General features: G+C 45.8%; 40 protein-coding genes (1 of these 40 cut by a window edge). 27 read left to right on the forward strand and 13 right to left on the reverse strand.

Translation table 11 applies throughout. The annotated features are described in order from the left end of the window. Together QT984_RS06780 and QT984_RS06785 are read left to right on the forward strand one after the other, a co-directional pair. On the forward strand, positions 1-260 hold the 3' end of the coding sequence (locus tag QT984_RS06780) for an NAD(P)/FAD-dependent oxidoreductase (RefSeq protein WP_333054688.1). 1294 nt of this gene lie to the left of the window's left edge; 260 of the gene's 1554 nt are visible here — the last part of the coding sequence; the start codon falls outside the window, past its left edge; the stop codon is at positions 258-260. A gap of 435 nt (positions 261-695) precedes the next feature. Beyond that, positions 696-2453, forward strand: coding sequence for an NFACT RNA binding domain-containing protein (locus QT984_RS06785; protein ID WP_333054662.1), 1758 nt, complete (start codon positions 696-698; stop codon positions 2451-2453). A 579-nt stretch (positions 2454-3032) separates the two neighbouring features. On the opposite strand, the gene QT984_RS06790 is transcribed toward QT984_RS06785, so the two are convergent. Then, on the reverse strand, positions 3033-5102 hold the full coding sequence (locus QT984_RS06790; protein WP_333232437.1) for an iron uptake porin: 2070 nt from the start codon (positions 5100-5102) through the stop codon (positions 3033-3035). A gap of 426 nt (positions 5103-5528) precedes the next feature. Here QT984_RS06790 and QT984_RS06795 point away from each other — a divergent pair, with 426 nt between their 5' ends. The 7 genes from QT984_RS06795 to QT984_RS06825 all read left to right on the forward strand — a co-directional run bounded on the left by QT984_RS06795 (position 5529) and on the right by QT984_RS06825 (position 12068). Beyond that, positions 5529-6695, forward strand: a complete 1167-nt coding sequence (locus QT984_RS06795) for a glycosyltransferase (RefSeq protein ID WP_333054665.1) — start codon at positions 5529-5531, stop codon at positions 6693-6695. A gap of 243 nt (positions 6696-6938) precedes the next feature. Continuing rightward, positions 6939-7670: a sugar transferase gene (locus tag QT984_RS06800; RefSeq protein ID WP_333054666.1), complete on the forward strand. Its 732-nt coding sequence runs from the start codon at positions 6939-6941 to the stop codon at positions 7668-7670. 445 nt (positions 7671-8115) lie between these two features. Next, positions 8116-9147, forward strand: a complete 1032-nt coding sequence (gene gmd / locus QT984_RS06805) for a GDP-mannose 4,6-dehydratase (RefSeq protein WP_333054667.1) — start codon at positions 8116-8118, stop codon at positions 9145-9147. A gap of 406 nt (positions 9148-9553) precedes the next feature. After that, positions 9554-10498, forward strand: coding sequence for a GDP-L-fucose synthase (locus tag QT984_RS06810; RefSeq protein WP_333373601.1), 945 nt, complete (start codon positions 9554-9556; stop codon positions 10496-10498). Positions 10499-10784: 286 nt separating this feature from the next. Beyond that, positions 10785-11396: a Uma2 family endonuclease gene (locus QT984_RS06815; RefSeq protein WP_333270564.1), complete on the forward strand. Its 612-nt coding sequence runs from the start codon at positions 10785-10787 to the stop codon at positions 11394-11396. A 92-nt stretch (positions 11397-11488) separates the two neighbouring features. Next, positions 11489-11851: a DUF6972 family protein gene (locus QT984_RS06820; RefSeq protein ID WP_333373604.1), complete on the forward strand. Its 363-nt coding sequence runs from the start codon at positions 11489-11491 to the stop codon at positions 11849-11851. Beyond that, positions 11811-12068: a hypothetical protein gene (locus QT984_RS06825; RefSeq protein WP_333136537.1), complete on the forward strand. Its 258-nt coding sequence runs from the start codon at positions 11811-11813 to the stop codon at positions 12066-12068. Before QT984_RS06820 ends, QT984_RS06825 begins: the two co-directional genes overlap by 41 nt. Before the next feature lie 71 nt (positions 12069-12139). On the opposite strand, the gene QT984_RS06830 is transcribed toward QT984_RS06825, so the two are convergent. Further along, positions 12140-12649, reverse strand: a complete 510-nt coding sequence (locus tag QT984_RS06830) for a hypothetical protein (protein ID WP_333373606.1) — start codon at positions 12647-12649, stop codon at positions 12140-12142. A gap of 147 nt (positions 12650-12796) precedes the next feature. Between QT984_RS06830 and QT984_RS06835 the strand changes: the two genes are divergently transcribed. The 3 genes from QT984_RS06835 (at position 12797) to QT984_RS06845 (ending at position 16117) form a co-directional block, all read left to right on the forward strand. Next, positions 12797-14191: an NB-ARC domain-containing protein gene (locus QT984_RS06835; RefSeq protein ID WP_333373609.1), complete on the forward strand. Its 1395-nt coding sequence runs from the start codon at positions 12797-12799 to the stop codon at positions 14189-14191. A 472-nt stretch (positions 14192-14663) separates the two neighbouring features. After that, entirely contained in the window at positions 14664-15245 is a 582-nt protein-coding gene (locus QT984_RS06840; RefSeq protein ID WP_333270405.1) for a 5-formyltetrahydrofolate cyclo-ligase, read from the forward strand. 95 nt (positions 15246-15340) lie between these two features. Continuing rightward, positions 15341-16117: a fumarylacetoacetate hydrolase family protein gene (locus tag QT984_RS06845; RefSeq protein WP_333373612.1), complete on the forward strand. Its 777-nt coding sequence runs from the start codon at positions 15341-15343 to the stop codon at positions 16115-16117. 314 nt (positions 16118-16431) lie between these two features. On the opposite strand, the gene QT984_RS06850 is transcribed toward QT984_RS06845, so the two are convergent. Both QT984_RS06850 and QT984_RS06855 read right to left on the reverse strand, forming a co-directional pair. After that, a complete protein-coding gene (locus QT984_RS06850) occupies positions 16432-16905 on the reverse strand; it encodes a Tic20 family protein (protein WP_333054676.1) in 474 nt (157 codons plus the stop codon). Positions 16906-17047: 142 nt separating this feature from the next. Beyond that, complete coding sequence (locus QT984_RS06855) at positions 17048-17245, reverse strand: hypothetical protein (RefSeq protein ID WP_190739976.1); 198 nt, start codon at positions 17243-17245, stop codon at positions 17048-17050. Between the two features lie 168 nt (positions 17246-17413). On the opposite strand from QT984_RS06855, the gene glyA reads away from it, so the two are divergent. The 8 genes from glyA to QT984_RS06895 all read left to right on the forward strand — a co-directional run bounded on the left by glyA (position 17414) and on the right by QT984_RS06895 (position 28225). Continuing rightward, on the forward strand, positions 17414-18697 hold the full coding sequence (gene glyA, locus QT984_RS06860; protein ID WP_333054677.1) for a serine hydroxymethyltransferase: 1284 nt from the start codon (positions 17414-17416) through the stop codon (positions 18695-18697). Positions 18698-19285: 588 nt separating this feature from the next. Then, entirely contained in the window at positions 19286-20341 is a 1056-nt protein-coding gene (locus QT984_RS06865; protein WP_333054678.1) for an MraY family glycosyltransferase, read from the forward strand. Between the two features lie 220 nt (positions 20342-20561). After that, positions 20562-21818 carry a competence/damage-inducible protein A gene (locus tag QT984_RS06870; RefSeq protein ID WP_333208367.1) on the forward strand — a complete coding sequence of 419 codons (1257 nt, stop codon included), beginning with the start codon at positions 20562-20564 and terminating at the stop codon, positions 21816-21818. Between the two features lie 299 nt (positions 21819-22117). Continuing rightward, entirely contained in the window at positions 22118-22255 is a 138-nt protein-coding gene (locus QT984_RS06875) for a hypothetical protein (RefSeq protein WP_333054680.1), read from the forward strand. A 112-nt stretch (positions 22256-22367) separates the two neighbouring features. Further along, positions 22368-22808 (forward strand): type II 3-dehydroquinate dehydratase, encoded by a 441-nt coding sequence (aroQ, locus tag QT984_RS06880; protein ID WP_333208377.1) that lies wholly within the window; start codon positions 22368-22370, stop codon positions 22806-22808. Positions 22809-23074: 266 nt separating this feature from the next. Then, on the forward strand, positions 23075-24184 hold the full coding sequence (locus QT984_RS06885; protein ID WP_333054682.1) for a transposase: 1110 nt from the start codon (positions 23075-23077) through the stop codon (positions 24182-24184). Positions 24185-24294: 110 nt separating this feature from the next. Next, positions 24295-25443 carry an ADP-ribosylglycohydrolase family protein gene (locus QT984_RS06890; protein ID WP_333373616.1) on the forward strand — a complete coding sequence of 383 codons (1149 nt, stop codon included), beginning with the start codon at positions 24295-24297 and terminating at the stop codon, positions 25441-25443. A gap of 229 nt (positions 25444-25672) precedes the next feature. Then, a complete protein-coding gene (locus QT984_RS06895) occupies positions 25673-28225 on the forward strand; it encodes an HDIG domain-containing metalloprotein (protein WP_333054684.1) in 2553 nt (850 codons plus the stop codon). 542 nt (positions 28226-28767) lie between these two features. Here the strand turns inward: QT984_RS06895 and QT984_RS06900 are convergent. Next, a complete protein-coding gene (locus tag QT984_RS06900; RefSeq protein WP_333270411.1) occupies positions 28768-29634 on the reverse strand; it encodes a carbohydrate ABC transporter permease in 867 nt (288 codons plus the stop codon). Positions 29635-29700: 66 nt separating this feature from the next. Between QT984_RS06900 and rpsF the strand changes: the two genes are divergently transcribed. The 5 genes from rpsF to argJ all read left to right on the forward strand — a co-directional run bounded on the left by rpsF (position 29701) and on the right by argJ (position 34574). Continuing rightward, positions 29701-30036 carry a 30S ribosomal protein S6 gene (gene rpsF / locus QT984_RS06905; RefSeq protein ID WP_015176119.1) on the forward strand — a complete coding sequence of 112 codons (336 nt, stop codon included), beginning with the start codon at positions 29701-29703 and terminating at the stop codon, positions 30034-30036. 439 nt (positions 30037-30475) lie between these two features. Then, the gene (locus tag QT984_RS06910) at positions 30476-32008 is read left to right on the forward strand and encodes a right-handed parallel beta-helix repeat-containing protein (protein ID WP_333373619.1); all 1533 of its coding nucleotides are present in this window, start codon (positions 30476-30478) and stop codon (positions 32006-32008) included. Positions 32009-32608: 600 nt separating this feature from the next. Further along, entirely contained in the window at positions 32609-32803 is a 195-nt protein-coding gene (locus QT984_RS06915; protein WP_006631905.1) for a hypothetical protein, read from the forward strand. Positions 32804-32864: 61 nt separating this feature from the next. Further along, positions 32865-33005 (forward strand): hypothetical protein, encoded by a 141-nt coding sequence (locus QT984_RS06920; protein WP_015176121.1) that lies wholly within the window; start codon positions 32865-32867, stop codon positions 33003-33005. Between the two features lie 327 nt (positions 33006-33332). Continuing rightward, the gene (gene argJ / locus QT984_RS06925; RefSeq protein ID WP_333232420.1) at positions 33333-34574 is read left to right on the forward strand and encodes a bifunctional ornithine acetyltransferase/N-acetylglutamate synthase; all 1242 of its coding nucleotides are present in this window, start codon (positions 33333-33335) and stop codon (positions 34572-34574) included. A 319-nt stretch (positions 34575-34893) separates the two neighbouring features. On the opposite strand, the gene QT984_RS06930 is transcribed toward argJ, so the two are convergent. The 6 genes from QT984_RS06930 to QT984_RS06955 all read right to left on the reverse strand — a co-directional run bounded on the left by QT984_RS06930 (position 34894) and on the right by QT984_RS06955 (position 42525). After that, positions 34894-36213, reverse strand: coding sequence for a hypothetical protein (locus QT984_RS06930; RefSeq protein ID WP_333270415.1), 1320 nt, complete (start codon positions 36211-36213; stop codon positions 34894-34896). Positions 36214-36443: 230 nt separating this feature from the next. Beyond that, positions 36444-37664 (reverse strand): decarboxylase, encoded by a 1221-nt coding sequence (locus QT984_RS06935; protein ID WP_333053316.1) that lies wholly within the window; start codon positions 37662-37664, stop codon positions 36444-36446. Between the two features lie 184 nt (positions 37665-37848). Beyond that, positions 37849-39603 (reverse strand): asparagine synthetase B family protein, encoded by a 1755-nt coding sequence (locus tag QT984_RS06940; protein WP_333373624.1) that lies wholly within the window; start codon positions 39601-39603, stop codon positions 37849-37851. Beyond that, positions 39604-40227 carry a DUF3859 domain-containing protein gene (locus tag QT984_RS06945; protein WP_333053314.1) on the reverse strand — a complete coding sequence of 208 codons (624 nt, stop codon included), beginning with the start codon at positions 40225-40227 and terminating at the stop codon, positions 39604-39606. It abuts the gene before it with no gap. Positions 40228-40484: 257 nt separating this feature from the next. Continuing rightward, positions 40485-41213 carry an HAD-IA family hydrolase gene (locus QT984_RS06950; protein WP_333262172.1) on the reverse strand — a complete coding sequence of 243 codons (729 nt, stop codon included), beginning with the start codon at positions 41211-41213 and terminating at the stop codon, positions 40485-40487. A gap of 118 nt (positions 41214-41331) precedes the next feature. Next, the gene (locus tag QT984_RS06955; protein ID WP_333208357.1) at positions 41332-42525 is read right to left on the reverse strand and encodes an NAD(P)/FAD-dependent oxidoreductase; all 1194 of its coding nucleotides are present in this window, start codon (positions 42523-42525) and stop codon (positions 41332-41334) included. Between the two features lie 409 nt (positions 42526-42934). On the opposite strand from QT984_RS06955, the gene QT984_RS06960 reads away from it, so the two are divergent. Together QT984_RS06960 and QT984_RS06965 are read left to right on the forward strand one after the other, a co-directional pair. Next, entirely contained in the window at positions 42935-46006 is a 3072-nt protein-coding gene (locus tag QT984_RS06960) for a PAS domain S-box protein (RefSeq protein WP_333053311.1), read from the forward strand. 42 nt (positions 46007-46048) lie between these two features. Beyond that, complete coding sequence (locus QT984_RS06965) at positions 46049-46471, forward strand: DCC1-like thiol-disulfide oxidoreductase family protein (RefSeq protein ID WP_333313042.1); 423 nt, start codon at positions 46049-46051, stop codon at positions 46469-46471. 104 nt (positions 46472-46575) lie between these two features. Here the strand turns inward: QT984_RS06965 and QT984_RS06970 are convergent, their stop codons facing one another. Beyond that, entirely contained in the window at positions 46576-47010 is a 435-nt protein-coding gene (locus QT984_RS06970) for a hypothetical protein (RefSeq protein WP_333053309.1), read from the reverse strand. Between the two features lie 266 nt (positions 47011-47276). Then, on the reverse strand, positions 47277-51030 hold a 3754-nt coding region (locus tag QT984_RS06975), incomplete at its 5' end, for an ATP-binding protein (RefSeq protein ID WP_333373628.1).

Below are 51030 nucleotides of genomic sequence, written 5' to 3' on the forward strand. Positions count from 1 at the left end.
GCGAAGTCACCTTAGTTGGCACACCCCTAACCCACGAACGGTTTTTGCGCCGCCATCGCGGTTCCTACGGACCCGGAATTCGGGCGGGTAGTGGCTTGTTTCCCGGGCCGAGAACGCCTTTACCGGGGTTGTTTTGCTGCGGAGATTCGACGTTTCCGGGAATTGGTTTGCCGGCTGTTGCTGCTAGCGGTGCGATCGCCGCCAATACGATCGCACCTTTGGACAAACATTTAGAATTGATTCGGGAAGTTATTAATTAGTTGTTAAGCTGCTACGCATCTAAATTGAATACAGAGACGGGCAGGATGCCCGTCCCACAGGAATTGTAGAAAAATTTACTGTCAAATTAGATGCACAACAGTTTATTAAACATCTCCCATAATTATTGTGGAACAGGCACTGTGCCTGTTCAAAACCTGCTTTTTAGGAGATGTCTATTAGTTATTAGTTATATCGTTTCCGGTTGCATCGGAATGATTTAACCACAGAGGGCGCAGAGAACGCAGAGGGAGAGAATATAGAGATGAATAATTCCGATGCTACGGGATTTGATATTATTTGTTAACGTAATTATTGAAGGGCTTTCATAGCGAAGGATGCGAACCCAAGAGTAAACAATAATTTGATTTAGTTAGTAAAATGTGACCGATATCTGTCAGCATAGAAATAGATAGTTCGATCGCAAAGAGGCCACCGTGCAACCCGTAGACTTTACAACTTTAACCGCAGCTTGCAGCGAACTGCGAGCCCAATGGCTGCCAGCGCGCTTAGAACAAGTCTACCAGCGCGATCGATTTACCGTGTCCCTAGCCCTCCGCACCATGAAAGGGCGCGGCTGGATTGACCTTTCCTGGCATCCTGTGGCCGCCCGCATCTGCGTCGGCGACCCCCCGCCCCGCATTCCCGATACCTTCACCTTCAGCGAACAACTGCGGCATCAACTCAGCGGTTTAGCCTTAGTTTCCATCGCCCCTGTTTCATCCTGGGAAAGAGTCATCGACTTGCAATTCGCCAAACGCCCCGGCGAACCCGCCCTCTGGCACCTCTACGCCGAAATCATGGGCAAATACAGTAACGTCATCCTCACCGCCCAAGACAACCTCGTTGTCACCTGCGCCCACCAAGTCAGCGCCAAACAGTCCACCGTCCGTCCCATCCAAACCGGGCAACCCTACGAAATGCCCCCGTCTTTGACCGATGCAGTGCCGAGTCTGAGCGAATCTCAAAACCGCTGGCAATCACGAATTAGCCTGGTTCCTGGGCAATTAAAGGGCAATCTGTTGAAGAATTACCGAGGGATGAGTAAAGCCTTAGTTTTGTCAATGATTCGATCGGCTTCTTTAGACCCCGAACAATCCACCGACAGCCTCAATCCCGACGACTGGCAGCAACTATTCCAACGCTGGCTATACTGGCTGCAATGCCTAGAAAACTCCAAATTTCACCCAAGTTTTACCCCCGAAGGCTACACCGTCATCGATTGGCCGACACCAGAAAATCACAATGTAGGGGCGGTGCCCCCGTGCCCGCCCTCTGATTCTTCTTCGGTTCAAGAATTACTTAACAGCTACTACACAGGCGAAATCAATCAAGAAGTATTCGCGCAACTGCGGCATCAGCTTACCCAAAAACTCAACAACGTCCTAGCCAAACTGCGCCTAAAAGCCAACACATTTAAAGAACGTTTACAGCAATCAGCAGACGCCGACACCCACAAATCCCAAGCCGATTTGCTGATGGCCAATTTGCAGCATTGGGAACCGGGAATGAAATCGATTTCTCTCCCCGACTTTGAAACCGAGAAACCAGTGATCATTTCCTTAAACCCGGAAAAAAACGCCGTTCAAAACGCTCAAGCCCTCTACAAAAAACACCAAAAACTTAAAAGAGCTCGCATTGCAGTAGAACCTTTGTTAGCCGCCGTACAGGAAGAAATCGACTATTTAGAACAAGTTGAAGCCGCACTTTCGGTATTGGAAACCTACCGCAACACCCAAGATTTGCAAACCCTCGCCGAAATCCGCGAAGAACTGATCCAGCAAAAATATCTAGACGTACCAGATTACCGCAGTACCGACAAAAATGCTGCGATCGAATTTCACCGCTACCAAACCCCCAGCGGCTTTGAATTATTAATCGGGCGCAACAACCGCCAAAACGACCAACTCACTTTTCGCACCGCCAACGACTACGACTTATGGTTCCACACCCTAGAGATTCCCGGAAGCCACGCTTTGCTGCGTCTCAAACCCGGTACAGTTGCTGAAGAAACCGATTTGCAATTTGCCGCCGACATGACTGCTTACTACAGTCGCGCGCGCCACAGCGAACAAGTCCCCGTAGTTTATACAGAACCGAAATATGTATACAAGCCGAAAGGTGCTAAACCGGGTATGGTTGTATACAAGCAGGAGCGAATTGTCTGGGGTAGACCGCAGCAAGCCCCGGCTTGATTTATACAAAGTGTGTGAAGGGTCGATCGGCAATCGAAACCTCGTTTTTAGGCAAAATAAACGGTTTGGAACCGATAAACCTACGCAGGAACCGGGTTGTTGAACCTAGGCTTAATTATACAAAGTGACCCCAAGGGCGATCGTCCCCTAATATCAAATCCGGTAGCATCGGAATTATTCATCTCTGTATTCTCTCCCTCTGCGTTCTCTGCGCCCTCTGCGGTTAAATCATTCCGATGCAACCGGAAACGATATCAGAATTTATATTCGCCTGTAATGTAAAGTTTTATTACAGAAAATTAAATTTTGTTGTTATAATACCCCTTAAGAGAGATGATGTTTCTGTTAGAACCCTTTGCAAAGAAACGTGCAACTTGGGTTTCCTCACTGTGAGAACAACACTGTGGGAACACAACGGATTTAACTATTTGTGCAGACCAGCTTTTGCTAAAGCTGGTCGTTTCTGTTTAAACCCTAAACCCCAACTCAGACAATTTTAGATTTGCGATTTTAGATTTTAGATTAAAACCGCCAATCTAAAATCTAAAATCTAAAATCTAAAATCGATGTGGGCTGCTCCTAGAAAGTAAACGTCGTTCTGACAACCCCAATCACCAAATCAGAATTATTCTTATTGTGGTCAGGAGCAGTCAGCCAAATCAGACCAGGAGTGATAGAAATATTATCGCTCAACTTAAACTGATAGAAACCTTCAAGGTGCAGCGAAGTATCCTTATCTTCCGGCAAAGTCCGATTAGTAGAACTCGTCACCCGCGGCTCCATACCTACAACAATCCCCGCCACATTTCCTTCTTTCAACAAATCAGGAAAAGCCAAAGTAACTGCCCAGTTCCAAATTTTTTGATCGCCCCGCTGCACAGAACCCGTAGGAGTACCCAAGTTGGATAAAATGCGCTGATTAGTGTAACCAGCCCAACCGCCAATTGCAAATCTCCGGTTCAACTGCCACGAAGCTTGCGCGCCGTAGGAATTGCTAGAAACTGGCACATTGCTATCGCTGTCGAACCCGAAGGAACCGAGACGCTGCGGAAAATTAGAAGCATTGCTGCCGGTATTGGTAATTAAGTTGTAGGAATTAACGTAAGTTAAACCTAAAGCCATGCTGTCGCTCGGTTTGAAAGTCAACTGAGCCAAACCGCCGTAAGAACCGTTGAACAAACCGTTACCCCGCGTCGGGTTCGCGGGGTCGCCGGTCAAATACCCCAAACTAACCTCTAATTTTTCCCCAAACTGATGCCGCAGAGCGATGCCAGAACCACCAAGCAAATAGTAAATTGGGTTGCGAGTACCGAAGTTAGAAAGAGCGCCGTAGCTGCCGTCTCCGTCAAAGTAAGGGTTGACAGTGTTAACAAAATCATCAGCAGCGCCGGCATTAGCTTCGAGAATTACAGTCGTGCTTTTGCCTAGAGGGAATTGGTAAAGCAGCGCATCTAAAGCTACTATATTGTTAGCCTCGCCAAAAGGCCCGACATTAAACCGCAATTCCCCTTCAGCAGTTTTCGTATTTTCCGTAGAAAACGCACCCAAATTTAAAACTTGTAATCGAGTTCTCAGCAAATCTTCTCCTGAGAAACTCGTGTCGAAATTGATACGAACCCTGCTACCAAAAGCCGTGGTTCGATCGGCTTCGCGACCCTCGGCATCATCTCCCCTGGCGATACCGGCCAAACCAAATATCACTTCGCCGTTGAGTTTAGTCGTAGTTGAAAACTGATTTGCTTCTAATTCAGAGGCGCGCGCTTCCAAAGCATCGACGCGGCCGCGCAAAGTTGCCAATTCCGCCGCAAATTCTTCTTGCAACCTTTGCACAGAAGCCAAATCTTCTCGCGTCGCCAGACTTCTGGAACCGCCTTGAATCAGCTCGCTAACTTTATCCAAACACGCATTTAAACCTGCTGCAAACTCGTAGCGAGTCATCGCCCGGTTGCCGCGAAAAGTGCCGTCAGGATAGCCAGCTATACAGCCGTAGCGCTCTACTAGGGATTGCAAAGCTTGGAATGCCCAATCGGTTGGCCGAACGTCGGAAAGTTGCGAAACAGAGGTTACTTGGCCGGCCGCATCTTGGCTGCTACTGTCTTCGGCGCTGTATTGGTTGATTTGTTCTAAAACATTTGACTGTGCTTGAGGTTGGGCACTTGGCTCAGTCGATTGGGAAATCTGCTCTTGGGCGCTTAAATTAGCCGGTGTAGTGGCGGATTGCGTTTCGCTTAAGTTTGCGGGCGCGACTGCGGGGATTTGCTCCGCGACAGGTTGTTCAAAACTTAAGTTTGCGGGCGCGACTGCGGGTTTGGTTTCGCCTAAATCTGCTGCAACTTCCGGTGTTTTTGCTTGTTCGACAACTGGGGCGATCAAATCGTTAGTGAAGCCCTCGTAGAGGTTCGCACTTTCTTTCTCAATAGTTTCAACAGTCGATTTGCTCGCTAGCGACGCTGGTTCGGCTGTCTCAGGCTTTGCCGTCTCAGACTTTGCCGCCTCGGTTGCAGCACCTGCTAATGGCAATTGATGAGCTTGATCTGTGGTGGCAATTTCTACAGGTTTCTCTGCTGCTAGCGCCGTCGAAGATACGACTAAACTTGCTGCCAATACAGCGGGACTAATTAAAAGTCCCTTCCACAAAAATTTGGACATTTTTCCTCACACCACATTACGGCCGATCGCCCGTTCCGAAGATTTAGGCGCCAGCAAATCACCTTCAATATTCTGCCTAATAGTATTTCTTGTCAACAATCGGGGAAATCACTGCCGGAGAGTCCTGTTTTGCTGTGGCTGATTTCACAAAAACCCCGTTTATTCCCAAAATCCTTGGTTTGACTCACATCTTGCACCATTCTCAAGAACAGGCATCTTGCCTGTTCCACAAAGAGTGAATTTTCTTGTGGAACAGGCCGAAAAGCCTGTTCCTAAACAAGTAATTGAGAATGGTGCAACATCTCAGTTGGAAGATACGTACATAGAAACCTGGTTGATGGCGGGATATTGCGTAAGTGATCCCTCAGTAAGACTAATATTGACAGCACTGGCGCTAACAAATCATTTGATCGGCTACAAATACAAGTGAAACAACTCAAATACGCCCTAGTTCACGAATGGTTGACGCCCTTAGCTACTGGCGGTTCAGAACTCGTAGTACAGGAAATCCTCAAACACGTAGACGAGGCAGATATCTATGCCCTCATCGACTTTGAATCAGCCAATCCCGAAAGCTATCTTTTCGGGCGACAGATTGGCACAACTTTTTTGCAGCAGTTTCCCAATGCCCGCAGCGGCGTCCAAAAATATTTGCCGTTTCTGCCGATCGCGATCGAACAACTAGATCTGCGAGAATACGACATCATCCTCTCCTCATCCCATGCCGTCGCCAAAGGCATCCTCAGCAGTCCCCAGCAAATGCACGTCTGCTACTGCCACACGCCCATGCGCTACGCTTGGGACTTAACTTTTGACTATTTGCGTAGCAGCAAAGCCGGACGGGGTATCCAGGGGCTGCTGACGCGATATTTGTTGCATCGACTGCGGCAGTGGGACGTAATTTCCGCCAATCGCGTTGATTATTTCATCGCTAACTCTCAACACACTGCGCGCCGAATTTGGCGATGCTATCGGCGGCGGGCCCAGGTGATTTATCCCCCGGTAAATATCGAGCGATTTTCCTTGATGCGGCAAAAACAAGACTTTTACGTCACCGTTTGTCGGTTGGTAAGTTACAAAAACGTAAGTGCGATCGTCCAAGCATTCAATCAACTCGGGCATACTCTCATTGTCATCGGCACCGGGCCAGAATTAGAAATGATTCGGCAAATCGCCAAACCCAACGTGCAAGTGCTCGGCTGGCAGCCCGCCTCCATCGTTGAAAAGTACATGGCAGAGGCGAAAGCCTTTGTCTATGCAGCTTGCGAAGATTTTGGCATAGCTTTGGTAGAGGCTCAAGCTTGCGGAACACCGGTAATTTCCTATGCTGCAGGGGGCGCTTTGGAGACAGTGCTCGACATTCGCCAACACCCAGAGACAGGGACTGGTTTATTTTTTTCCTCCCAAACCGCAGCATCATTAGTCGAAGCTGTCGAGGAATTTGAGCAGTTGCAAGGCAAATTTGAGCCAGAAATCAGCAGGTTGCGCGCTGAACATTTTGCCCCCGATGTCTTTGGGCAGCGCTATCTAGCTTTTGTGGAAGGCTGCTATCAGGAATTTCAATCCCGTGATTTTACCGAGTCTGGGGCTTGAGAGTGCCAGAACCCCATAGCGGGACAATCTTCCTTCTGCCTTTGTATAAGTGCCTTCAGAAGACCTCTGCATCAGTGCCTTGTGCCTTCTTCCTTCTGCCTTTTGAAGCCATCTTCCTTCTTCCTTCTGCCTTTTGAAGCCTTCTGAAGGCAGAAAATTGAGTATTGGCAACATAATTGAGAGAACAAAGCGTCTTGAGGCTTTATGATCAGGACTGTGTGTGGTGTGAAGTGAAGGAGTAAGATGACTGCCGACAGCCAACTAATCTCCGGCAAGGTAATTCGAGCGATCGCAAGACGCGGTTTTGGGTCTGTCCTGCAAGGAGATAGACGCATAAGTCGTTCTCTACAGAGCCTCGACGGAGAACTTTTCAAGCGGTTATTTGACATCCTGTTTTCCTTATCGGTTCTGATCCTGTTTGCTCCGGTTTACCTGCTTTTGGCTTTCTTAATCGCCTTAAGCTCGCCCGGTCCTATTTTTTACGTACAGGAACGAGTAGGCAAAAACCGTAAAAGGTTTTATTGCCTTAAATTCAGAACGATGGTGGAAAATGCGGACGATATATTGCTGGAAATCATGGAAAATTCTCCGCATTTGCGTCAAGAGTTTGAGGACAATTTCAAGCTGAAACAAGACCCTCGAATTACCTGGATTGGAAGATTTTTACGAATGACCAGTTTAGACGAGTTTCCCCAGTTTTGGAATGTTTTAAAAGGAGATATGAGCGTCGTCGGGCCCAGACCTTTAGTTGAAGAAGAACTGCCGAGATACGGCAATCACATCAACAAAATTCTCACCATAAGACCTGGAATTACAGGCTTGTGGCAAGTGTCCGGTCGCAACGACATTCCCTATCCCCGCCGAGTCCAAATCGACCTCTATTACGCAAATGACAAAAACCTTTGGATGGATATGTGGATTGTTTTCAAAACAATTGGAGTTGTGATTTTTCCCAAAAATAACGGCGCATATTAATTTTTGTCCGCAGTCAGCAATCGGTAGTTAGTTTTATTTGTTACTGACCACTGATGCTGACTACTGACAATCAGCGACAAACTCTTTGTCAAAACTAAACAGTTCCTAGATGCCGATCGCAGAATTGTGAGCTTAACTAAAGGGGCAAATACTTAAATAAACCTACCTCTTATTCATCTAGAAATATCAGTTATTCTAGATAGACTACTTTAGGTTTAGGTGTTAAACTTAACTCTATAACCTTTGGCTTAAGGGGGATAGCCTACTTATCTTGGGATAGCCGACTACCCAACAGCGTAGGAAGTAAACTTCAACTGGCTTTAGGTAACTAAAGTTAAGTTTGAGTAAGTTTTATAAAGCAGTTTGACAATACGGTCGGCAGGGAGCAACAGCCTCTGCCAAAAAATTTATTGTAAATTAACACAGCCTGTCAAAGGAAAATCAGATGACGCAACGTAAGCGAGCGCTAATAACAGGTATTACAGGTCAAGACGGCTCCTACTTGAGCGAATTACTGTTAGAGAAAGGATATGAAGTTCACGGCATTATCCGGCGCAGTTCTAGTTTCAATACCGATCGAATTGACCACATCTATGTCGATCCCCACAGCGAGGGTGCGCGCCTGTTTCTACACTACGGCGACTTGACGGACGGCACCACTCTCCGCCGGATATTGGAAGAAGTTCAGCCGGTAGAAATTTATAACTTAGGCGCTCAATCTCACGTTCGAGTCAGTTTTGACTCGCCGGAATATACGGTTGACACAGTAGGGATGGGAGTATTGCGGCTGCTAGAAGCAATTCGGGACTATCAGCACCGCACGGGCATAGAAGTGCGGTTCTATCAAGCAGGTTCTTCGGAAATGTTTGGTTTGGTGCAGGAAGTTCCGCAGAAGGAAACAACTCCTTTTTATCCCAGAAGTCCTTACGCCTGCGCCAAAGTTTACGGTCACTGGCAAACAATAAATTATCGCGAATCTTACGGACTTTTTGCCTGCAACGGCATCTTGTTCAATCACGAATCTCCGCGCCGTGGCGAAACTTTTGTAACTCGCAAAATTACTCGCGCCGTGGCCAGAATAGTCGCCGGCAAGCAGAAAAAGATTTACTTGGGCAATCTCGATTCTAAGCGGGATTGGGGCTATGCTAAAGACTACGTGCGGGCGATGTGGCTGATGCTACAACAAGACAAGCCTGACGATTATGTCATTGCTACCAACGAGACCCATTCCATTAAAGAATTTCTCGATTTGGCTTTTACTTACGTCAATTTAGATTGGCAAAAATATGTGGAGTTTGACGAACGCTACTTGCGGCCGGCAGAAGTCGAACTGTTGATTGGCGATTCGACTAAGGCGCGCCAGCAATTAAATTGGGAACCTTCTGTAACTTTTCAGGAGTTAGTGCATTTAATGGTAGATGCTGACATGAAAGCTTTAGAGGAGCAAGGTCGAGGTTCGGGCAACGGATTTGATTAAGCTGCTACATCAAGCCTTCAGTGCGAACAATTTGTCGGGGTAGAACCCCCGTGTCTACCCCTTTGGCTAAAGGCGCGCACCGGAGGATTGCCCCTGCACAAAGTTCACAACTGATGAGAAGATTGTTAAAGCTATTAGCCCGCGATCGGCATTCAAAGAACCAGCTTAATTGCTCGCCAAATTTTAGGCTGTGCGGGCTAAAAAAAACATTAAAATGATAGTTGAGGAGTCGCGACCCGTATATCTAACTTTCGGGTGTGCACGGCGCAAATTGTCCCTATCGGGTGCAGCTAAAATAAATTTGTGGGCAACCTCATCCTGTAGCTGAAAGCTTTTTTTGCTAAAGCAACAATTTTAGAATTGAAATTGTCGATCGACCTTTATTCAAAATCCCGAGGCTAAAATTATGACAAGCTTGGATTTAAGCAGCAAACGCATTCTAGTCACGGGCGGCGCCGGTTTCTTGGGCCGTCAGGTAATCGACCAGCTAGTAAAAGCAGGGGCCGATGCTGATAAAATTTCTGTAACTCGATCGCGCGACTGCGACCTCCGCGTCATGGAAAACTGCAAGCGCGCCGCCGACCAACAAGATATCATCATTCACCTCGCCGCCCACGTCGGCGGCATCGGTTTAAACCTAGTCAAACCCGCTGAATTATTTTACGACAATTTGATGATGGGCGCGCAACTAATCCACGCCGCCTACGAAGCAGGAGTCGAAAAATTTGTCTGCGTCGGCACGATTTGCGCTTATCCCAACTTCACCCCAGTTCCTTTCAAAGAAGATGACCTCTGGAACGGCTATCCAGAGGTAACTAACGCACCTTACGGAATTGCCAAAAAAGCTTTATTAGTGCAACTGCAATCCTACCGCCAGCAATACGGATTCAACGGTATCTACTTGCTACCAGTAAATCTGTACGGCCCGGAAGATAACTTTGATCCGAAAAGTTCCCACGTCATCCCCGCCTTAATTCGCAAAGTCCACGAAGCGCAAGAAAGGGGAGACAAAACACTCCCAGTTTGGGGCGACGGCAGCCCTAGCCGCGAGTTTTTGTATTCCACAGATGCCGCGCGGGGAATTGTGATGGCGGCTCAATCTTACAGTGAATCTGACCCGGTTAATTTGGGAACGAATAGCGAAGTTAAAATTCGCGATTTAGTGGAAACGATTTGCGAATTGATGGGATTTGAGGGAGAAATTGTCTGGGAAACAGACAAACCGAACGGTCAGCCACGTCGCTGTTTGGATACGCAAAGGGCTAAGGAAAAGTTTGGTTTTGTTGCGGAGGTGAAGTTTAAGGAAGGGTTGAAAAATACGATTGATTGGTATCGACAACACGCCGCGTAAGTGTGAAAAACCCGGTTTCTTGAAGAAACCGGGTTTTTTTAGGAATAATACTACATGCGGGTTAGAAACCTCAATTTATAATAGTCGGCGGTTGCAACCTATCCTACACAAACCAGTCCGCTTTTTGGCACTAATAAATTCTATAAATTTGGGTGATAATTCACTGACAATAGTCGGAAGCAGTGCCGTGTCCCTACTGCTGTGTCCTGTATTTCATCCGAGTGAAAACTGCTATAATACAAATACCTCGACTGGAATCATCGAAAACTGAAATTTGGGAAAGCCAATGATTGCCGATCGCACGCACAATTATATCTCACCGGAAGAGTATCTGAAGTTAGAAGAACTCAGCCAGGTCAAACATGAGTATATTCAGGGCGAAACCTATGCAATGGCTGGTGCAAGCGATGCTCATGTGACACTTGCCGGCAACTTATTTGCACTTTTGAGAAATCATGTTCGGGGTAGTGGCTGTCGTGTTTATATGTCTGACATGAAAGCCAGGATTGAATCGAAGAATATTTACTACTATCCTGACGTGATGGTAACGTGCGACGAAGGGGACAAATCATCTCAATCTTTTAAAAGATATCCTTGTTTAATTGTCGAGGTTTTGTCAAAAGGAACTGAAGGATTCGATCGGGGCGATAAGTTTGCTGACTATCAAGAATTAGAAACGCTGGAAGAGTATGTGTTGATTAGCCAAAAACGTGAACGGGTAGAGTGTTTTCGCCGTAATGCTGAAGGGTTGTGGGTTTTGTATTCCTATAATCAAGGAAGCGAAATTCACTTGGCTAGCGTAGATTTTCGCACAGGTATTGATGCTATTTATGAGGATGTAATTTTTACGAAGGAAGATTCAGAAGCAGAAATTCACGAAGTGCGATCGAGGGGATAAATGGAAAGTGCGATCGCGCCTCGGTTAAGGAAGGGCGATCTTCATGCAAGGTTATAGTAAACTTAATTGCAAGTATCCTATATAATTAGTTAATGAGTGGCATTAACCGCGAACTAACACCAGACCCAAGAATTAGTTTATTTGACAAACATCTTCCAGCAACGCCACAGGTACAAAGACTGCTGAGAAAAGAAGGAAAAGCTCATGTGTTTAATGACAGAGCCACAATGGATTTAGTGATACAAGCTATTATAGATAGAGGAGAGCTTACAGGGATTGAGGAGGAAACCGATGACTACGATCGCTACGGGTTATACTTTGATTATCCTATAGGTTATCAAATCAGAGCCGACGGCAGTCGCGTTCCGCTGTATTACGCAGAAATTAAAATCATCAAAGGAACCGATAATTACCATGTTATCCCCCGCACAAAACCTCGTCGAACAAATCAATGATTGGGAATTTATCGAGTTGTGGGTAGATCCGATTGTTTTCCCGCCTCGAATTCTGATGTTAGTGGGTGGCAAAAATAGTAAGTGTTGTATTTACGAGCCATCGGCGAATTATAAACCGCTGTTTTTAAGTTCAAGTTACGATGAGGCTCACTCGTGGCTAGTGGAAGATGAATATGAGCGAGTTGATGGTAGGCTTTTAGCCTCGGAAATAGTTTGAGACTGTGATATTATGAAGGCGATCGCACTTCAGTGAAGGAAGGGCGATCGCCTATGCTCAAACTTCAGTTGTTAATTAAATTTTGGAACACTAACCCGAATCCTCCTTTTTGGATTATTGCTAGGTGTCCAATCAACAGGATCCTTCCTGCCTCCCGACCAATTGCGAATATTTATCACACAGTCTCCGTTTTTAACGTGTGCCCAGATATGCCAAGTATTATTTTGAACTCTTTCATCGAAAATCCCTAGCTGTCTAAGCTCGGCAAAATTGTTGTTACAGACAGAATCTGCCCGTTGCTGATCCATATTTCGCAAATTTGGTAATCCACTAATGAACACAAATTCATGTGGTTCGTAAGCCATTGCTTTTTGATTTATTCCTTGTCCCCAATTTATAGTCAAAGACATACAAAAAGTTGACATAAATAGCAGAATTCCCAGCGGTTGATTTTTCCAAATATGCTTTGCCATTGAACCCCCTAATTTTCCTGGTATCAATAAAATGGTTGATGGCGAACCTGATACTCGGTGAAAAATCATTAAACTTACAATAATTTCACCTGCTGTACTAAATATCAATATAGCTAATATTCTAGTTTTTTTACATTGAAAGTATCAGAACAAATCAGATATTAATCATTAAAAAAGTCAGCTTATGTCATCTTTGTCATAAAATGTCATAAAAAATATGATAAAATAGCCAAGACCTCCATACATACTTAACTAATGGACGTTAAAGAAGTCTTGAGATTGGCTGACGAAATGGTTTTCGCCAAAACAGGAGAGCACTTGGACGATCTGCAAAAAGCTATCCTGCGGGGTGTATGGGAAGGTCAAAAATACTCTCAAATCGCAAAAACATCATATTGTAGTGAAGGTCACGTCAGAAATATCGCCTCAAAATTATGGAAGCGTTTATCAAATGTATTAGATGAAGAAGTAACTCAATCGAATTTACGCTCAACACTTGAGAGGCGACAAGTATTCATTGTTTCACAAAATTTTGGTAAGGATTTTGTATTTTGTAATGTCAATGTCAATACAGATAGCCAATCTCCCGAAGTTCCAAAAGAACGATCGCCCTCAACCCCGACCTCAGACACATCCCAACCCCAAACCAGACTAGACTTAGCAGACGCACCTCATATTTCATTATTGTGCGATCGCACATCCGAACTCGCCACCCTCGAAAAATCCATCGTCCAAGAAAAGTGCACCCTCGCAGCAATATTAGGAATTAGCGGTATTGGCAAAACCGCACTTTCCCTCCACCTCATCCAAAAAATTCAGCATAACTTTGAATACGTCATCTGGCGAAGTCTCCGCCACTCCCCACCATTAGAAACTACCCTAAAAAATCTCCTAGAATTTCTCTTAAATAAACCAGAAATCGAACTCCCTACCAGCATCCCAGAGCGAATTTCTCTGTTAATGGAATATCTGCGAAAAAACCGCTGTCTCATTATCATCGACGACGTGCAAACCATTCTCAGCAGCGGACAATTAGCAGGAAATTACCGCCCAGAATGCGAAAATTATAGCATCCTATTCAGACAAATCGGAGAAACAACTCACAACAGTTGTTTAATCCTCAACACTTGGGAACCACCCAGAGAAATTACCGCGTTAAAAGGTGAAAATTCACAAGTTCGCAGCTTACAACTCAAAGGCATAGGTGCCGCAGCAGTGGAAATTTTCCGACAAAAAAGTTTACTCAATCCCGAAACATGGGAAAACTTAATTAACACCTACCGAGGCAATCCATTGTGGTTAAAAATAGTCGCCACCACCATTCAAGAAATATTCCGAGGTAGGGTTGCAGAATTTTTAAAATATGATAGGATATTCTTAGGTGAAGAATTGGCAGCAACATTGCACCCGCAGATAAATCGTTTGTCAGAATTAGAAAAAAAACTAATCTGCCGCCTCAGCCGCGAAGCAAATTCAGTTTCAATAGAGCAATTGCTACAAGATGCCGATTTATCGCCCTCCGACTTATTTGACGGGCTGCAATCTTTGGGGAGGCGATCGCTCGTTGAAATAGAAGAACAGGAGAATGAAACGCTATTCAGCGTTTGTCCTGTGGTGAGACAATATGTGCTCTCAAATCCAGTTGGTTGATACTTTCCGACAGTCCGACAGTCCGGCAGTCCGGGAGTCCGACAGCCCGACAGTCCGACAGCCCGACAGTCCGGCAGGGGTTGAAACCCCTGCCTCAAAGCTAAAGTCGGTTAAAACCGACTACAGAGTGTAATGAAAACGCAATTAATTGTAGTCCTCTTTTAGAGGACTTTCGCTATGAGACAGGGGTTTTCAACCCCTGTCGGACTCGAAGTCAAACGAGAGATTCGATCGCAAATATGAATACTGCTGAACCTTCATTAACTAAAACCGAATGTTGATACTTTTCGACAGTCCGACAGTCCGGCAGGGGTTTAAACCCCTGCCTCAAAGCTAAAGTCGGTTAAAACCGACTGCAGAGTGTGATGGAAACGCAATTAATTGTAGTCCTCTTTGAGAGGACTTTCGCTGTGAGACAGGGGTTTTCAACCCCTGTCGGACTGGAACTCAAACGAGAGATTCGATCGCAAATATGAACACTGCTGAACCTGCATTAACTAAAACTGAATTAAGAAAATCGCTCCTCCACACCCGCAAATCCCTATCAGGACAAGAATGGACACAAAAGAGCACGAGCCTCTGCAATCACCTGCAAAACTCGCCCCTATTCACCCAAGCAAAAACAATCCTCGCCTACTTCAGTTGTCGCCAAGAACCAGATTTAAGTCCCCTATTTGTAACTCCCCGCAAATGGGGATTTCCCCGCTGTGTCGGCAAAGAGCTATCCTGGCACATCTGGCAGCCCGGAGATGCTTTACATACTGGAGCTTATGGCATACTCGAACCCCTGCCGGATGCTCCTAAAATAGACCACTCAGAAGTAGATTTAATGCTCGTACCTGCAGTAGGCTGCGATGTTCGCGGCTATCGCTTGGGCTACGGCGGCGGCTATTACGACAGAATGCTCAGTTTAGCTGAGTGGGAATCAAAAATTACGATCGGCATTATCTTTGAATTTGCCTCGATCCCCCAGCTACCAGTTGACTCCTGGGACAAACCGCTGTACGGAATTTGCACGGAAAGCGATTTGACAATCGTAGACCAAAAATCTTAAACGGGCCTAAACAAATTAATTTTCCGCAATTATGCCTATATCCTCTTAATCTAGAATCTAGAATCTAAAATCTAAAATCTAAAATCTAAAATAGTATGGCCCAGCGCTACGTTCGAGTTAAAACAACACAAGGACACATCCATTACGGTTTACTGCAACTCAGTCACAGCGTTCAAGTATTTGATGCACCGCCCTGGTTAAAAGGACAACCAACCGATTTGGAACTTTCACCAGATACTTACCAAATTCTCGCCCCGTGCTCTCCCTCAAAAATTGTAGCCGTAGGCAAAAATTATGTCGATCACGCCGCCGAGATGGGAACCCCTGTACCGGAAGAACCCCTGCTATTTTTCAAGCCTCCGAGTGCCGTCATCCCTGCCGGTGGAGCGATTCGTTATCCGCAGCAGTCGGAAAGGGTAGACTACGAGGGAGAATTGGCCCTGGTAATTGGCGAACATTGTACCAACTGCACTCCCGAACAAGCACACAGCAAAATTTGGGGCTATACCATCGCCAATGACGTAACAGCCAGAGATTTGCAAAAGCGGGACAACCAGTGGGCGAGGGCCAAAGGGTTCGATACATTTTGTCCCTTGGGGCCTTGGATTGTCCGCGAACTGAGTCCTGCAGCACAGTTGCAGACTTTTGTCAATGACAGCGAGCGACCGGTACAGTCATCCCAGATCGATCGCATGGTATTTTCCCCAGACTTTCTCGTCTCCTACATCAGTCAAATAATGACCCTAATTCCCGGCGATGTGATACTGACGGGAACGCCGCAAGGAGTAGGGCCGCTACAAATAGGCGATCGAGTCCGCATCGAAATTGAAGGCATCGGCAGTCTTGAAAATACAGTAGTTGTTAGTCATTAGTCATCAGTCATCAGTCATATCATGTCCGGTCGCTTCCCTCCGCTTCGCTTCGCCCCAAATCAGGTAGGGGCGGGTTCACCCACAATATCTGCCAATAATTGACAATCTCAAAAACCCGCCCGGCCGGGATATTATCGTCAATCGATCGGACATGATATCATTAGTTATTAATTAGGTAAGTGCAAAAACAACAATGTCTTTTAGGAGCTTCTAGGGCCGTGTTTAGCGATGATTTGCGCCCTGGAAAGAGTTAACCATTTCACGCACGCGCCCTCTCCCTACTAATGACCAATGACCAATGACCAATGACTGATTTATCGTACCTGCATATAAACAGCATCCGAAAGCGGAGGAATCTCTGCATAGCGTCCCAAAAGCGACTGCACGACTGCATAGACAAATGCAGCAAAAGCGCCCAAAAACACCATGTTATACAGAGTTTCCGCAATAAATGCGACTTGTAAGCCGTTAGAAAAAATCGGCAAAACCAGACCGCACAGCATCAAAACAATGTCTAAAAGAATCGCCTGCATCGCATTAAAACGAATGAAGTGACTGATGTTTTCGTTTCTAACTACTCCTAAATACAGAGCAAAGAAAATAACCAAGCTAGCAAAGGGCAAACTATAAATTTGCATCAAAGGAGCTAGCGGTATCAACAACAGTTGCAGCACAGGAAACTGTGTAAACAGAAACCTGCCAAAGGCCAGCCCGTCAACCAACGGGAGCAAATAAGGCAAAGAAGCAAAAATCCGGTCTGTAACAGTTGTAGACCCGCGCCAAGTCATAATGAACTCTCCTGAGTCGATCGGTGAACTATTAATTCCATTAAACTCAGGATAACGCAGCAGCAGGGTTTGTGTTTCGACTCTGCCGGAACTTGCTTTTCACTCAGCAGGGAGCAGCCCCAACTACCAGATGCAGGCTTTTTTATTTAATATTAGCGATCGTGAAGCCCATTTGACACTCGTACCGATCGGGCAAATTTTCCGTAGGTTTAGCAACTGGATGTCCACAGCGAAGCTCTCCACCACTCCAGCGCGGTTGGCCAGTGCGATCGGCCAGCAAACAACTTTGGCAAACACACTGAGGGGCAAGCATCTGATTTTCCATTAAAATGACTAACATTTGATACCTCCGGCAGGTTTCACACCAGTAATTTCATTGTATGTCAGGAGTTGGGGACAAACCGCTTAACCTGAACACAACGTAATATTTATGTCAATGGTGCGAAATCCGTAGTACGGTATAAGATCCCCAATTCCCAATCCCAAAATTGTCAAGAGGTTGATTATTGTGACGGACACTAACTTAGAATTCCTTTCCAAAACCGATCCGCTCATTGCCGATTTAATCGGGCAAGAGCTCCAGCGGCAGCGAGACCACCTAGAACTCATCGCCAGCGAAAACTTTACCTCCGCAGCAGTAATGGCCGCTCAAGGCTCAGTGCTGACCAATAAATACGCCGAAGGACTGCCAGCAAAACGGTATTACGGCGGCTGCGAATTTATTGACGGCATCGAGCAAATCGCGATCGATCGCGCCAAACAGCTATTTGGAGCCGCTCACGCCAACGTCCAGCCCCACTCCGGCGCTCAAGCCAACTTTGCAGTATTTTTGAGCTTGCTGGAACCCGGAGACGGAATAATGGGCATGGATTTGTCCCACGGCGGACACTTGACCCACGGTTCGCCGGTCAACGTATCCGGCAAATGGTTCAAAGCTTATCACTACGGCGTCAGCCAAGAAACAGAACAGCTCGACTACGACGAAATTTTGGCACTGGCCAAAGAAAACCGACCGAAATTGCTAATTTGCGGCTATTCAGCATATTCGCGAATTATCGACTTTGAGAAGTTTAGAGCGATCGCCGACGAAATCGGAGCCTACCTGCTCGCCGACATCGCTCACATCGCCGGGTTAGTCGCCACAGGACACCACCCCAACCCCCTCCCCCACTGTCACGCAGTCACCACCACTACTCACAAAACCCTGCGCGGCCCCCGTGGTGGCTTGATTATGACCAATGACCCGGAATTAGGTAAAAAGTTTGACAAAGCAGTTTTCCCCGGCACTCAAGGTGGGCCATTAGAACACGTCATTGCGGGCAAAGCAGTAGCTTTCGGCGAAGCATTAAAGCCTGAATTTAAAACTTATTCCGGTCAAGTAATTGAAAATGCGCGCGCTTTAGCGACACAGTTGCAGCAGCGGGGTTTAAAACTCGTTTCCGGCGGCACGGACAATCACTTAATGCTAGTTGATTTGCGATCGGTAAACATGACAGGCAAGGTAGCGGACCAATTAGTCAGCGGTGTGAATATTACTGCTAATAAAAATACCGTGCCTTTCGATCCGGCATCTCCCTTTGTCACCAGCGGTTTGAGACTCGGTTCGCCGGCGATGACCACCAGGGGAATGGGAACAGCAGAATTTACCGAGATTGGCAATATTATTGCCGATCGCCTGCTAAATCCCGATGATGAAAGCGTTGCAGCCGACTGCTTGCGTCGAGTAGCAGCACTGTGCGATCGCTTCCCCTTATATCCCCACTTGTACTTGAAAGTGCCGGCATTAGCTTAATTTTCCTGATCTGCAACGGGAAATTGGTAGTTGGAAGTGTACGGGTAAAAGGGTTAGTCGATTTTAGATTTTAGATTTTAGATTTTAGATTTCTTCTCGCATTGAATCTGGGGGATTGAACTAGCATCTTAAATTTTGGGATCGACCATCGATTGTATCGGGGGCTTGTAACCGCTTTGGGGCGGATATAAAGAGCAGGAAAAGATTGAGAGTTGCCGGTAGCGATATTGACAAGCGGTTTTCACCAAAAATATCGATCGCCAATACGGTTTTTAGTAAAGATATTTGTCGGGCGGGGCTGGTTTGACTAACGGTATTTGTCGGTTGCGAAAGATACCGTTCAACTGGGCCCGCTCGCCAAATATCGACTTTTTTGCTCGCGAAAAAGTCGATATTTCAAATCGTTAATTCGAGAGTTAGAAATGAAAAACCTGACAATTCGTCCTCCTGCAACTGCCATTGCGGCAAATCTCCGACTCCCAAACCCCCAGTCGCTCTTCAAGATGTTTCCTTGTTATAAGCCATCTGAAATGTAGTAGACTCTGCCTGACAGACTAATTGCCCCGCACTATTTAAAATTGATTTCAGATGCCGTACCAGTATCTGTACCACATACTCGCTTTCCTGGTTTCTGCGATCGTCGTCCTCTGGAGTACACCAATAGTCAAAAAAATTGGTCTCAAAAGCGGGCGAGTCGATCGGCCAGGCGAGCGAAAAGTCCACAAGCGCCCAATGGTGCGCTTGGGAGGAGTGTCCATCTTTCTCGGCACTATCACTGCCCTCTTATTTGTCTGGATCTCAGGAGGCTTCCTCGATGCTAACGGACAAGTTCTCAATCCCAAAGACGAATACGAAATTTGGGGAGTCACCCTCGGCGGCATCGGATTCTTCCTCATCGGTTTAGCAGACGACCTATTTTCGCTCTCGGCCTTAAAACGCTTGCTCATGCAAATTGGCGTATCCAGCATCGTTTGGTACGCGGGCGTACAGATTGAGTTTCTGACAGTTCCCTCCTTGGGACTGACTAATATTGGCTGGCTGAGCTTGCCAATTACCGTGATTTGGCTCGTCGGCATGGCGAATGCCATCAACTGGATTGACGGTTTGGACGGTTTAGCAGCCGGAGTTTCAGGGATTGCAGCCGTTGTGATGCTGATTGTCAGTTTGGCGATGCAGCAACCAGCGGCGGCCCTGATTGCAGCGGCTTTAGCTGGCGGGACATTGGGGTTTCTGCGCTACAACTTCAATCCGGCTCAAATCTTTATGGGAGATGGCGGGGCTTATTTTATCGGGTTTACTCTCGCTGGAGTGGGAGTAATTGGGTTGGTTAAAACTACGGCTGTTACTTCTGTGTTGCTGCCCTATTTAATTTTAGCTGTACCGATTTTAGATATGTCGGCGGTGATTCTCGATCGACTTCGCAACGGCAAGTCACCGTTTATTGCTGACAAGCGCCATCTCCACCACCGACTTCTAGAAGCCGGACTCTCCCATCGATTTGCGGTTTTATTTATTTACTCACTGACACTGTGGGTGGGAAGTTTAGCCCTAGCTTTTTCGCTTCCGAGCGGCGTAATTTACGCTATGGGTGCAACAAGTTTGCTGGGATATGCTAGCTGGAAAGTTTGGAGACACGCTAGGTGAAGGAAGAAGGAAGAAGGAAGAAGGAAGAAGGAAGAAAAATAATTTCTAATGCCAAATGCCTAATTCCCAATGCCCTGCGCGGGCCAATGCCCAATGCCCCATGCCCCATGCCCCATGCCCAATTCCCCATGCCCAATTCCCCAATCCAATGCCCCATGCCCAATGCCCAATGCCCAATTCCCCAATCCAAAATCCAAAATCTAAAATCTAAAATCGAATAATGGTTGCTGAAATTATTTGTGTTGGCACTGAATTGCTGTTAGGCGATATTCTTAATAGCAATGCCCAGTTTTTAGCCAAAGAATTAGCGAGTCTGGGAATACCTCACTACTATCAAACAGTGGTGGGGGACAATCCAGAACGTATCAAACAAGTGTTAGAAATCGCCGTCAGTCGATCGCAGCTTTTGCTCTTCACCGGCGGTCTGGGCCCCACACCAGACGACCTGACAGTGGAAACCATCGCCGATTTTTTTGGGGTTCCCTTAATAGAAAAGCCGGAAATTATCGCCGATATCGAATACAAATATGCCCAGCGGGGAGGCACCATGAGTCCCAGCAATCGCAAGCAAGCTTTAATTCCAGAAACTGCGGATATTCTGCCGAACCGCAGCGGTTCTGCACCGGGCATTATTTGGCAACCGGTTTCTGACGTGACAGTAATGACATTTCCCGGCGTACCGGCGGAAATGCACTTGATGTGGCAAGAAACCGCCGTTCCTTACCTGCAAAATAACGGCTGGTGCAGCGCCACTATTTACAGCCGCACATTGAAATTTTGGGGGATTTCTGAGTCAGCATTGGCGGAAAAAGTAGATAGTTTTTTGAATTTAACTAATCCTACTGTGGCTCCCTACGCCAATCACGGCGAAGTCAAACTGCGGATTTCGGCCCGCGCAAACGAGAAAGTTGCTGCGAAAAACTTGATTGAGCCGATCGAACAACAATTGCGGCAAATTGCCGGCTTAGACTGTTACGGTGCTGATAGCGATACCCTCGCTTCGACTGTGGGCCAATTGTTGCTGGATGCGGGGCAAACTCTCAGCGTGGCTGAATCCTGCACGGGAGGAGGATTGGGGGCGATGCTGACAGGTGTTCCCGGCAGTTCGAGCTACTTTTTAGGCGGGATTATTTCTTACGACAATCGGATTAAGGAAGGATTATTAGGTGTTAATCCCCAAGATTTAGCCGAATTGGGGGCAGTCAGCCACCAAGTGGCAAAACAAATGGCTGCGGGAGTTCGCGCCAGCCTCAATACCAATTGGGGGTTGAGCATTACAGGCATCGCCGGGCCAGGAGGCGGCACCGACGGTAAACCTGTCGGACTGGTTTATGTCGGTTTAGCGGGGCCCGACGGATCCGCAGAAAGTTTTGAATACCGTTTTGGCGATGCCAGAGGCCGCGAGTGGATTCGGAATTTGAGTAGCTGTACGGCGCTCGATCGACTCCGGCGTACATTATTGTTGGCAAAAGTGTAGAAAAAATCCTACGATTGGTCAATTGTCAACAGTCAACCGTAAGCTTAAGCTTTATTTAACACTCTCTACTCCGATATAATTCGGCAATTTTCCTTTTGCCTCTTGATTATCTGTAAAGATTCGTTATGATAATAAGATAGGACTGATTGGCCAAGATACTGAATCTCTCCATTGCTGAAAATAACCAGCAAGCGAGAAAGCAAGTTTGACCTTTGGTTTCAAAGTCGTGCTTGCTTATTTTCAGATATTTAGCCGTCGGTTTAGCAATCTAGACTATAAAAAAAGGAGCTATCCGTTCAATGGAAGACATTGAAAAGGTGCTGGAACAAATTAAAGAATGGGTTCGCAAGCTGATAGAAGGATTGCTGAATCCTGAAGCTCAACCGGAACTAGAACCGATTCGTATTCCTGTCAACCAACCGAGGAATCGCAGGTAGTCGGGACTGAATTAGAAGTTTGATGTTTAAGGTTTGACCTTTGAGGTGGTTGACTGGTTTTAAATACCATGTCAAAACTCTCTTAAATTTTGTTGCGCGGGAAATTTTAAAATTGTTAAATATCCTGGTACTTCACGGCCCTAATCTGAATCTATTGGGTCAGCGAGAACCTGGAGTTTATGGTTCTGCGACTTTAAATGATATCAACAAGTTGCTAGAACGAGAAGCGCAAGCCCTCCAGGTGCAAGTCTCAATTCAGCAGTCGAATCATGAAGGGGTATTGGTGGATGCAATTCACTCGATGTTAGGGCAGCACCAAGGCTTATTGATTAATGCTGGAGCTTATACTCATACGAGTGTGGCAATTAGAGACGCGATCGCCGCGGTGAATATCCCGGCGGTAGAAGTTCATCTGAGCAATATTTACCGGCGGGAAGCTTTTCGGCACCACTCCTTTATCGCAGCGGTGGCGATCGGACAAATCAGCGGTTTTGGCCCAGAAAGTTATCGGCTGGGGCTGCAAGCTCTAGTTAGTTACCTGATTAAAAATTAAAAAATTACCGATGGTAGCGATCGGATGAGGGCAGGTTTTAGATGGAAAACCAGCCCTTATATGTTTGGGTTGAATTCAAATTAATCACAAGAGTTAGGCAAAGAAGCAAACCAGGAAGAACTCTAAATTACCAATTACCAATTACCAATTACCAAAGAACGGGGTTTAAAGCCCCGTCCTTATAGGACGGTTTTAATTTCTTAATTGTCCTAATTTTCTCAGATGTTGTGGTATAGTATAATAAGAATAACACAGGAGAGAGAGGCATGAAAGCGCGGTATCGATACAGATTATCTCCTAGTACGGAACAAAAAATTAGCTTAGCTAAATTGTTTGGTTGTACTAGAGTAGTCTGGAATGATGCCCTAAGAATTTGCAAAAACTCTGCCAAAAAACCTAGCTGTGCAGACCTGCAAAAAATTGTAATAACTCAGGCAAAAAAGACTGAGGAGAGAGCATGGTTGGGAGAAGTGTCGGCGATTTGCCTCCAACAATCTGTCTCTGATTTGGAAACAGCTTTTAAGAATTTCTTGGATTCTTGTAAAGGAAAACGTAACGGAAAAAAAGTCGGCTATCCAAAGTTCAAAAAAAAGACAAACAGCCAATCCGCCAAACTAACCAAAAACGGTTTTTCGTTGAGGGATGATTATGTTTACCTTGCAAAGATTGGCAGAGTTAAGCTGATTTGGTCTAGGGAATTGCCAGACCATCCAAGCTCTTTAACTATAATCAAGGATTGTGCAGATCGGTATTTCATCAGCTTTGTAGTAGAGGATGACCCCGAAGAAGTCGAAGCTAAGAACCACAGCGTCGGCATTGATTTGGGCATTAAAACCTTCGCTGTAATGAGTGACGGGACTAAAGCTGTAAGCCCTGACTACAAAGTGTTAGATCGCAAAATTCGCAGATTACAGCGTAAACTTTCCCGTCAAAAACTCGACTCTAAACGGCGGAATAAAACCCGACTGCAAATAGCTAGACTGCACAACCGAATTGCTGACACTAGAAAAGATTTTTTGCACAAACTATCAACTAACTTGGCTAAGGATAATCAACTTGTCATTTTAGAAGATTTGAATGTAGCAGGAATGGTAAAAAATAGGAAGCTATCAAGGGCAATTAGTCAGCAAGGTTGGGGTGAGTTTAGGGCTTTGTGCGATGGAAAATGTGGGAAGTATGGCAGAGAGTTCAAAGTAATTAGTCGCTGGGAACCTACCAGCCAAGTTTGCTCAGATTGCGGGTTTAAGTGGGGGAAAATAGACCTCTCTGTGCGTTATATACTCTGCCTCAATTGCGGTACTAACCAAGACAGAGATGAGAACGCCGCCAAAAATATAAATAAAGTCGGGATAGGGCATTGCCACGACTCTAAATGAACATGGAGACGCTCGTAAAACTACTTCGGTAGTATCGGTCAATGAAGTGTTAAGAATCCCCGCGCTTTTAAGCCGGGGAGTATGTCAATAACAACTTGAGTTAAATTCAAATGCGGCATTCCCTGTTGAGCAAGTTTCAAGGAACCATCCTGGGGGCAGTTTTAGGAGACTCTCTAGGCCTGCAATACCAGAGGCAACTCGTCGGTATTCCCCCCCAAACAGAAGACTTGCAGCCGATTTTACAACTGACGAAACACCAACAATTGACCGTAAGTGGCGCAACATTGGCGTTGAATTCTGTCAACAGTAAAATCCCAAGTGGCAAAGACTCATCCGCATCCGGGACACTTGCGGTAGCGTGTGCTCAAAGTTTAATTCGGTGTAGGGGTTTAAATTTAAAAGATTGGCGCGATACTTGGGAAGCATTTGCCAAGTCGGAAATCTACCATCCCCGCAACAGTGAGTTTCCAACCTTACTTAACCCTGGTGAAGCTGCCCTTGCTGCGCTGCCATCGGCGATGTTTTTTCACGAAAATAAAGCCAAATTGCGAGAAAAAATCATGCTGGCGATAGAGGTTTGGCACAACGAAAACCCGCCAGAATGGGAAACAGCAATTTTAGCAGTAGCATATACGATCGCCCGCTCTCTCAAAGAAAGACTTGACCCCGCGACGGCGATCGAGCAAACACTTGCCTACCTGAAAACAGAGAATGCCTTAACAGAGCTGCTGCTGCAAGTGCAAATACTACTAGAAAAGGGAGCCGATTTAGAAACAGCCGCCACTTATCTGTGCAAAAGCGCCACAGAAGCGCGAGAAAGACAGGGCGAAGGTGAGAAAAAATTACCAAGGGAGTCAATTGTCAACCCAGGAAATTTCATTCCCATTGCCTTAGCTTTCTACTGCTTTTTGAACACCCCAGAAGACTTGCGCTTGTCAGTGGTGCGTGCTGCCCGCTGTGGTATAGCCGGACAAATAACCTGCGCTTTGACGGGAGCTTTGTCTGGAGCGTATAACGGCGTTGCTGCGATTCCTGTAGAATGGCGACAGGTATCTTCGGCTCAGGTTAATTCGCAGCAGCTAGCCGAGGGCCGAGAACCTTTGCTCTGGGGAACTGGCAGCGATGTAAAAATTGTAGAGTTAGCAAATAACCTGTTTGCTGTTTGGGCAGGCGTTTACAGGCCCGATGCCGGAGTCGATTCTGCTGTGCTAGCCCGATCGGTGGCTGCACCTTATGTCATTAGACCTCGTAAAATATAAAGGTTAAAGCTTTTAACAGTAAGGGGAAACCAGCAACTAACAAGTCAAAAGCCAAAGTGGAAGGAGAGCGCCAATTAAAGATTAAAAAGTGAAAAATTAAATCGGACGCGCCTGCCCCACAAAACCGGGTTTCAACGAGAATATGGGTAGTTCGGATAAAATCAATCAAGATGCATAGTCAGAAATTCTGACAAAGCTGCTGGATAACAGTGATATATCTTCGACACAAATGAATACGCTCTCCTCATTGATGCGACAGATTGAGCAGCTAGGGGCTGCGCGCTCACTGCGCCAACACATTGCTAAAGTGCAAAATGGCAGCAAAGCAGATACCTCACGCGCTGGCGGGCCTCTCCTGAGCCGTTTGTCGCGCCAGAAATGGCTTCTTCCCGAGACTTTTACTACTAAATTTACAAGTAAAACCTCCAAATCAAGCCTCAAAAATCAAGCTCGTTCCCCTATGTTGGCGCTGATAGCGGTAGTTTCCCTAAGCAGCACTCTGGGCCACCGCTTCTACAACCAGCCGAAACTGGATGTGGGGACGAAAGCTCCTCAGACGATTAAGGCTCCTGCTACTGCTAGCGTCCCGGATTACAAAACTACTGAAGAACAGCGGAAAGCAGCGCGGATAGGGGCTGTAGCTATATTAATGCTGGATTCGGCGGTCGATCGACAAATTTATCAAGAATTGCAACAATTTTTGCAGCATGGGAGCGATCTACGGGAGGCGGTAGGCCCGTTTCCGTTTGCGAGTACCTCGGCCCTCTCACTTGCTGTTCAGGTTTACTTGCGGAGCTGTCCTGAGTGGGAGTGGCGCTGGATTTTGGCGCAAGCGGGTGACAAAAGTGCAACTTCCGAGCGATTGAGTTTGGATTCCCCGGCAATTGCTGCGGCAACAGATAACAAGTCTCAGCAAGATGCTATCGCTCAACTGCAAGCTTACAGCCGATCGGTCAGGGCAGCAGAATTTCAAAGCCTGACAGACAGTATTTCCTCTGCTCGCGAGCGCTATCTCAATGCTGTGGAGGCGCTGGGAAAACCGTCGGTTTTGGGGCTGCCCCAGATTTACGATACTTCGCTGTTTGATTTGTCCGAAGCAGCTTGGCAGAAAACCCAAACCGGTATGAGTCGGGCGGCAAAAAGAATGGTGGCTCAAGGTATCCCGCAGGGGTTGCCCAAAGAGATTTTACAAGAAGCCGTGAACCTGCAAGTGGCTGATGAAGTGCCGTTAGAGTCCCAAGGTTTGGCGGTGGAGGGTTTAACAGCGATTTTGCAGCCAAATCTGGTGAGAGATCGGGAGGAAACCAAACAGCTAGCTGAATTAGCGGCGCAAAAGGTGAAACCGGTGATGATCGCAGTAGATCGGGGCGAGATAATTGTTGCACAAGGACAAGAGATATCGCAGCAAGATTTCGTGTTGCTGGACTATTTTGGTTTGAGCCGACGGGGGGTGAATTGGCTGGGGCTGACGGGTTTTGTTTGTTTAGTCGCGGGGGCAATTGCGATCGTACTGCTGGTGGAAAGGCACTACCGCTTGCGCCGCAGAGATCATTTGCTATTGCTGCTGCTGACTTTGAGCGCGCCAGTGCTGGTGAGTTTGGGGCTGCCTTGGACGAGTTTGCCCGCGATCGGGATTTTAGCGGGCGGCTTCTACGGTTCGGCGGTGGGAGTCACTGTGGTGGGGCTGCTGTCGGCGCTGCTGCCCATTGGCTTAAATGTGGACTTGATTCATTTGGTGGCTAGCGGGGCGGGCGGATTGCTGGGCGCTTTTATGGCCGGGCGGCTGCGATCGCGCGAGGAATTGGCTCTTTTGGGCGTAGCTGTCGGCTTGGCTCAGGGCAGCGTTTATCTGGTGGGGACTTTGATTGCCAGCGCGGCTGCCGGTGCAATTTGGTACGTCGTACTCGGTACGGTGGGCGCGCAAAGTTTGGCCGGTTTGGCTTGGAGCGTTGTGGCGATCGGCATCAGCCCTTATTTGGAACACGTTTTTGACTTGATTACGCCGATCCGGCTGGCGGAACTTGCCAATCCCAACCGCCCGCTGTTGAAGAGGTTGGCTGCCGAGGCTCCTGGGACTTTTCAGCACACGCTGTTTGTGGCGAGTTTGGCAGAGGCTGCGGCCCGAGAACTCGGCTGCAATGTTGAGCTGGTTAGGACTGGGACATTATACCACGATATTGGAAAAATGCACGACCCGCTGGGATTTTGTGAAAATCAAATGGGCGGGGCCAACAAGCACGATGAAATTAATGACCCTTGGGCGAGCGCGGAGATTATTAAAAAGCACGTTACCGAGGGTTTGGTGATGGCGCGAAAGCATCGATTGCCGAAGGCAATTCAGGCGTTTATTCCCGAACACCAAGGTAAAATGTTAATTGCTTACTTCTACCACCAGGCGCAGCAAATTGCTGCCAAAGAAATAGAAGATTTAAAGCTTGTTTTGCCAGATGCGGATAATTCAAAGTTAACAATCGCAAGTCGCCAAGTGAGGGAGGAGGATTTTCGCTACGATGGGCCGATTCCGCAGTCGCGGGAAACCGGGATTTTGATGCTGGCGGATTCTTGCGAGGCTGCTTTGCGATCGCTCAAGGATGCTACTCATGAAGAGGCTTTGAATATGGTTAATAAGATTTTGAGGGCTCGCTGGCAGGATAATCAGTTGATTGATTCGGATTTAACGCGGGAGGATATGTCTCTAATTGCGGAGATTTTTGTGCGAGTTTGGGAACAGTTCAATCACAAGCGGATTGCTTACCCTAGTGCAGTTTTTACTCCCAGGTAGGCGAAAATTTTTAGTTAGGAAAAATCAGTTCGCATTTCAGTTGTGAATGAGATTTTATTGCGGTTTGCGGGGCAAATCGCCATGCACTTCAGGATTGTCGCTGACAATTACCATAGTTTGTTTGATTCCTCAAAATTCCGAAGAGTCGATATCTCTTTCGCCGGCTAGGTGCGATCGCAATTTTTGCCAGTCTTCGGCATCGATCGCATTTGCAAAAGCGATGATAGTATCTACAACCCCAGCGTAGTAAACAATCCAGCAGATTGCTGGCTGTTCCTACATCACAAATACAGCATATTCCATGTATATGTGGTACACACAAGAAGAGAGACGCGAGTAAGGTGCGGATACACCCGTCAATCTGCAATCTTTATCAAATATGAAGCAGATCCGCACCCTACGGACTAACACCACATAATATAGCCGATCGTGTACTTCATGAACCACCGAATATGCGGTAATTTTTGTGAGTTGTGAGTTCAAAAGATTTTAATTTTCAACCGCAAATGAACGCGGATAAATGCCGATTGTTTATCTTGATTCTATCCCTTGACTCCAGCAGCAGTTTCTGTTGGCACAATGTATTTTTGCAAAAGCAAAAATAGTCCTAAAACTGGAACAATAGAAATAATCGAACCCGCCGCAACTAAACGCCAATCTAAGGAAAATGTCCCGGCTAAATTGGCTACACCTAAAGGTAAAGTGTAATATTCCGGCCTGTCTAAAACTAGCAGTGGCCACAGAAAGTCGCTCCAAGAACCGATAAATACGAAAATTCCTAGGGTGACTAAAGCTGGCTTAATTGCCGGAATCATGACGTGCCACCAAATGCCTAATTCGCTGCAGCCGTCGATGCGGGCGGCTTCTTCTAGTTCTTTGGGAACTGCTAGAAATGCTTGTCGTAATAAAAATATGCCGAAGGCTGAGGCTAGTCCGGGAAAGATTACGCCTAAATAACTATTTTTTAGTCCGAGTTGTACAGTCAATATGTATAGGGGAATCATGACTATTTGGAAGGGAATCATGATTGTGGAAACGATCGTGATTAAGATGGCTTCGCGGCCGCGAAAGTTGAGTCGGGCTAAGGGGTAAGCGGCGAGGGCGCAAAAGAGGACGTTGATGCTAACCGTGAGGCCAGCAATTAGGGTGCTGTTGAACAGGTAGCGGCCGAAGGGGTTGGTTTGCCAAACTTTGATGAAGTTTTCGAGGGTTGGCTGTTGTGGCCACAGTTGCGGGGGAAATTGAAAGATGTTTTCGTTGGGGGATTTGAGGGAGGTACTGAGCAGCCACAGCAAGGGAAACAGCATTAAAAGTGCGATCGCGCTCATGAGGCTGTACGTCCACAGGGTGCTCCACGGCGAGGGAGTGTTGTTTGGGGAATTTGGTTTTTTAGTTTTGAGATTGTTCATGGTTGGGATATGATAATAAGTCCTTGCTTCGTGAGAAGCCTTGTTGTCCATAAGGGGATTATTGCCATGAAACCGTTTATTTACGAAACTATGTACATTCTGCGCCCTGATTTGGGTGAAGAAATGACAGACCAGGCGATCGCTAAATATCAAACTATTTTGCGCGATCAAGGTGCTGAAAACATCGAAACTCAGCACCGCGGCAAGCGCCGTTTGGCTTACGAAATCGGCAAGCACCGGGACGGAGTATACGTTCAAATGAACTATACAGCTCCGGGCGCTGCAATTTTTACCCTGGAGCGCGCGATGCGTCTGAGCGAAGAAGTGATTCGCTATTTGACAATCAAGCAAGATGTGCCAGATGCACCGGAAGCGGAAGCTGAAGCTGAAGTCGCCGAGTAGCGATCGTGTCAATTTAACGTCTTATGTAGTACCCGTCTACTGTTTGACGATTAGGGCCGCTTATTCCTCGGCCCCGGCACGCCTTTCTTAAGGGCTACGCTGTACGCACAACTTGAAAAACTAACGTCAGAGCCTTTCGCTCCCCCTGGCATCCTCCTGAACAAGAGGCTAGGGGGAGCTCTGGAATTGTGGGTACAGCATAGTTTCTGAAGGGCGGGACTTGATGTTAATTGAAATTATAGGTAGGTAAGCGGGATTAAACCGAGCTATGTAAAAATATGTAAACAGGGCTAACTTAGCCACGCTTAGGGATAAGGATACTTTACAATCCTTAATATAAGTGTGTTTTACAGCGCCTACCTACTTACTAGATTTACAAAATTACGAAAGTGCTTTAATCTTGAAACAGTGAGGATTAAATGCTACCTAATAAAATTTCATGATGAGAAAAACCGTTCATAGGTTCATCACGTTAGTATTAGCAGGATTTCTATGGGCAATTAGTGGCGAGTGCTGGACATCGCGAAATTTAGCACAAATCCCTCCTCATGTTTTTTATGTTGCACCAAAGGGCAGTGATACAAATAACGGTTCACTTGAGCATCCTTGGTCAACAATTAATCACGCAGCGTCGGTATTAAAAGCGGGTGAAACAGTTTATATTCGGGCTGGAAATTATCGCCTCACCGAACAAATTCAAGCTAAAAATTCAGGGACAGAAAAGGCTTGGATTACTTATCGAGCCTATCCTGAAGAACGGGTTATTATTTATGCGGATGCAGTTAAAGTAGAGCCTCCCTCTGGTAAGAAATCCCATTATCCTCACGATCAAGGTGCATTTTTGTTACAAAATGTTAGTTATATTCAAGTAGAAGATTTAGAAGTTATTAATTCTCATAATTCGGGGATTACAGTTAGAAACAGCCATTTTATTAACCTTTATAATAATAAAACAGAAAATACGTTTTCTCCTGGTATTGGTGTTTGGTGGGGCGATCACTATAAAGTAATGGGAAATACGGTTATTAATGCAAACGATCTGAAGATGGCTGACTTTTTAAATGATTTTTCAGAAGCTCCCCATGAAGCAATTTCAATCGGTGGGGTTAAAAATTTTGAAGTTGCTTATAACTTAGTTAAGGATGGTAAAAAAGAAGGGATTGATGTTAAAGAAAAAAGTAAATATGGAACCGTCCATCATAACTATATTCACCACATGGCACGACAAGGATTATATGTTGATAGTTGGTTTGGAGTCTTAGAAGATGTTGATGTCTTTAATAATGTTGTTCATGATTGTAATGGGGCAGGATTTGCTTTAGCAGTAGAAGGAGGTTCAGAAGCAAAAAATATTCGATTTCACCATAACTTAATTTATGATAACTGGGGAACCGGAATTCTCTTTGCCCGATGGGGAAATGATGGGTTACGGCATAATATTAAAATTTATAATAATACGGTTCATCATAATGGTTATGGTAAACCGAACCCAGGAGAAAGCTTTTTTTGGATTACTGGAGGGTTATATTTATTTTCTAATAATCTTCAAAATGTTGAAATCAAGAATAATATTTTTAGCAAGAATAGGGGATTTCAAATCGGTTATAGCGATCGCTATTTAGCGGCTAACTCTGACATCGAAAAGATTTTTCGTCAAAAAGATATTGAGATTAGCCAGAACTTAATCTTTGGAGAAAATAACACAACCAGTCCGATTTCTGCTGGATGGCTTCCTGATAACTATGCGAATATCTATGGAACGAATGGAAATGCTGCTGTCAGAGAAGAACCTCAATTTATTAATCCAGAAGAAGGGAATTTTTACTTAAAATCTCCGATCAGTAACCCAACCCCATTAACTGCTAATTCTAAAGCATCTCAGATGAGAGTTGGAGCTTTTCCCAATGGAGAAAAACCCCATTTTTGGTGGCAGGGTAAGTTTCCACCTCAATTTCCTGAATTACCCCAATAAACCATTCATTAAAATAAGTTGTACTGTAATAATTAATTGTTAGTAGTTGTATTAAGTACCTAAACAAAATTAATTAAACAACTCAATAATAATGATTTAAGTTGGTAAGCGGGATTAAACCGAGCTATGTAACAATATGTAAACATGGCTAACTTAGCCACGCTTAGGGCTAAGGATACTTTACAATCCTTGACATAATTGTGTTTTACAGCGCCTACCTACTTAGCTACTTATTAAATTTACGGTTAACTCAAGCAAATTCTACTCCCTTGAGAGACAAAATTATGCATCTATAACTTTGAACCAAACTATAAAGTTATTTTTGCCCTTGGCAATTAGGTAGCCGCTAAAATGTGGCTCTGACCAGATGAATATTGTCAAATTTTGCCAACTGCTGCTTGAGGTTGGGCCTGAATCCACCAGCCAAAGCTCGATCGCACTCCCTGCACCCTCGATCGAGATTCTCGCCCCATAGCCCAATTGTAAAGTTTTGTGACAATTTTAATTTGGTAGCTTTAGATACAGAATTGTCTGTTATAGTGATAGAAGAGAAGAAAAAACAAGCCCAACATTAATCTAAAGAATACGGAGGAACCCCCTATGTCTACCGAAAATCAAGCTCGCTCTCTGATGATGCGCCACCACCAACTTGTGAAGAACCGTCAGCAATCCATGCTCAACCGCACCGCCACCGAAGTCGGGATGGAAGATACGCACTACTGGGGTCACATTCAAGGCAAACCGCAGCCCAGCTTTCAAGCCAGTTACGATCGCAGCAACGCCACTATGAGCTAGGGCCAGCTCAATTTCGACAATTGTCTACGAAGTTGTTACCTATAATTTGGAGAAATCAGTTATGTCAACTCAAGAACAAGCCCGCAACCTGATGATGCGCCATCAACACGTCGTCAAAAACCGTCAGGAATCCATGCTGAGCCGTGTGGCTGCTGAAGTTGGTTTAGATGCTGGTTCTCCAGCGAGTATCGATCGCAAATAACTCCTTTTTTCAACGGCGAGATAGTTTAATCGAGTTTGTTGTTGGCCAGCTAAAAATTAATAATGTTCATTACAAAACCGTCGCGACTTCTTCTTGAGTTCTAACTCTAGATTGGAAGCCGCGATTAGTTTTATGGGGAATGGGGAATTGGGAATTGGGAATGGGGAATGGGAAATTGGGTTCAAAAGAATCTAAAATCTAAAATCTAAAATCTAAAATCGTTTGACTGAGCGCTCACGCCGAAGTCTAAAATCTAAAATCTAAAATCTAAAATCTAAAATGGTATAATCCCCTTTCAGCAGATTGAAGGCTACTAGGGAGGTCATCATGTCGGACTGGAAAGAAATTGACGGCGGAGTTACAGCACCGAGAGGGTATAGAGCATCGGGAATTACAGCGGGCTTGAAGCCTTCAGGCTTGCCAGATTTAAGTTTAATTTTGTCAGAGGTAGACGCGATCGCCGCCGGAGTCTTCACAACCTCCACCGTCCGGGCCGCTTGTGTGGACTACTGCCGCCAGCGTTTGCAAGCTAAACCCAGCGCGAAAGCAATTTTGTGCAATGCGGGACAAGCTAATGCTGCTACTGGCGAACAAGGTTTGGCAGATGCCCTCGAAAGTGCCAAATTGTTGGGAGAAGCGCTGAATATTCCTCCAGAATCAATTCTTTTGGCCTCCACTGGCGTCATCGGACAGCGGATTAAAATGGAGCCGCTGAGGGCCGCAATTCCCCGATTAGTTGCTGAGGCGTCGGAAACTGGTTCCGATGCGGCGGCTAAGGCTATTTGTACGACTGATTTAGTGCCGAAAACGATCGCCCTGGAAACCATGTTTGGCGATCGGCCCGTCCGCATCGGCGGCATTTGCAAAGGTTCGGGAATGATTCACCCGAATATGGCAACAATGCTGGCATTTGTAACTTGCGATGCAGCAGTGTCATCGCATTTGTGGCAAGAAATGGTGAGTCGGGCGGCTAACAGAAGTTTCAATCAAATTACTGTTGACGGCGATACCAGTACCAACGACTCGCTAATTGCTTTGGCAAACGGTCAATCCCGCACGCCCGCAATTACAGAAATGGGGGCAGATGCTGAAAAATTAGAAGCGATGCTGACAGAAGTTTGCGTGCATTTAGCAAAGGCGATCGCCCGTGACGGCGAAGGTGCAACTTGTTTGGTGGAAGTGCAAGTTAGTGGCGCGCTAGATGAAGTTTCTGCGAGTAAAATTGCCAAAACAATTGTCGGTTCTTCCTTGGTGAAAGCTGCTATTTTCGGACGCGATCCGAATTGGGGCAGAATTGCGGCGGCGGCTGGGCGCGCTGGTGTACCTTTCGATCAAGAGAATTTGCGGATTCAATTGGGGGATTTTTTGATGATGGAAAACGGACAACCTAAAGAGTTCGATCGCGCTGCAGCAAGTAATTATATGAAAGCGGCTGCGGAGGGGGAATATTTGAAGGCTGATACGGTTTTAATTCAGGTTAGTGTGGGGGATGGCAGCGGTTTTGCGAAAGCTTGGGGATGCGATTTGAGTTACGACTACGTGAAGATTAATGCGGAGTATACGACTTAAATAAGTCCGGGCGGTTAGAAGTCCCGGCGGTTAGAAACCGCGCCTACACAAACAAAACCAGACGAGAGAAAGTTGAAGGCAAATTTCACACAATTTAAACTCAACTTCCCCCCACGGGGGGAAATTAAAAAATCTGAAACCTTTACTCACCGAGTTAATCTCAGCTTTTTTGCTCCTCATTTTAAAATCGCTGAAGCCCTTACCAAGATAAGCTTTTTAGGAGTTTAACAAAAGAGCGCTAAAAATATTATTCAGACTAAGTTTCAAGACTTTTTAAGCTTATTATTAATAAGTCTAATATCAAGTTTGAAAACACGCCCTAACCAAAACTATCGGAGACAAACACATAGCCGCCGCCGTATCCAACATTATCATCCACTAATATTAAGCCCTCGTTACCCTGCGGATCGCCACTCTGAGCAAGTCCATAATTCACCACGCGCAACAACCGCTGCGGCGTAAACGATTCCAATTCCACAAAATTGCCTGCATCCAGCCATGCTAGTTCTTCTGCTGTTAAACTTTGCCTTACAGCGTCGGGTAATTGACGGGCTGTTTGTGCGATTGTTTGAGATTGCTGCACAAACATATCGCGGGATGCTAAGATTTGACGGGGAGAAATTCCCAAATCAAAAATTGTCACCTGTTGATTCGCAAACCAGTTTGGATTAGTTCGCAGTTGATGTACCAAGCCAACTCCAGCAGGGCTCGCATTGTGCAGTGCATAGACTTTTAAATCGGTATTGCGCCGCAGCATTTCAATCACGGTACTGAAGATGCTTTGGGGATAGCCACTAATACTAAGAATCGCGCAGTTGTTTTCAAAATGGACGTTGTTGGCAATGAGGAATTGAGCTATTTCGTCACTGTCACAGATGATTGCGCGATCGAAACTGTAGGCGCTAACTTCGCGATCGATGCTGGCGGGTAAAGCTTCTTGACGAGGCGCAGGGAGCAGTTTTTCTAATGTGCCGTTTACTGTTTGCCAGTCTCGCAGCCATTTATCACTCTGCGCTTGATTGACAAGAAATCCTTCACCAGTTATCTGTGGGCGTTTTTTTTGTGAAATGCCGAGCCAGTAGGAAAATAGCCCTAGTGTAATCGCTACGATGTATCCTGAAGAATAATCAAATATTAGGCTTCCTGAAATGCCCAGCACTAAAATAATTCCCCCTAAAATCTGGAGGTTTTTAGCATTATTTCTTCTGCCGCGAATACCTTGATCAGGAGATTTACTGTCGTGAAAAAATAGCCATATCCAAATCAAATTGTAGAGAGCGAAGGTAATAATAACTGCGAATTGTGAGGGAAAAATAGCAATAGCGAAGGTAAGGCAGAAGGTTCCCGCAAATACGCTAAAAAAGAAGTAGGTCAAAATCCAACTGATTTCGGGTGCGCGAGATTTAAGCTTTTGGTCAATAAAATACAAAAACTGTTTGTGCGTAAAAAACAACATATTTTGGCTGGAAATATTCTCGATCGCCTTTTTGAAAAACGGATCGGTGAAAGCCAACTTTTTATCAGTGACGGTAGTGGGTTCAAAGACAAACGGATGGTTGCACTGTTTACAGCGACCTGAGTTGCTTGTACGATCGCGCAAATTGTTATCGGTATTACACTGGACGCATTTCATTCCCATTTCGGTTACTCCTGATTGATTTAATGGATTTATATCGTTGACGGTTGTTTTGGAATGATTTTACCGCAGAGGCCGCAGAGGGCGCAGAGGAAGTGAAGAGAGATAACTTCGTTACAACCGAGATGTTACACCATTGTCAGCAACAGGCAAGATGCCTGTTCCACAAGACAATTTATTTATTGTGGAACAGGCATCTTGCCTGTTCTTAAGAATGGTGTAACATCTCAGGTTTAAAATACTTGCCCGTTTAACAAGATAGAATAGTCTTCTCGCTGTCGAATTAATCGATCGCCCTTGGCATCAATCAACACTTCAGCAGGGCGGGGGCGGTGCAGAAAATGCGACGACATCGCATAGCCGTAAGCCCCGCTATCCAAAATCGCGATCGCATCTCCAATTTTGAGTTTCGGTAGCCAACAGTTGCGCCCTAAATAATCCCGCGAATAAGTCGTGTTGCCGCAAATATCGGTTTCATGTCGCGATACATCGTCGGTTTCCCAAGTCGCGATCGCCCGATAGCCGCCGTGCACCGCAGGCACCGATAGATTTGATACAGTCGTATCCACGCCGACAATTTGCCTATCGCCCAACCACTTCACCGACACAACTTTCGCAAGCAAAACGCCACAACCTGCAATCGCCGATCGTCCCGGTTCAATCACCAACTCGATCGGGCGAGATAGCGCACTCAATCGTTCAGTTATCGCCGCACCAAACTCCCGCCAGTCAAACACCGCACCGCCTCGATAGGGATAGCCAAAACCACCGCCAAAATCGAGGGTTCGCCAATGGGGCAACAGTTGGGCGATCGCAATTAGGCGATCGATCGCCTGCGTAAAAGCACTCGTGGCGTTAGTTCCAGTCCCCCGATAAAAATGCAATCCGGTAATCCTCAACCCCTGCGGCTGCGCGATTTCCTTGGCTTTCCCGAATTCGGCGGCACGTACTCCAATCCGACTGTCTCCCGTCAATTCCGGTGAGTTGAGGCGCAGTCCAATTTCGGCACGGATCGATCGCGGTTGACTCCCGGAATATTCGCAAAAATCTTGGAGTTGGGACAGACAATCGAAGTTAAATCGCTCAATCTTCCACTCGATCAATTGCTGAATATCAGCCCTGTTGAGGTTACTGCCGGTGTAGACAATGCGATCGCTCGTAAAACCCGCTTTCAGTCCCAAAAAAACATCCCCCGGTGTATTCGCGTGTAGCCCCCAACCAGCCTGCTGAATCAATTGCAACAGAGCAATATTGCCGTTGGTGACGCTAGCAAAATGAAACTGAACGTGCGGATAGTCGATCGATCGCGTAATATCGTCAAGGGTTTGACGGAGGATATCGGCCTGATACACATATAAAGGCGAACCATAAGTTGACAAAAGTCGCTGGGCCATTGCTTCGGAGAACGGCGGCGAATGTGTTTTGGTTTCATTTTGTAGCAAAGATTCAGTCATATAGAAGAAGTTCGGCAACGAGGAATGTACGGGATTTAACGGATGTAACGGGTTATATCAAGTCCGAGGGATCTGTCTGATATAATTCCATATCTTGTAGGGGCGGGTTCACCAGTATTCTCAACTTCAAAGCCAACAAATTTATAAACCCGCCCCGCCCATATCAACAGTCAACAGTCAACAGTCAACAGTCAACTGTCAACCTCCTTCGATATTTCCAAATGCGTTGTCCGATCGCCGGTGGCAACCAAAACACATGATCCAGCGATCGCTTAACCGGAATTTCGCCTAAAACCTCGGTTCGCCATGCCTGCCACATCAGCAGCAACCAGAGATTATTGCCAATATAGCGATCGCGCATTGCAACTCCGAGTTGTCCCGATAACATCGAGTCGGCCAAATGGGGCTGCCAGCAATTTTGCGATCGCAACACATTCGGATTCAGCCGATCGCCGATCGCAGCCCAAAACTCCCGGTAATACCAAACCTTCAACGGCACACCCATCCCGCGCTTTTCCCGCCAGACAATTTCCGGTGGCAACCAGCGTTCAGACGCTTTTTTGAGGATGTATTTTTCGCACGCACCTTGCAGTAGCAGCTCGCCAGGGAGTTGAAACGTCCAGTCCGTGAGGTCGGGGTCGCAGAAGGGCGATCGCACCCACAAACCGCAAGCGAACGCCAATGCCGTTGCCCTCGGCTGAATATTTTGGGCACCTTTGAGCATCAGCGAAGCGCGCCGTAGCCTCGCTAGCAGGGAAGGACACCTCTTCGACAAACAACCGGGATCGATCGCGTCTTGCAGATAAACGCTCAAATCGTGAGACTGGATGCGATCGAGCATTTCGGGCGAAAAAATCTGTTTTTCATAACCATAAAATCGCTGAAACGTCCGCAAATACTGCTGTTCAAAGGTTTCTTTTCCGGCGGGATGTTCTGCTGTGTAAACTCCGTTGGCAATCAAAGGCTTGTTTGTCCATCCGGCAAATAGCTGATCGCCATTCTCGCCATTGAATACAACTCGCACATCTTGCGCCGCCGCCTGTTTGAGCAAAAACAGCGCAGCCGTCGTACCATCTCCATAGGGTAAATCGAGGGCTTTGGCGGTTGGCCCGATCGCGCGCAACACTGCATCGCCCGTCGCCGCCACTCGGATCAGCGGAATCTGGAAAAAGTCCGCCACCTGTTGGGCGTAGGGCAGTTCGGAATAGGCTTCGACACCAAAATCGAGGGCATAGGCGCGCACCTGCAAGCCTGCTTTCACTAGCAGCGCCGTCACCAGGGAAGAATCGATGCCACCGGAGAGTAAAACGCCTACGGGTTCGTCGATCGGCAAATCGGCCACTTGTCGATCGATCGCCTGTTGCAACAGCCTTTGCAATTGTGCGATCGCCTCGTCTTCACTCCGCAGTAATTGGGGCGCTTCTTGCCAAGCTGAAGGCAGCGATCGCACTTTCGGCAGATCCTTAATATCGGCAATTTCCCAAATCATCTCGCTTCCGGCTGCTACGGAGGCAATTTGCTCGATCGGCGTTAACGGCGTGGGCACGTAGGAAAAGCAAGCATAAGTGTGTAGGGCGATCGGGCTAATTTGAGAGGAAGCAATCAGCGGTAGCAGCAGTTGCATTTGCGTCGAAAACCAAATCGTTTCTCGCAACTGCATCCAATAAAGCGGCACTCGCCCAAACGGATCGCGCCCCAGCCTTAGCTGTTGGGCTTCTACCGCCGCCCAAGCATCTCCCGGAAAATCCGTCGCCCGATCGCGCCCGCAAGCATTCAGCGTCACTCGATCGCCCGTGAGTACAGATGCAGAGGCGATCGCCCATTCTGATAATTTGCCCTGTCGGATGAAGTAGTCAGGCACTAAACGGCTGAGAGTTTTTGTGTGCTCGCCCTCTCCCCAATAGCCTATGAAATGTGAAGGTTTGCCGATCGCACCCATCTATTTCACCGTGAAAGGTTCACTGCCGATCGCGCGCCCATCCAGGGACATCCGAACTTCCCATTTGCCTGGGGCTGCAGCAGATCCGAGATCGTAAAAGCAGTGGGTATTCCAAACCGCAGTATCGATCGTGCGAGTTTGATACCTAGCCTGATGCACAGTTTGACCGCTAGGATTAATCCAATCGCATTGCAGAGACAACTCATTGCCGATCGGAGCATTTTGCAACGTCACCTGATAGTAGATGCGGGGATTAATTTGACGATTGACTTGAGTGAGGCTGTCACCGCCCTTTTGAGATAGGGAAATTCGGTCTTCTCCTGCGACAACTCGAGCAGTTTTTTGTTGCTGATTTTGCCCGAACAGTACACCTATACCGATCGCAGATATGACAACGGCTGTCGAGGCGATCGCGATCCAGCGGTTGCGTCGCTGCTGTTTTTCTAGGACTTCGCGGCGGCGCATTTGGGCGATCGCATCTTCTAAAAGCTCATCAGGCAGATTCAACTCCCGTAAAATTTCTCTTACCCGATCGGGTTCCAATTCTAACTCGCGCTGCTGCGATAACTTGTCGATTTCAGCGACTACCTGTGCTAACTGAGTTTGAGTGAGTCGAGGTTCCATAGAGTTCCTTCCCAGTAAAAATTAGATATAAAAATCACATCACATTTCTCTTCTCTTCCTCTGCGCCCTCTGCGCTCTCTGCGGTTAAATTACTCATATTATTCAATAAACAGCTCTCAAAGTCAATTCATAAAAATCCTAACCTTAACCTCATAAAATTTATGTAAAAGCTATGGTAAGGTGCGTCGCCATCTATACTCTCCAATTTTTATTGAATCTCTGACAGCGACGCACCCTAAACATTATCGCTAAGTCCTCTATTTAAGAACCTCGATTATAAAATCAAGACTGCTGCACACTTCTATTTTTGTTTCACTTAAAGGCAATTTGCCTGAATTGATTTTTTCCTGTTGGCGATTCAACCAAATTGCGTTTAATCCCGCATTTTTAGCACCACAATAATCAGCTTTGAAGCTGTCGCCGATATGCAACACATTCTCCGCAATGCAGTTGTGCTTTTGCAAAGCGGCGGTAAAAATTTGAGAATCGGGTTTGGCTGCGCCAACTTCGGTGGAAATTGTCACTGATGTGAAATATTCAGCTAAATTTAGTGCTTTTAATACTGCATAAATTCTGGAATCGAAATTCGAGACTACTGCTAATTCTATTCCTTGTTGCTGCCACTTATTTAATGCTGGCAATACGTCGGGATAGACGAACCAAGGTTCGGCGGTGGCAAAATGAGCGTAGAGTTCGACAAAGAATTTGGGAAAGTCAGAAAATTGCTGGAAAATGCCTGCTATTTGGAATGCTTTTGCGGAAACAGTTTGCCACCACTCAAATTCTAATTGGGGAATTTTTGCCGTTTCTCTCCCTGGAAATGCCATCGGGCTTGCTGAGGCAAAGCTTTGGAAAAAGGCTGCATTTAACTCTTCGCTTTTAACTGTTACTCCAAAACTCTTGGCTAGTTTTCCGTAGACTTCGCCGACGCTACCGCGAACATCAAATAGTGTACCTGCGGCGTCTAAAAAAATTACTTTGGTCATTTGTTATTTGTTATTTCTTATTTGTTATTTATCAGGTTTTTGGGTGGTTTAAACCGCTACTATACAAACAAAGTCCGCCTGCGCGGACTAAGAAATACAGTTAACCGTTAACAGTTAACTAACTTTTCAGCAAATCCTGAATCGGCTTGCTAATCCAATTGAAACCAACTTTTAGCTGATGGTCAAATGTTGGCATCCGATAGAGATAGGCTAGGCGGCGAGCAATGTGGGCTAGTTGTCCGTCGAGTTTAATTCCTAAACCGGCTAGGGTGGCGTTGTCATTTCCTAATGTCATCATTTCTCCTAGGGGCTGATAGCGGAAAGGAAGTAATGGGCGGCCGGTCAGGGAGGCCCAAATGTTCCATGCGGTGTAGTCAGCTTGCTGGAAGGCTGTTTGGGCTGTTCCGGGGACTTTTTGACCATTTGCATCGTGACATTCAGCTAAGTCTCCCAAGGCGAATATATCTGGATGGTCGATAATTTGCATTTGCGGATTGACTATTAATTGACCGCGCTGGTTTTGTTTGAGGGGTAGCGATCGCACTGCTTGACTAACTTGAGTTCCTACTGTCCACAGCACTATGTCTACGGGGAGAACATCTAATTGTCCTTTGTAAAGTAAGGATATTGTGTCTGCTTCGATCGCCTCTACTGCTGTTTCTAAGTCGATCCACACTTTCCGTTTTTCTAAAGCTTGGGTGGCGGCTTGGCGGTTAAACTCCGGTGATGTCCGCAGAATCATGTCGCTTTGCTCAACTAACCGCACGCGACCTTTTTCTCCGAGTCGATCGGCTAATTTACAAGCTAATTCTACTCCCGAATAACCGGCGCCGACGATCGCCACCCGAATTTTGTCGGTGTTGCTGGCTTCTAAAAACCGCAGTCTTTCTTCTAAGCGGTAGGCGTCGTCGAGAGTGCGAAACGAGTAAGCATATTCAACCGCACCCTTGACCATATCTAGAGGGGTTTTGCCGCCTAAAGCTAAAACCAGGCGATCGCACGGAATTTCTGGCCCGTCGTGTAACTGCACTCGCTTTTGCTCCACATCGATGCCGGAGACAGTACCTTGACAAAAGCGCACGCCTGTGTTTTCCAATAGTTCGGCAAACGGGGGGGCAATTTCCCAGGTTTGGAGTTCGCCGGTCAGGAGTTCGTACAGCAGGGGAACGAACAAAAATCGATCGCGGCGGTCAACTAGGACTATTTCGGGTTTTTCGGTTTTGGAGAAGGGTAACTGACTCAAGCGCAGGGCTGTGTAGAGTCCGCCGAAGCCTCCGCCGAGAATGCAAATCCGGGGTTGTTGTTGAGTCATGGTGTTTTGTTTGAGGGGCTGGTCGGTAGCAAGGAAACTTATCTTATTCTAACGAGAGTGAGGGAGTGGGGAAGGGGGAGATTGGGGGAGTGGGAGTGGAAGAGATGGGGAGAGGGGGAGAGAGGGGGAGTGGGAAAACGAGAAAGGGGAAAATCTTCCCTGTTTCCCTCGAACCTCAACATCCATCCGTTAAATGCGTTCAATCCGTTAGATAATGCGTTTCCGAACTCTTTTCTACATCTCTAGCCTTGATTAGCTCTACCTATTAGCCACCCTCAAATTTTCTGAATGTTCGCAGAACTAATTTTGTACTATATTAGTTTATAACGAATTATTTCGCCAATTTAATTTACTTTTTATAGGGTAATCTACTCTAACACTTGCCCCCGCACTCACAAGTGAAAAAATCATGCAAATTTCCTCTAATTCTTCTAAATTTAAGAACGGCGATCGCAATAAGGAAGACGGCTCATCTTTGTTAAAAAGCGAAGAAAAATATAAAAATTTAGTAGCTAATATTCCTGGTGCTGTCTACCGCTGTACCTGCGAGTATACGGACGAGGAGGAATTAACACGCACAATGGCGTTTTTGAGCGAGGCTGTTCAAGAAATATCAGGCTATCCTTCTTCGGATTTTATCAACGATCGCGTCCGTTCTTTTGCCAGCATTATCCATCCTCAAGACCGCAAAAATGTGGATGCTACTGTCAAAAAAAGTGTAGAAACCAGAACTCCGTACATCCTTGAATACCGGATTTTCCGGGCTGACGGCGCTATTAGCTGGGTTTACGAAAAAGGCAAAGCTGTTTGCTGCGAGGCGGAAGAGGATAGAGGAAAACAAGAGGAACAAGGGGAAATTGAGGGTTTTTTGTCGGCTGTGGTTTCGCCGGTTTCGCCGATCGCAAATTCTCAGTGTCGGGTTGTTTATCTCGACGGAGTAATTTTGGATATTACGGAACGAAAGCGAGCTGAGGAAAACCTGCGAAACACTCAAGATTTTCTGAATGCGGTACTGCAAAATCTACCAATTAGCGTCTTTATTAAAGATGCTGTAGAGCAAAAATTTATTTATTGGAATACTGCTAGCGAAGAATTGTTTGGCTATTCCAGGGATGAAGTGATTTTAAACAATGCTGCTGACTTGTTGGAGTCAGTTCAGGCCAATTACTTGCAAGCACAAGATTTAGAAGTGCTGGAAACTAGAAAAGGCGTAGATTTGCCCGAACAAACTATCGAACTTCCGCACCGAGGCAAGCGGATTTTGCACACAAAAAAAGTTCCTTTGTTTGACGAATCGGGCGCGCCTAAGTACATTTTGGGTATTGCTGAAGATATTACGGAAAGCAAAAAAACTGAAACAGAATTGTTGCGCTTGGCCATTGTGGCTCAAAAAACGCAAAATGGTGTGATTATTACTGATGCTCAAGGCTGCATTGAATGGGTGAATGAAGGATTTACTCGGATTAGTGGTTATGTGCTGGCAGAAATGCAGGGCAAAAAACCGGGTGATGTACTGCAAGGCGCTCAAACAGACCCGGTAACTATTGCTCAACTGCGATCTGCTTTGGCTGCGGGCCTGCCGTTTAATCAGGAAATCTACAATTACAGCAAGGATGGAAAGGGTTATTGGGTGGCGCTTTCGATCGCCCCAATTTATCAAGAAAATGGCGAACTAGAAGGTTTTATTGCGGTACAAACTGATATTACGGATCGCAAGCAAGCAGAGGCAACAGTCAGGGAGAGGGAGAATTATTACCGCTGCATTGTCGAGACGGCTTCGGAGGGCGTTTGGATGTTTGACAGCGAAAGTATCACGACTTTTGCTAACAGCATGATGGCCGAAATGCTGGGGTATACTGTGGAGGAAATGCTGGGGCGATCGCTATTTGAGTTTATCGACTGCGAGTCTAGGAAAATAGCAGAAAGTTACGTCCAGCGCCGGCGGCAAGGCATTCGCGAACGCCACGATTTTAAGTTTACTCGCAAAGACGGATCTCACTTGTGGGCGATCGTCTCGGCGACGCCGATGTTCGACGATGAGGGCGAATTTTCCGGGGTGTTGCGGATGATTACCGATATTAGCGATCGCAAACAAGCCGAAGCAGAATTGCGCCAAACTCTCCAAGAGTTGGAATTTGAAAAATTTGCTTTGGATCAATCGGCAATTGTCTCGAATACCGACGAATTCGGAGCCATTACCTATGTCAACGATCAATTTTGCGAACTATTTAAATATTCCCGAGAAGAACTGATTGGCAAAACCCACAGACTTGTCAATTCTGGCTATCACTCAGCCGATTTTTTCAAGGAGCTTTGGTCAACCATCCGCCAGGGAAAGGTTTGGCGAGGAGAAATGAAAAATCAAGCTAAAGATGGCACATTATTCTGGTTGGATACTACCATTGTACCTTTCTTAAATACCAACGGCGAACCCCATCAATATGTAGCAATTCGTAAAGATATTACCGATCGCAAACACGCAGAAGAAGCGGTGCGACTTTCCGAAAGTCAATTGAGGGCTAAAAATCAAGAATTGGCAAAAGCCCTGCGGGATGTGCATAAAACTCAAAGCATGATGGTTCAAAATGAAAAAATGGTAAGTTTGGGGCAATTAGTCGCTGGCGTTGCTCACGAAATCAACAATCCAGTTAGCTTTATTTACGGCAACGTCATGCACGCTGACGATTACTTTAAAGACTTGCTAAAAATGCTGCAACTTTACCAGCAGGAATACCCGCAACCAACATCGGCAATTCAACAAGAAATAAATGATGTTGATTTAAATTTTCTGCTCAAAGATTTGCCGAACCTCTTAAATTCGATGAAAATGGGAGCAGAGCGAATTCGTCAAATTGTGCTGTCACTGAAGAATTTTTCGCGATTAGATGAAGCCGAACAAAAGCAGGTGGATATTCACGAAGGGATTGAAAGCACTTTGTTGATTTTGCAACACAGGTTGAAAGAAACGGCAGGGCATCCTAAAATTGTACTGATCAAAGAGTTCGGGAATTTGCCCCGCGTACAGTGTTATGCAGGACAGTTGAATCAGGTATTTATGAATATTATCGGCAATGCAATTGATGCTTTGGAAGAGGCAATGGAGACTGGACAGTGGGCGCAGGGGGAACAGGCGCTTATTCCTTATTGTCCTTCGCCGACGCTGCGGATTTGTACGGAGGTAAAATATGAACAGGATGCTTTGATGCCACCCGATTCTGCTGTTTCTGATACTTCGATTCGGCATCCTTCTCATATTGTGATTAGGATTGCTGACAACGGCCCGGGGATTCCGATAGATGTTCACGAAAGGCTGTTCGATCCGTTTTTTACTACGAAAGAACCCGGTAAAGGTACTGGTTTGGGGCTGTCTATTAGCTATCAAATTGTAGTGGAAAAGCACGGCGGGCAGCTTCATTGCGATTCTGCACCGGGTCAAGGTACGGAATTTGCGATCGAGATTCCTGTAGGGAATAGTCAGTAGTCAGTAGTCAGTAGTCAACAGTCAACAGTCAACAGTCAACTAATGAAATATAACGTAATTTACGACGGCAATTGCAATCTCTGCGTTACCTTGGTGCAGTTACTAGAAAATTTAGATAAAGGCCAGAACTTTGAGTATATTTTTATGCAAGATTTAGAGCAATTAAATCGCTTTGGGATTACGTCTGAAGACTGCGAAATGGGGATGATTTTGATAGATAGCAACACCCCCGAACGACGCTGGCAGGGCAGCGATGCGGCGGAGGAAATCGGACGGATATTGCCTGCTGGCGAGGTTTTTGTGGCTGCTTATCGGGCAATGCCGGGGATGAAGTGGATGGGCGATCGCGTGTACGAACAAGTCCGCGATCACCGCTATACTTTGTTTGGCAAGCGATCGACTACTTACAAATCTGTTTATCCAGTTGGCTGTAAGTCGATCGACAATTGCGACAATCGGGACTAATACCAAATCCACCTTCGTTTCCGTAGGGGCAATCCCCCCGTGGTTGCCCGATTTCAATCGCCGATTGACCTTCAATCTAAAATCTAAAATCTAAAATCTAAAATCTAAAATCGATTGATTGATTGATTAAACAAATCAAAAATCTGCTGGCAAAAGTGTTTGAGTTTTTGCGCCGACTCCACCGCAGGTTCGGTTAGGCCGAGAAAATTCCAATTTTCCACAGTAGAAAAGTGCCACTGCTGACCGCTATGATCGTAACCGGCGGCCTCAACTCCGATCGCCCGCCGATATCCTTCCACCGGATCTTGGTAAAATCGGATTTGAATCAAAATGCTGCGGCTTTGCAACAAGCGACTTCTACCGGGAAAATGGAAGCCAATGTCGATCGAATCTGGATCTACAAGTTCTCTGGTATCCTCGTCATTCATCCAAGGTTTCAAATCAACTTTTGCATCCGGGAATTCCGACTTGAATAAATTAACAACCGCAGCAATTTTGCTGGCAACTTCTATATTTTTGGCTTGTTCGGCAGCGTTCACTCGAAAAACTCCTATCAAATATAGTTATTACATTTAGCTAATAATGTAACTGCATACTGCCGAATGTAGACTGCCAACAGCGGACTTTTTCAGAAATAATTAGGCATTGACAAATTTTCATATATGTGTTATTCCGTTTTTAGCCGAGTCTCGCTCCCCCTAAATCCCCCTTAAAAAGGGGACTTTGAGCAGGCTCTTATCCTCCCCTTATTAAGGGGGGTTAGGGGGGATATCCGGGTTTTAAAACACGCCATAGTTCCATGATTTTAATTCAAAGGAAGAGCGATCGCAAATTCCGAACCTTCTCCCAGCACCGATTCGCAAGTTAGTTTACCGCCGTGGGTTTCTTCGACAATTTGCCTGCTGATAGACAACCCCAAACCCGTACCTTTTCCTACTCCTTTGGTAGTAAATAAATGGTCAAATATTTTCGACTTGATCTCCGATGACATCCCTTTACCGTTATCTTTGATTTTAATCACCACGCTGTTGTTATCCTCCGAGAGATGAGTGATAATGGCGATCGTATTCGGTAAAGCTTCAATTTCAGCGTAAGTGCGACCCTGATTGAATTCGTCAAAACACTCGATCGCATTTGCCAGCAAATTCATAAATACCTGATTGAGTTGCCCAAAATAACATTTAACTGACGGGATATCTCCGTATTCTTTGATAATTTTAATCGCGGGGCGAGTATCTTTAGCTTTCAGACGATACTGTAAAATCATCAAAGTGCTGTCGATCCCCTCATGAATATTTGCTGACACTTTATTCGCACTGTCAGCGCGAGAAAAAGTCCGCAAAGACTTGCTAATATTGCGGATGCGCTCTGTACCTGATTTCATAGATAAAAGCATTTTCGGCAAATCTTCAATCAAATATTCTAAATCAATCTCTGATGCTTTATCCTGTAATTCATCTCCAGGATTAGGAAATTTTTCTTGGTAAAGTTGTAAGCAATCAATCAAATCTAAGCTAGCCTCAGCAGCAGCATCAAGATTGCCCGCAATAAAACCAAGCGGATTGTTAATTTCGTGAGCAACCCCTGCAATTAAGTTGCCGAGAGCAGACATTTTTTCGCTTTGAATGAGTTGCAGTTGCGCCTGTTGCAATTCATTGAAAGATTTTTCTAACTGTTGAGATTTTTCTTTCTCCCGCGCGTACAAACCAGCATTTTCTACAGCAATAGCAACTTGAGAAATTAACACTTTGAATACTTCAACTCTCTCTGCTGTAAAAGCTCCTACTGTCAAAGCATTTTCTAAATAAATGATTCCGCGCCGCTGAGATTGATAAATAATCGGCAAACAGAGAATTGATTTGGGTTGATATTTCTGAATGTAGGCATCTACGTTAAAAGGTTCCGCGACAGTCGCATTGTCTAAAACTAGATGCTTTTGACTGCGGTGTACGTAATTAATCACAGACAGGGGAACATCTTGACTATTTTCTACGGGAATAGAGGGTAAGAGTGTCACTTTATCCTCCGCGAAACTTCCAGTAGCTTCTATGCAGAGGTTCTCGTTTTTCACCAGCAGCAGCACTACTTTTTGAGCCGCTGCATTTTCTAAAATAATTTTGATTAATTTGGTCAACAATTTTTCTAGAACAATTTCACCATTAATGGCTTGCGCCGACTTAATAAAAGTAGCTAAGTCTAATAAATCGCCTAAACTACTACTGGTAGTATTTCCCGTGGTAGTGCGGGTGACATCGAGGGTTGGGGTTGGAATTGTGCGCGTCTGTGCTGCTAAGAAAGGATGTGTTGATTCTAAGTGTTTAACTTTAGCGATGGCTCCCCAATGGATATATCCATAATAGGCTTTAGTCAGATATGCTTGAGAAACTATCTCTTTACCCAAAGATTGATAAAATTCTCCTGCTAATTCATAGGCTAATGCTTCCTCTTGAATGTAACCGTTTTTTGCGGCTCCCTCAATTGCGCGATCGTACAAATCCATTGCTTCAGTATTTTGCCCCAACACTCGCGCTTTTTCCGCTGCAACCAAGTCGTATTTGTGTTGATAATTCATCGGAGCATGAACTGCCCATTTTTTCATTTTCTTTTGGTTTTGCAACACTTTTGCCAAATATTGCTTTTGTTCCTCTTTGCCAGTTGCTGGATACAAAGCTATCATACTGAGAGATGAGTAAAAATTATTCAGAGCAACCACATCGAATCCGGCTACAGACTCCTCATGTTTCTCAAATAACCTTGAATTTTCTAAAGCTTGAGCGTAGTTTTTGAATATAAAATTAAGCTGAGTTTTGGCATGATAAACCAAACCCACTAAAAAAAAGTTTTTAGATTCTATTAAAATGGGGAGCGTTTTGACTTCATTAAATCTCTCACCGACTAAATGACAGGGCTCGACAGCTTGACCGCGCAAATTGAGCGCTGTCTGCCTGCCTATACTTATATACTGTACAGCCATTTCAAGTTGAGATTGCTGCATTAGTTTCATATATTTACCAGTTTCCTGCTCCACCAAATCAAGAGGCTCTCCTATCGACAGTTGGTTTAAGCAATATGCACCTATAGCATAACCAGCAAATTCCAAATCTCCAGTTTCCATCCCATTTTTAAAACCTTCTTTTAGATCGCCTAATCCTGACTTGAGAGTGGCTTTCCAGTGGTGAATAAAAGAACCAAATGTTGCATAAACTCTACTTTTGATTGAACGGGAGGGAAATTTGTCTAACAGCCTAATTGCTAGTTGACCGAATTGGTATGCCAAACTAATGTCCCCTAGCTTGCACATAACTACGCCATAATAAACGTAGGCAATACTTGCATAAGGCGAATTACCGTATTTAATACACAGCTTGACCATCCTAAATGCCAGCAGCGGTATCAGTGGGGGTTTTGCCTGAATAGCACTGCTGAGAATCCCTGATAAAATCCGCATGGCTGCTTGTTTTTCGGGATCGATCATTTCTGGCAAGTTAGCTAAATCCTCAATTCGTTTCAATCCCAAGCTCAGTTTGGTATTACTCAGTCCCGCCATAATATGTAGCGCGTGGGGATTTTGAGGAAAAGAAATGCCTAATAGTTTCAGCACTTCCAGTCCTGTATTTAGTGCTTCTACCACTCTATTTTGAGCGTTATAAGACTGGATTTGAAGTTCATAAACATTCACTTTGTCCAGTAATATTTTAGCTTTTTGCAGTACAATATCAACCAGCTTTTTTGAATCTTCATAGTGGACATTTAAGTATTCAGCTTCGGCTGTTGACTCGTAGATTTCTAACGTTAAGTCATAGTGACATTGCCAAGAATCTGCCGGCAATAATTCCATAGCAACCCGCAAATACCTAACAGCCGCTTCATAGGCAGCAGCCGCTTTGGCTTTGCGTCCAGCAGTTAAATTTAATTGTGCCAACTGAGTTTTTTCTGATTGTTGGCTAATCGTGTCAATTCCAACATTCAATTGATTGACAATATCAAAGATGTTTTCTTCTAGCTTGTCTGGTGGAGTATTCTGTAACAGTAGTTGACCGATTTTTAAATGGGTTAATTGCTTTTGGTCTTCGGGAATGAGCGAATATGCGGCTTGCTGAACGCGATCGTGCAAAAATTTGTAACTAACCCGCGAAGTGTCTAACTTGAGGTTGATTGATTCGGCTCGATCGAAAACTAAAGGAATGCGATAGGCATCACTCAATGGCAGAATTAACCCGGATTGTAAAGCTGAATAAAGTTCAGTTGCTGTAGTATTAGCTGACTTTTCGCTAACAAGTGACAGCACATCTAGAGCAAATTTATCTCCCACGCAAGCTGCTAGCTTCAACACTTCTTGCGTGGGTTCGGGTAGCTTTTTAATGCGAGAAGCTACCAGTTCCACTACACTTTTATCGGTGATTCCAATGGCTTGGATTTCATCGATACTCCAATACCAGCCCGTTTGACTTCCCTCATTTGTAATCTGATTAAATTCAAATCTTAAAAGAGAGTCTTGATAAAGTGCTTGGAGTAATTGGGTCAAGAAAAAAGGATTGCCACCCGTTTTATTCCAGATT

The sequence above is a fragment of the Microcoleus sp. Z1_B2 genome, from assembly GCF_036700325.1.
GTDB lineage: Bacteria > Cyanobacteriota > Cyanobacteriia > Cyanobacteriales > Microcoleaceae > Microcoleus.

Coding starts and splice junctions, on each gene's coding strand:
- QT984_RS06790 (WP_333232437.1), bottom strand. CDS start 5,102: ATGTCCAAATTTTTGTGGAAGGGACTTTTAATTAGTCCCGCTGTATTG.
- QT984_RS06800 (WP_333054666.1), top strand. CDS start 6,939: ATGACTGCCGACAGCCAACTAATCTCCGGCAAGGTAATTCGAGCGATC.
- gmd (WP_333054667.1), top strand. CDS start 8,116: ATGACGCAACGTAAGCGAGCGCTAATAACAGGTATTACAGGTCAAGAC.
- QT984_RS06810 (WP_333373601.1), top strand. CDS start 9,554: ATGACAAGCTTGGATTTAAGCAGCAAACGCATTCTAGTCACGGGCGGC.
- QT984_RS06815 (WP_333270564.1), top strand. CDS start 10,785: ATGATTGCCGATCGCACGCACAATTATATCTCACCGGAAGAGTATCTG.
- QT984_RS06820 (WP_333373604.1), top strand. CDS start 11,489: ATGAGTGGCATTAACCGCGAACTAACACCAGACCCAAGAATTAGTTTA.
- QT984_RS06825 (WP_333136537.1), top strand. CDS start 11,811: ATGTTATCCCCCGCACAAAACCTCGTCGAACAAATCAATGATTGGGAA.
- QT984_RS06835 (WP_333373609.1), top strand. CDS start 12,797: ATGGACGTTAAAGAAGTCTTGAGATTGGCTGACGAAATGGTTTTCGCC.
- QT984_RS06840 (WP_333270405.1), top strand. CDS start 14,664: ATGAACACTGCTGAACCTGCATTAACTAAAACTGAATTAAGAAAATCG.
- QT984_RS06845 (WP_333373612.1), top strand. CDS start 15,341: ATGGCCCAGCGCTACGTTCGAGTTAAAACAACACAAGGACACATCCAT.
- QT984_RS06850 (WP_333054676.1), bottom strand. CDS start 16,905: ATGACTTGGCGCGGGTCTACAACTGTTACAGACCGGATTTTTGCTTCT.
- QT984_RS06855 (WP_190739976.1), bottom strand. CDS start 17,245: ATGTTAGTCATTTTAATGGAAAATCAGATGCTTGCCCCTCAGTGTGTT.
- QT984_RS06865 (WP_333054678.1), top strand. CDS start 19,286: ATGCCGTACCAGTATCTGTACCACATACTCGCTTTCCTGGTTTCTGCG.
- QT984_RS06870 (WP_333208367.1), top strand. CDS start 20,562: ATGGTTGCTGAAATTATTTGTGTTGGCACTGAATTGCTGTTAGGCGAT.
- QT984_RS06875 (WP_333054680.1), top strand. CDS start 22,118: ATGGAAGACATTGAAAAGGTGCTGGAACAAATTAAAGAATGGGTTCGC.
- QT984_RS06885 (WP_333054682.1), top strand. CDS start 23,075: ATGAAAGCGCGGTATCGATACAGATTATCTCCTAGTACGGAACAAAAA.
- QT984_RS06890 (WP_333373616.1), top strand. CDS start 24,295: ATGCGGCATTCCCTGTTGAGCAAGTTTCAAGGAACCATCCTGGGGGCA.
- QT984_RS06895 (WP_333054684.1), top strand. CDS start 25,673: ATGAATACGCTCTCCTCATTGATGCGACAGATTGAGCAGCTAGGGGCT.
- QT984_RS06900 (WP_333270411.1), bottom strand. CDS start 29,634: ATGAACAATCTCAAAACTAAAAAACCAAATTCCCCAAACAACACTCCC.
- rpsF (WP_015176119.1), top strand. CDS start 29,701: ATGAAACCGTTTATTTACGAAACTATGTACATTCTGCGCCCTGATTTG.
- QT984_RS06910 (WP_333373619.1), top strand. CDS start 30,476: ATGATGAGAAAAACCGTTCATAGGTTCATCACGTTAGTATTAGCAGGA.
- QT984_RS06915 (WP_006631905.1), top strand. CDS start 32,609: ATGTCTACCGAAAATCAAGCTCGCTCTCTGATGATGCGCCACCACCAA.
- QT984_RS06920 (WP_015176121.1), top strand. CDS start 32,865: ATGTCAACTCAAGAACAAGCCCGCAACCTGATGATGCGCCATCAACAC.
- argJ (WP_333232420.1), top strand. CDS start 33,333: ATGTCGGACTGGAAAGAAATTGACGGCGGAGTTACAGCACCGAGAGGG.
- QT984_RS06930 (WP_333270415.1), bottom strand. CDS start 36,213: ATGGGAATGAAATGCGTCCAGTGTAATACCGATAACAATTTGCGCGAT.
- QT984_RS06935 (WP_333053316.1), bottom strand. CDS start 37,664: ATGACTGAATCTTTGCTACAAAATGAAACCAAAACACATTCGCCGCCG.
- QT984_RS06940 (WP_333373624.1), bottom strand. CDS start 39,603: ATGGGTGCGATCGGCAAACCTTCACATTTCATAGGCTATTGGGGAGAG.
- QT984_RS06945 (WP_333053314.1), bottom strand. CDS start 40,227: ATGGAACCTCGACTCACTCAAACTCAGTTAGCACAGGTAGTCGCTGAA.
- QT984_RS06950 (WP_333262172.1), bottom strand. CDS start 41,213: ATGACCAAAGTAATTTTTTTAGACGCCGCAGGTACACTATTTGATGTT.
- QT984_RS06955 (WP_333208357.1), bottom strand. CDS start 42,525: ATGACTCAACAACAACCCCGGATTTGCATTCTCGGCGGAGGCTTCGGC.
- QT984_RS06960 (WP_333053311.1), top strand. CDS start 42,935: ATGCAAATTTCCTCTAATTCTTCTAAATTTAAGAACGGCGATCGCAAT.
- QT984_RS06965 (WP_333313042.1), top strand. CDS start 46,049: ATGAAATATAACGTAATTTACGACGGCAATTGCAATCTCTGCGTTACC.